Origin of the sequence: Halohasta litorea, from assembly GCF_024494645.1 — an archaeon.
GTDB lineage: Archaea > Halobacteriota > Halobacteria > Halobacteriales > Haloferacaceae > Halohasta > Halohasta litorea.
Genome location: NZ_JANHDJ010000003.1, coordinates 1 through 53,857 on the forward strand (window position 1 = coordinate 1; position 53,857 = coordinate 53,857).

Annotated in this window: 64 protein-coding genes, 1 tRNA gene and 1 pseudogene (1 of these 66 cut by a window edge); 22 read left to right on the forward strand and 44 right to left on the reverse strand. The window is 63.8% G+C overall.

Features of this window, described 5'->3' with window-relative positions:
• A pseudogene (locus NO877_RS08270) lies at positions 1-330 on the reverse strand (IS5/IS1182 family transposase); the annotation flags it as partial.
• Positions 331-374: 44 nt separating this feature from the next.
• On the opposite strand from NO877_RS08270, the gene NO877_RS08275 reads away from it, so the two are divergent.
• From NO877_RS08275 to NO877_RS08285, 3 genes are read left to right on the forward strand one after another with little or no spacing between them, the layout of a single operon-like run.
• Positions 375-608: a hypothetical protein gene (locus NO877_RS08275; RefSeq protein WP_256395861.1), complete on the forward strand. Its 234-nt coding sequence runs from the start codon at positions 375-377 to the stop codon at positions 606-608.
• Between the two features lie 45 nt (positions 609-653).
• On the forward strand, positions 654-1,574 hold the full coding sequence (locus tag NO877_RS08280) for an alpha/beta fold hydrolase (RefSeq protein WP_256395862.1): 921 nt from the start codon (positions 654-656) through the stop codon (positions 1,572-1,574).
• Positions 1,575-1,634: 60 nt separating this feature from the next.
• Complete coding sequence (locus NO877_RS08285) at positions 1,635-1,970, forward strand: DUF7113 family protein (protein ID WP_256395863.1); 336 nt, start codon at positions 1,635-1,637, stop codon at positions 1,968-1,970.
• A gap of 17 nt (positions 1,971-1,987) precedes the next feature.
• Here the strand turns inward: NO877_RS08285 and NO877_RS08290 are convergent, their stop codons facing one another.
• A complete protein-coding gene (locus NO877_RS08290) occupies positions 1,988-3,721 on the reverse strand; it encodes a methyl-accepting chemotaxis protein (RefSeq protein ID WP_256395864.1) in 1,734 nt (577 codons plus the stop codon).
• 129 nt (positions 3,722-3,850) lie between these two features.
• On the opposite strand from NO877_RS08290, the gene NO877_RS08295 reads away from it, so the two are divergent.
• The gene (locus tag NO877_RS08295; RefSeq protein WP_256395865.1) at positions 3,851-4,585 is read left to right on the forward strand and encodes a DICT sensory domain-containing protein; all 735 of its coding nucleotides are present in this window, start codon (positions 3,851-3,853) and stop codon (positions 4,583-4,585) included.
• A 1-nt stretch (position 4,586) separates the two neighbouring features.
• Here NO877_RS08295 and NO877_RS08300 read toward each other — a convergent pair whose 3' ends face one another.
• Positions 4,587-5,867, reverse strand: coding sequence for a DNA double-strand break repair nuclease NurA (locus NO877_RS08300; RefSeq protein WP_256395866.1), 1,281 nt, complete (start codon positions 5,865-5,867; stop codon positions 4,587-4,589).
• 117 nt (positions 5,868-5,984) lie between these two features.
• Here NO877_RS08300 and NO877_RS08305 point away from each other — a divergent pair, with 117 nt between their 5' ends.
• A complete protein-coding gene (locus NO877_RS08305) occupies positions 5,985-6,455 on the forward strand; it encodes a hypothetical protein (RefSeq protein WP_256395867.1) in 471 nt (156 codons plus the stop codon).
• A 63-nt stretch (positions 6,456-6,518) separates the two neighbouring features.
• Complete coding sequence (locus tag NO877_RS08310; protein ID WP_256395868.1) at positions 6,519-7,181, forward strand: HAD family hydrolase; 663 nt, start codon at positions 6,519-6,521, stop codon at positions 7,179-7,181.
• 4 nt (positions 7,182-7,185) lie between these two features.
• Here NO877_RS08310 and NO877_RS08315 read toward each other — a convergent pair whose 3' ends face one another.
• From NO877_RS08315 to nasA, 4 genes are all read right to left on the reverse strand, one after another.
• A complete protein-coding gene (locus tag NO877_RS08315; protein WP_256395869.1) occupies positions 7,186-7,671 on the reverse strand; it encodes a DUF7993 family protein in 486 nt (161 codons plus the stop codon).
• Between the two features lie 24 nt (positions 7,672-7,695).
• Positions 7,696-8,145: a DUF2240 family protein gene (locus NO877_RS08320; protein WP_256395870.1), complete on the reverse strand. Its 450-nt coding sequence runs from the start codon at positions 8,143-8,145 to the stop codon at positions 7,696-7,698.
• Between the two features lie 43 nt (positions 8,146-8,188).
• Complete coding sequence (locus NO877_RS08325) at positions 8,189-8,833, reverse strand: molybdenum cofactor guanylyltransferase (protein ID WP_256395871.1); 645 nt, start codon at positions 8,831-8,833, stop codon at positions 8,189-8,191.
• A 79-nt stretch (positions 8,834-8,912) separates the two neighbouring features.
• On the reverse strand, positions 8,913-11,057 hold the full coding sequence (gene nasA / locus NO877_RS08330) for an assimilatory nitrate reductase NasA (protein ID WP_379827266.1): 2,145 nt from the start codon (positions 11,055-11,057) through the stop codon (positions 8,913-8,915).
• Between the two features lie 373 nt (positions 11,058-11,430).
• Here nasA and NO877_RS08335 point away from each other — a divergent pair, with 373 nt between their 5' ends.
• Both NO877_RS08335 and NO877_RS08340 read left to right on the forward strand, forming a co-directional pair.
• On the forward strand, positions 11,431-12,915 hold the full coding sequence (locus NO877_RS08335; RefSeq protein ID WP_256395873.1) for an ATP-binding protein: 1,485 nt from the start codon (positions 11,431-11,433) through the stop codon (positions 12,913-12,915).
• Positions 12,916-12,927: 12 nt separating this feature from the next.
• Entirely contained in the window at positions 12,928-13,806 is an 879-nt protein-coding gene (locus NO877_RS08340) for an MBL fold metallo-hydrolase (RefSeq protein ID WP_256396246.1), read from the forward strand.
• Between the two features lie 7 nt (positions 13,807-13,813).
• Here NO877_RS08340 and NO877_RS08345 read toward each other — a convergent pair whose 3' ends face one another.
• On the reverse strand, positions 13,814-14,242 hold the full coding sequence (locus tag NO877_RS08345; RefSeq protein ID WP_256395874.1) for a VOC family protein: 429 nt from the start codon (positions 14,240-14,242) through the stop codon (positions 13,814-13,816).
• A gap of 311 nt (positions 14,243-14,553) precedes the next feature.
• Here NO877_RS08345 and glmU point away from each other — a divergent pair, with 311 nt between their 5' ends.
• The gene (gene glmU / locus NO877_RS08350; protein WP_256395875.1) at positions 14,554-15,753 is read left to right on the forward strand and encodes a bifunctional sugar-1-phosphate nucleotidylyltransferase/acetyltransferase; all 1,200 of its coding nucleotides are present in this window, start codon (positions 14,554-14,556) and stop codon (positions 15,751-15,753) included.
• Positions 15,754-15,778: 25 nt separating this feature from the next.
• On the opposite strand, the gene glmM is transcribed toward glmU, so the two are convergent.
• A complete protein-coding gene (gene glmM / locus NO877_RS08355) occupies positions 15,779-17,107 on the reverse strand; it encodes a phosphoglucosamine mutase (RefSeq protein WP_256395876.1) in 1,329 nt (442 codons plus the stop codon).
• Between the two features lie 232 nt (positions 17,108-17,339).
• Here glmM and NO877_RS08360 point away from each other — a divergent pair, with 232 nt between their 5' ends.
• Positions 17,340-18,305 carry a nucleotidyltransferase family protein gene (locus tag NO877_RS08360; protein ID WP_256395877.1) on the forward strand — a complete coding sequence of 322 codons (966 nt, stop codon included), beginning with the start codon at positions 17,340-17,342 and terminating at the stop codon, positions 18,303-18,305.
• 66 nt (positions 18,306-18,371) lie between these two features.
• Here NO877_RS08360 and NO877_RS08365 read toward each other — a convergent pair whose 3' ends face one another.
• Complete coding sequence (locus NO877_RS08365; RefSeq protein WP_256395878.1) at positions 18,372-19,625, reverse strand: TIGR00341 family protein; 1,254 nt, start codon at positions 19,623-19,625, stop codon at positions 18,372-18,374.
• Positions 19,626-19,630: 5 nt separating this feature from the next.
• The gene (locus NO877_RS08370) at positions 19,631-20,836 is read right to left on the reverse strand and encodes a cation:proton antiporter (protein ID WP_256395879.1); all 1,206 of its coding nucleotides are present in this window, start codon (positions 20,834-20,836) and stop codon (positions 19,631-19,633) included.
• Positions 20,837-20,981: 145 nt separating this feature from the next.
• Between NO877_RS08370 and NO877_RS08375 the strand changes: the two genes are divergently transcribed.
• The 5 genes from NO877_RS08375 (at position 20,982) to NO877_RS08395 (ending at position 24,783) form a co-directional block, all read left to right on the forward strand.
• The gene (locus NO877_RS08375; protein ID WP_256395880.1) at positions 20,982-21,470 is read left to right on the forward strand and encodes a cation:proton antiporter regulatory subunit; all 489 of its coding nucleotides are present in this window, start codon (positions 20,982-20,984) and stop codon (positions 21,468-21,470) included.
• 48 nt (positions 21,471-21,518) lie between these two features.
• Complete coding sequence (locus NO877_RS08380) at positions 21,519-21,740, forward strand: DUF7996 family protein (RefSeq protein ID WP_256395881.1); 222 nt, start codon at positions 21,519-21,521, stop codon at positions 21,738-21,740.
• 84 nt (positions 21,741-21,824) lie between these two features.
• Complete coding sequence (locus tag NO877_RS08385) at positions 21,825-22,073, forward strand: DUF8006 family protein (protein ID WP_256395882.1); 249 nt, start codon at positions 21,825-21,827, stop codon at positions 22,071-22,073.
• A gap of 103 nt (positions 22,074-22,176) precedes the next feature.
• Positions 22,177-23,052: a homoserine kinase gene (locus NO877_RS08390; protein WP_256395883.1), complete on the forward strand. Its 876-nt coding sequence runs from the start codon at positions 22,177-22,179 to the stop codon at positions 23,050-23,052.
• 66 nt (positions 23,053-23,118) lie between these two features.
• Complete coding sequence (locus tag NO877_RS08395; RefSeq protein ID WP_256395884.1) at positions 23,119-24,783, forward strand: hypothetical protein; 1,665 nt, start codon at positions 23,119-23,121, stop codon at positions 24,781-24,783.
• Between the two features lie 6 nt (positions 24,784-24,789).
• Here the strand turns inward: NO877_RS08395 and pdxS are convergent, their stop codons facing one another.
• The 29 genes from pdxS to NO877_RS19805 form a co-directional block, all read right to left on the reverse strand.
• On the reverse strand, positions 24,790-25,698 hold the full coding sequence (pdxS, locus tag NO877_RS08400; protein WP_256395885.1) for a pyridoxal 5'-phosphate synthase lyase subunit PdxS: 909 nt from the start codon (positions 25,696-25,698) through the stop codon (positions 24,790-24,792).
• Positions 25,699-25,852: 154 nt separating this feature from the next.
• Positions 25,853-27,328 carry a preprotein translocase subunit SecY gene (secY, locus tag NO877_RS08405; protein WP_256395886.1) on the reverse strand — a complete coding sequence of 492 codons (1,476 nt, stop codon included), beginning with the start codon at positions 27,326-27,328 and terminating at the stop codon, positions 25,853-25,855.
• Between the two features lies 1 nt (position 27,329).
• Positions 27,330-27,830, reverse strand: a complete 501-nt coding sequence (locus NO877_RS08410; protein ID WP_256395887.1) for an uL15m family ribosomal protein — start codon at positions 27,828-27,830, stop codon at positions 27,330-27,332.
• Complete coding sequence (gene rpmD / locus NO877_RS08415) at positions 27,830-28,294, reverse strand: 50S ribosomal protein L30 (RefSeq protein WP_256395888.1); 465 nt, start codon at positions 28,292-28,294, stop codon at positions 27,830-27,832. Before rpmD ends, NO877_RS08410 begins: the two co-directional genes overlap by 1 nt.
• Entirely contained in the window at positions 28,294-28,941 is a 648-nt protein-coding gene (locus NO877_RS08420; protein ID WP_256395889.1) for a 30S ribosomal protein S5, read from the reverse strand. Before NO877_RS08420 ends, rpmD begins: the two co-directional genes overlap by 1 nt.
• A complete protein-coding gene (locus NO877_RS08425) occupies positions 28,938-29,492 on the reverse strand; it encodes a 50S ribosomal protein L18 (protein WP_256395890.1) in 555 nt (184 codons plus the stop codon). The genes NO877_RS08420 and NO877_RS08425 overlap by 4 nt, the downstream gene beginning before the upstream one ends.
• Positions 29,492-29,950: a 50S ribosomal protein L19e gene (locus NO877_RS08430; protein WP_256395891.1), complete on the reverse strand. Its 459-nt coding sequence runs from the start codon at positions 29,948-29,950 to the stop codon at positions 29,492-29,494. The genes NO877_RS08425 and NO877_RS08430 overlap by 1 nt, the downstream gene beginning before the upstream one ends.
• Positions 29,943-30,659 (reverse strand): 50S ribosomal protein L32e, encoded by a 717-nt coding sequence (locus NO877_RS08435; RefSeq protein ID WP_256395892.1) that lies wholly within the window; start codon positions 30,657-30,659, stop codon positions 29,943-29,945. The genes NO877_RS08430 and NO877_RS08435 overlap by 8 nt, the downstream gene beginning before the upstream one ends.
• Before the next feature lies 1 nt (position 30,660).
• The gene (locus tag NO877_RS08440; RefSeq protein WP_256395893.1) at positions 30,661-31,197 is read right to left on the reverse strand and encodes a 50S ribosomal protein L6; all 537 of its coding nucleotides are present in this window, start codon (positions 31,195-31,197) and stop codon (positions 30,661-30,663) included.
• Positions 31,198-31,199: 2 nt separating this feature from the next.
• Entirely contained in the window at positions 31,200-31,592 is a 393-nt protein-coding gene (locus NO877_RS08445) for a 30S ribosomal protein S8 (protein ID WP_256395894.1), read from the reverse strand.
• A gap of 2 nt (positions 31,593-31,594) precedes the next feature.
• The gene (locus NO877_RS08450; protein ID WP_256395895.1) at positions 31,595-31,768 is read right to left on the reverse strand and encodes a 30S ribosomal protein S14; all 174 of its coding nucleotides are present in this window, start codon (positions 31,766-31,768) and stop codon (positions 31,595-31,597) included.
• Entirely contained in the window at positions 31,765-32,289 is a 525-nt protein-coding gene (locus NO877_RS08455) for a 50S ribosomal protein L5 (protein ID WP_256395896.1), read from the reverse strand. The genes NO877_RS08450 and NO877_RS08455 overlap by 4 nt, the downstream gene beginning before the upstream one ends.
• Complete coding sequence (locus NO877_RS08460) at positions 32,286-32,987, reverse strand: 30S ribosomal protein S4e (RefSeq protein WP_256395897.1); 702 nt, start codon at positions 32,985-32,987, stop codon at positions 32,286-32,288. The genes NO877_RS08455 and NO877_RS08460 overlap by 4 nt, the downstream gene beginning before the upstream one ends.
• On the reverse strand, positions 32,984-33,346 hold the full coding sequence (rplX, locus tag NO877_RS08465; protein ID WP_256395898.1) for a 50S ribosomal protein L24: 363 nt from the start codon (positions 33,344-33,346) through the stop codon (positions 32,984-32,986). The genes NO877_RS08460 and rplX overlap by 4 nt, the downstream gene beginning before the upstream one ends.
• A 1-nt stretch (position 33,347) precedes the next feature.
• Positions 33,348-33,746 carry a 50S ribosomal protein L14 gene (locus tag NO877_RS08470; RefSeq protein WP_256395899.1) on the reverse strand — a complete coding sequence of 133 codons (399 nt, stop codon included), beginning with the start codon at positions 33,744-33,746 and terminating at the stop codon, positions 33,348-33,350.
• Positions 33,746-34,090, reverse strand: coding sequence for a 30S ribosomal protein S17 (locus NO877_RS08475; RefSeq protein WP_256395900.1), 345 nt, complete (start codon positions 34,088-34,090; stop codon positions 33,746-33,748). Before NO877_RS08475 ends, NO877_RS08470 begins: the two co-directional genes overlap by 1 nt.
• Complete coding sequence (locus NO877_RS08480) at positions 34,081-34,575, reverse strand: ribonuclease P protein component 1 (protein WP_256395901.1); 495 nt, start codon at positions 34,573-34,575, stop codon at positions 34,081-34,083. Before NO877_RS08480 ends, NO877_RS08475 begins: the two co-directional genes overlap by 10 nt.
• 2 nt (positions 34,576-34,577) lie before the next feature.
• Positions 34,578-34,796, reverse strand: a complete 219-nt coding sequence (gene rpmC / locus NO877_RS08485; RefSeq protein ID WP_256395902.1) for a 50S ribosomal protein L29 — start codon at positions 34,794-34,796, stop codon at positions 34,578-34,580.
• Positions 34,797-35,729 (reverse strand): 30S ribosomal protein S3, encoded by a 933-nt coding sequence (locus NO877_RS08490; RefSeq protein ID WP_256395903.1) that lies wholly within the window; start codon positions 35,727-35,729, stop codon positions 34,797-34,799.
• A complete protein-coding gene (locus NO877_RS08495; RefSeq protein WP_256395904.1) occupies positions 35,729-36,196 on the reverse strand; it encodes a 50S ribosomal protein L22 in 468 nt (155 codons plus the stop codon). Before NO877_RS08495 ends, NO877_RS08490 begins: the two co-directional genes overlap by 1 nt.
• A gap of 4 nt (positions 36,197-36,200) precedes the next feature.
• Positions 36,201-36,626, reverse strand: a complete 426-nt coding sequence (locus NO877_RS08500; RefSeq protein WP_256395905.1) for a 30S ribosomal protein S19 — start codon at positions 36,624-36,626, stop codon at positions 36,201-36,203.
• Positions 36,626-37,357, reverse strand: coding sequence for a 50S ribosomal protein L2 (locus NO877_RS08505; RefSeq protein ID WP_256395906.1), 732 nt, complete (start codon positions 37,355-37,357; stop codon positions 36,626-36,628). The genes NO877_RS08500 and NO877_RS08505 overlap by 1 nt, the downstream gene beginning before the upstream one ends.
• 1 nt (position 37,358) lies before the next feature.
• Positions 37,359-37,613 carry a 50S ribosomal protein L23 gene (locus tag NO877_RS08510; protein WP_256395907.1) on the reverse strand — a complete coding sequence of 85 codons (255 nt, stop codon included), beginning with the start codon at positions 37,611-37,613 and terminating at the stop codon, positions 37,359-37,361.
• Positions 37,610-38,356, reverse strand: coding sequence for a 50S ribosomal protein L4 (gene rpl4p / locus NO877_RS08515; protein ID WP_256395908.1), 747 nt, complete (start codon positions 38,354-38,356; stop codon positions 37,610-37,612). The genes NO877_RS08510 and rpl4p overlap by 4 nt, the downstream gene beginning before the upstream one ends.
• A gap of 2 nt (positions 38,357-38,358) precedes the next feature.
• Complete coding sequence (locus tag NO877_RS08520) at positions 38,359-39,375, reverse strand: 50S ribosomal protein L3 (protein ID WP_256395909.1); 1,017 nt, start codon at positions 39,373-39,375, stop codon at positions 38,359-38,361.
• 4 nt (positions 39,376-39,379) lie between these two features.
• Positions 39,380-40,231, reverse strand: coding sequence for a putative RNA uridine N3 methyltransferase (locus tag NO877_RS08525; RefSeq protein WP_256395910.1), 852 nt, complete (start codon positions 40,229-40,231; stop codon positions 39,380-39,382).
• Positions 40,232-40,478: 247 nt separating this feature from the next.
• Positions 40,479-41,414, reverse strand: coding sequence for a hypothetical protein (locus NO877_RS08530; protein ID WP_256395911.1), 936 nt, complete (start codon positions 41,412-41,414; stop codon positions 40,479-40,481).
• A gap of 56 nt (positions 41,415-41,470) precedes the next feature.
• Positions 41,471-42,145, reverse strand: coding sequence for a phosphate signaling complex protein PhoU (gene phoU / locus NO877_RS08535; protein WP_256395912.1), 675 nt, complete (start codon positions 42,143-42,145; stop codon positions 41,471-41,473).
• Between the two features lie 158 nt (positions 42,146-42,303).
• On the reverse strand, positions 42,304-43,458 hold the full coding sequence (locus NO877_RS19805) for a PKD domain-containing protein (RefSeq protein ID WP_256395913.1): 1,155 nt from the start codon (positions 43,456-43,458) through the stop codon (positions 42,304-42,306).
• A gap of 680 nt (positions 43,459-44,138) precedes the next feature.
• On the opposite strand from NO877_RS19805, the gene NO877_RS08545 reads away from it, so the two are divergent.
• Positions 44,139-44,209 (forward strand) — tRNA-Gly (locus tag NO877_RS08545).
• Between the two features lie 164 nt (positions 44,210-44,373).
• Here the strand turns inward: NO877_RS08545 and NO877_RS08550 are convergent.
• Complete coding sequence (locus NO877_RS08550; RefSeq protein ID WP_256395914.1) at positions 44,374-44,778, reverse strand: disulfide bond formation protein B; 405 nt, start codon at positions 44,776-44,778, stop codon at positions 44,374-44,376.
• A 78-nt stretch (positions 44,779-44,856) separates the two neighbouring features.
• Between NO877_RS08550 and NO877_RS08555 the strand changes: the two genes are divergently transcribed.
• The 3 genes from NO877_RS08555 to NO877_RS08565 are packed head-to-tail and all read left to right on the forward strand — an operon-like array spanning position 44,857 to position 46,650.
• Entirely contained in the window at positions 44,857-45,168 is a 312-nt protein-coding gene (locus NO877_RS08555; protein ID WP_256395915.1) for an MTH1187 family thiamine-binding protein, read from the forward strand.
• Positions 45,169-45,225: 57 nt separating this feature from the next.
• On the forward strand, positions 45,226-46,161 hold the full coding sequence (gene mch, locus NO877_RS08560; protein ID WP_256395916.1) for a methenyltetrahydromethanopterin cyclohydrolase: 936 nt from the start codon (positions 45,226-45,228) through the stop codon (positions 46,159-46,161).
• 3 nt (positions 46,162-46,164) lie between these two features.
• The gene (locus NO877_RS08565) at positions 46,165-46,650 is read left to right on the forward strand and encodes a double winged helix-containing putative transcriptional regulator (protein WP_256395917.1); all 486 of its coding nucleotides are present in this window, start codon (positions 46,165-46,167) and stop codon (positions 46,648-46,650) included.
• Between the two features lie 49 nt (positions 46,651-46,699).
• Here NO877_RS08565 and NO877_RS08570 read toward each other — a convergent pair whose 3' ends face one another.
• Together NO877_RS08570 and NO877_RS08575 are read right to left on the reverse strand one after the other, a co-directional pair.
• A complete protein-coding gene (locus tag NO877_RS08570; RefSeq protein ID WP_256395918.1) occupies positions 46,700-48,304 on the reverse strand; it encodes a GTPBP1 family GTP-binding protein in 1,605 nt (534 codons plus the stop codon).
• Positions 48,305-48,402: 98 nt separating this feature from the next.
• Positions 48,403-48,936: a DnaJ domain-containing protein gene (locus NO877_RS08575; protein ID WP_256395919.1), complete on the reverse strand. Its 534-nt coding sequence runs from the start codon at positions 48,934-48,936 to the stop codon at positions 48,403-48,405.
• 147 nt (positions 48,937-49,083) lie between these two features.
• Here NO877_RS08575 and NO877_RS08580 point away from each other — a divergent pair, with 147 nt between their 5' ends.
• Positions 49,084-49,662, forward strand: a complete 579-nt coding sequence (locus NO877_RS08580; protein ID WP_256395920.1) for a MogA/MoaB family molybdenum cofactor biosynthesis protein — start codon at positions 49,084-49,086, stop codon at positions 49,660-49,662.
• Between the two features lie 176 nt (positions 49,663-49,838).
• Positions 49,839-50,906, forward strand: coding sequence for a Gfo/Idh/MocA family protein (locus NO877_RS08585; RefSeq protein ID WP_256395921.1), 1,068 nt, complete (start codon positions 49,839-49,841; stop codon positions 50,904-50,906).
• 12 nt (positions 50,907-50,918) lie between these two features.
• On the opposite strand, the gene NO877_RS08590 is transcribed toward NO877_RS08585, so the two are convergent.
• On the reverse strand, positions 50,919-52,979 hold the full coding sequence (locus NO877_RS08590) for a DEAD/DEAH box helicase (RefSeq protein ID WP_256395922.1): 2,061 nt from the start codon (positions 52,977-52,979) through the stop codon (positions 50,919-50,921).
• A 116-nt stretch (positions 52,980-53,095) separates the two neighbouring features.
• Here NO877_RS08590 and NO877_RS08595 point away from each other — a divergent pair, with 116 nt between their 5' ends.
• On the forward strand, positions 53,096-53,857 hold the 5' portion of the coding sequence (locus NO877_RS08595) for a M50 family metallopeptidase (RefSeq protein WP_256395923.1). It continues 426 nt past the right edge of the window; 762 of the gene's 1,188 nt are visible here — the first part of the coding sequence; its start codon is at positions 53,096-53,098; its stop codon lies beyond the right edge, outside the window.

Sequence of the window (53,857 nt, forward strand, 5' to 3'; positions counted from 1 at the left end):
ACCGACGTGTTCGAGGTCGGTGAGAAAGCGATCGACCGCGTCTCTCGACGGCGGTCGATCGAAGCCACAGCTCAGCCAGACGACCGTGTTTCGAAGCTCTCGTTCAACGGGACGAATGCCGTAGATGTCCTTGTAGTAGCAGTGGAGAAAGCCACGCATCATCTCTGGTGGCTCGTGTTCTCGTGTTCGCCCCGTCTTCGCCGGGGCGAACACATCGAACTCTTCGAGAAACTCGAAGGAAAGGTGCTCAAACAACGCTAGCGTCTCGGTCTCCACGACATTGAAGAACGACTCTACCGAAGGATCATCTTGCAGGGTCGCTGAACTCATTCCACCTCAGCGTTCACCCTGCTCTTTGGTGTGTTACTCGTTCTATGACACCCTCGAACCTCTTCGGCTATCTCGTCTGTGCAGTCGCCGACCCGAGCGAGGAACTCATCGAGGCCGCGATCGAGGAGTACACCGTCGCCGACCGCCGGACGAGCGTCTTCCCGCTGATCTACGATCTGGAGAGCGAAACGCTCCACCACCATCCCGTCCCGCGGCTGAAGGGACGCGGCTTCTACGAGAAACAGAAACTCGACGCCGAATCGCTGTTTTCGCTCTGAGCGACAGCCGTAGTGCTTAGGCCACCATCCCTCGTAGCGTGCAGTATGGGTTCGACGCTCGATGCCACTGTGCTGCCGGAGTCCGTCGGTGCGGAGTCGGTGTTCATCGACACGAATGGGGTCCGACTCCACACGGTCCAGGCGGGCCCCGAGGACGGCCCGCTCGTGGTCCTGCTGCATGGGTTTCCCGAGTGTTGGTACGGCTGGCACAGACAGCTCGGCCCGCTGGCGAAGGCGGGCTATCGCGTGGTCATCCCCGACCAGCGCGGCTACAACCTGAGCGACAAACCCGCAGGCGTTGCGAGCTACCGACTCGACGAGCTGGCCGCCGACATCGTCGGGCTGATCGACGCCTGCGGTCGGGAACAGGCCATCGTCGCGGGCCACGACTGGGGAGCCGCCGTCGCGTGGTGGCTCGGACTCGAATACCCCGACCGGCTTTCGCGGCTCTGTATCGTTAACGTCCCGCACCCGACCGTTTTCGAGGAGACGCTGCGGGAAGGGTGGAGCCAGCGACTGAAAAGCGCGTACTTCCTGTGGTTCCAACTCTCGATCCTCCCGGAGCTGACCACCCAACTCGGCGACTGGTGGATCGCGAGACGTGCCCTTGAGTCGACCAGCCGTCCCGGCACGTTCTCCAGGACCGATTTGGAGCGCTACCAACTGGCGTGGTCCCGACCGGGGGCGGCAACCGGGATGATCAACTGGTACCGGGCGGCGGTTCGCCACCGGCGACAGCCGGTCGACCCGCGGGTGTCGGTGCCGACGCTGGTGCTGTGGGGTGCCCGAGATCAGTTTTTACAACCCTCGATGGCCCGCGACAGCCGCAACTACTGCGAGGAGGGCGAGCTTCGGCTGGTCGAGGAAGCCAGCCACTGGATCCTCCACGAGGAGTCTGCCGTCGTCGTCGAAGCACTGTTGGAGTTCCTGCCGGAGCCGCCGGTGGCTCCCTCGACCCACGGCTGAGGCCACGGCGAACCACACCTGACCGCACTACCTTTTGTGTCTCGGCGACCTACGAGTGGTATGTTACTCGTTCGGGGCCACGGCGGTGGCACGGCGCTCACGGGAACGGTCTTCGAGCGTGGCGAAGAGCCGCCCTCTTATAAGGGCGCACCGGACGATGACGCCCCCTACGTGTGGGTGTGTGACTCGTTTTACGAGGTCGAAAGCGGCGGCTCGGCGATGGAGCTCGACGGCGAGGAGATCCGCGTGGCCTTCGAGTCGCCGATGCCTCGTGGCTTCGAGAGTCGCCAGCAGGCGCTGGATGCGGCCGACGAACACATCAAAACCCAGTTCGCCAGGATCGGCGTCGACCGCGAGACTGTCGAGATCGAAGTAGTGCCGACCGACCCGGCCTGACCGAGGAGAGTCAGCAGTCAGGCCTGGTCGATGCTGTCGACATCTGCCGACTCGTCTTCGGCCAGCCGGAACTGGCCGATCCGCTCGTAGAGCTCCTCGCTGGTCGAACTCAGATCGGTCGCGCGGTGGGCGACCTGGTCGGTCGCCATCGACTGCTGTTCGAGCCCTGCCGAAATCTGCTGGACCGACGTCGACAGCTCTTCGCTCATTGAGGCCGCCGAATCGATGGTCGCGCTGAACCCGTCCATGTTCTCGGCCTGGTTTTCGACGGCCTCGCTGACCTCCGCGGTGGCCGAGCTCACGCCCTCGACGGCCGCCTCGATCTCGTCGAGCTGGTCGACGACCGCCTCGACGGCGTCGGCCCCCTCGCTGACCTCCTCGTTGGTGTCGGCGATCTGATCGGCGACTTCGGCAGTCTGGTCTTGGGCGTCGGTGATGATCGTCTCGATGGCGGCCGCCGACTTCTTGGACTTCTCGGCGAGGCTCTTGACCTCGTCGGCGACCACGGCGAAGCCGTCGCCCTCCTCGCCCGCGCGGGCGGCCTCGATCGAGGCGTTGAGCGCCAGGAGATTGGTCTGCTCGGCGATATCGCTGATCACATCGAGGGCCTCACCGACTTCCTCCATCTGGGATTCGAGGGTTCGGATCTCCGCGGTGATCTCCGAGGTGGCGTCGGTCGCCGACCGAATCCGATCGACCGCGTCGGTTCCCTCCTCGACGCCGTCGACTGCGAGCTTGCTCGCCTCCGAAGTCTCGGCGTCGATCTCCTGGACCGAGGCGGTGATCTCCTCGATGGTCGCAGTGAGGTTTGAGACCGCCAGCTCGGCCTCGTCGGTCTGTGCGGCCAGCTCCTGGGAGCCGTCGGCCATCTCCTCGGTCGACTGGCTGATCTCCTCGATGGAGGCGGTGACTTCCTCGCTGTTGGCACTAAGCTCCTGGCTCGTGTCGTCGAGGTCGTCGGCCAGCAGCGTCAGCCGCGAGAGCACCGACTGGTAGTTGTCGATCGCGGTCGTCAGGTGGGCGTTGAGCTGGGTGAACTGCTCGTAGACGGTGATCATCGCCTCGAAGTCGGCATCCGGCTCCGGAACGGGGGAATCGAGGGTGAGATCGCCTTCGGCGAGTCGGACGAGCTTGTCCTGGAGGTCCGAAATCACCAGCTCCTGGTAGGCCTCCAGCTGGGCGGTCTTCCGTTCCTCGCGGGCTTTTTCCGTGATGTCGCTGGCCGTCTCCATCGCCCCGACGATCTCGCCGCTGTCGTCTCGGAACGGCGTGACCGTCCGGCTGAGGGTGCGTTCGGTCCCCTCGCTCTCGATCGTCTCCCGACGCTCGGTGATCGCCTCGCCCGCATCGAGGACGCCTTCGGCGAGCGGCTCGCCGCCGTGGACTGCGGCGGGCGGGGCTCCGAGCGCCTCGGATTCGCTCACCTCGAAGACCGAACAGGCGTTGCTGTTGATGTGTGACACTACCCCCGAACTGTCGATTACGAGTGTTGGCTCTGGCAAGCCATTGAGAACGTTCTCCAGGAGTCGGTCCGCAGCCATCGTGTCGATCGTATCGCTGTCGGGAGCCGACTGCTCGTCGCCGATCGGCGACCGCGATGGGTCGAGGCCCGCCTCCGACCCGTGGGGGCCGCTCGGTTGTGTCGAGAGGTCCGTCCACTCAACCGAATCCGACGTGCCCGAATCGTCCGTGGCTTCCGCATCGTCCTGCTCGGTACCTGCGACCACAAGTCGGTTGAGTAAGCGCTTCATATTTGGTAATCAATACCACCGAATAATAAATATTAGGTATAATCGACTCTTTGAATTCCGTTAATTTGTCAGACCGCCGTATTACTGCTGAGAAATTTTTATCTACTCAGACAAAAAACACGTATGTATATGGCCCTCTCGGAGATCATCGAGTTCGTCAAACGAAACGAGAAAACGCTTGTCGTGTTCAATCCCCCGGCCGACAGCACGCTCGTTTCCGATCTCCAGGAGTACTTCACGACCCAGAACGTCGTCGTGACAGGTCAGCGAACGGCCTCCGGGGAGCCAGAGGGCGTGGTCGTCCTCCAGCTCAACGACGAGGTGTTGGCGGCGGTCCCGGCCGAACAGCTCGACGAGCTGTTGGCGGGCGGCGCACTCCGGAACCGCGGGGTCGGCATCGACGACACCGACTACCACGAGATCCTCCAGCATCTCAAGGAGACGACGTTCACCTCCTACGACAAGGGCCAGATGATCTCGATCTCCCACGAGATCGAAGACAGAGCCCTGCGAGTCGACGGCGGCCAGCTGTATGCCGGGTTTCAGTACGCCTCGAAGCTCCTCGATCAGCGGCAACTCTACGAGCAGCTGGCGACGACGGCAGTCGACATTCACACCTTTGGAGTCCCGGACGAGCCGACAGTCGACATCGACGGCGTCACATATCACGCCGAGGACGCCGAGGAGATCGAACGCTCGTGGTTCGTCGTCTTCGACGGCGACGGCGACGATCGCTACAAGACCGCGCTGCTTGCGACCGAACGGGCCCCCAACCGGTTTTACGGCTTCTGGACGGACGACCCGGGTATCGTCGACCGGATCGGCGGCCATCTCGACGACGCCTACCTCAAGGCGCGACCGTAGCTCAGATCTCCTCGCCCGCCCACCGGATCGAATCGTAGGTCCGGAGCTGGTCGGTGCCGAACTGGCTCTCGAACTTCCGGCGGAGCGACGTTTTTTCGGCCGCACTGATCCGGGCGAGTTCGTCGGCTTTGGCGACCGCACGGGGCGGGCCGCGCTCGGCGGCGACCTCCGAGAGGACCTGGGTGGTGAGCCGCTGTCGGACCTCGGCGTCCCGCGTCACCGCATAGGGCGCTTCGAGCTTGTAACAGATGTCGTGACGCGGATCGTAGACGATACAGAAGGTGACCTCATACAGTTCGGGATCGAGCCTGCGGTCGACGCCCAGCGCGTCGCCCGCGGCGGCCATCGTCCCGTCGGGGCCACCGCGTGAGACGAACCACGAGGTGAAGGTGAGTTCGTCGGTCCGACGATTCTCGGCCGTCCGGGCGGCCGCAGCGTCGGCGGGCTGGTGGTGGCGTTCGAGCAATCGCGTAAAAAAGGCGGTGTCGTCGGGCCACGGCGCTTCGAATCCCAGTTCCTTGTTGGCGATCGTGCTCGTGATCACGCGGGCGGAGGGGTTTTTGACGAACCCGACGATGGGCACGTCCCGGTCGACGAAGCGCTCAACCAGTCGGACGTACTGTTCAAGGACGCGCTTGGGCCGGGCCTCGTAGGTCAGCTCTTCGAGTTCCGGCGTCCGGTCCCGCCACGTCAGGATTTCCTTCGGGTAGAGCGGGCCATCCAGGATCAGGAGATCGTCGACCTTGTCGGCGTGTTCCAGGGCGTGGTTGCCCTCGGCGAAATAGAGGGCGAGGGCGTGGACGACCGCCTCGGCGTATTTGTTGACCTGTGGGGCCCGGATGAGGCGGTAGCGACTGTGGCCCGCGTCGTAGTCGACCCACTGGCCGTCGGCGACCTGCGTCGAGTCGTTGGTGTGGGCGGTCGCCACGATGGTTCGCTTCCGGTGGGTCGAGACCTGCGAGGGCTCGACGCCCATCGCGGCGTGGGCGAGATCCAGCACCAGGCCGTTTTTAAATGCAGTCGGATTGATCGTTCCTGAGTCGATGCCGTGGACCGTCGGGAACGGCCGTTCGGCGAGTGCGATATCCTCGATGTCGACACACTGGAGCTGCTGGTCGCCGAGCGGTTCGATCACCCGCTTTCCGCGGGTGTCGACCAGCGGATCGAGCCACCCCTCCCAGACGGTAGTGGCGAACTGCTCGTGGTCGCTGTCGTCGGCCGTCTCGGCGACCGACCCCGCGAGTCGGGCGATGGCCTCGACGTGGATCGGATCGAGCGTCACACCTAAGGCGGCGTGGGCCACTGGCAAAAACTGATTGGTCGGGTGGGGTGGAGGTCGGCGGCAGTCGACTATTTGACTCTCCGACAGCTATAAAATGACAGTTGTTCATCAGGAACTATGCCCTCTCGTCGACGGGTACTCGCTGGACTCGCGGCCGGACCGGCGGCGCTGGCGGGCTGTCTCGGGGACGACGATCTCATCGCCCGCTGTTCGAGCCGTGGACGGGGAAGCGGCTCACAACACCTCAGAGGAGTGTCCCCCATACGGGGAGCCACGCAGGTCGCACTCGGTATCGTCGTCTCGTCGGAGGCGACCGAGAGCGATAGCTACCGGTTCATCGAAATACGCGACCGTGACGACGAACTCGTCGGCTCGATCCCGCTCGACGACAATCGGGACATGAGCAGACTCGACAGCGACCAGTTCTCGATATCCGGCGCACAGAACGGCGAAGTCTATGCGTTTCCGCTCGATCGACCGCCTGTTCACGGCGCGTACACGGTCTCACTTATAAACAGCTCCGAGGCGTCGGTTGCGACCGCGAGGCTGCGGTTCAACTGCTACTCCCAAGACGGCTCGCTTCCGTAGGTATGCTACCGGCCGAGGAGACGAGTCGCTACTCTCAAACCAGTGGAATCCAAACGGTCGGCTATGTCGATACGGGGGGTCGCCTTCGACCTCGATTACACCCTTGCGGTGACGACGAAAGACCGGGATTCGATCCTCGCAGACGCGGTTGCGACGGTCGACGGTCCGGAGATCAGCCGTGAGGAGTATCTGACGGCCCACCGGAACCACCTGACCACCGAGAGCCGCGCCCCAATCTTCGCCGAGCTACTGGCGGACAACGGCAGCGACGTCGACCCGGAATCGATGGCGACCGCCTACCGCGATGAGATCGCCGACTCGATCGAACCCCTGGAGGGCGTCGAGGAGTTCATCGCCGAGCTCCGATCCCGATACCGAGTGGGCCTGCTGACCAACGGCTCGGTGCTCGCCCAGCGCTCGAAGATCGAACACCTCGGCTGGGAGGAGCTGTTCGACACCACGCTCGTCACCGGCGAACTCCCGGCCGGGAAACCCAACGCCGCCGCCTTCGAGGCACTGCTCGATGGGCTCGGGACCGACGCGAGCGAGACCGTCTACATCGGCGATACACCCCTGGACGATATCGAGGGCGCGACCGAATCGGGACTGTACGCGATCCAGGTGCTGTTCGACGGCGGCCCGGACCGCGACCGGCGGGCCGACGCCTACATCGACCGGGACCGACTGATACGGGATCTGCCAGCCGTCCTGGACTCCCTCGGCTGATTCGTTAAGACGACCCGGTCGAATCGCCGATCGCCGCGACGACCTTTTTAAATACAGGGATAACGCGTTTGGCGTCCGCACCGTCCTCGACGAAGGCGAGCGTCCGCGGCGGGTCGACCGCCTTCGGCCGGACCCTGAGGCCCATCTCATCGTCGGTAACGGTGGCCTCCGCGGCCGCATCGGCGGCCACGTCGGGGGCGACAACGAACTCCACGCGGGCGCGTTCGGGCTGGACGAACACCTCGGCGAGAGTCGTCCGCTCGGTGTCGACGCTCTCGTCGATGGTTGTCTGTCCGCGGTCACCGACAGCGATTGCATCGGAGTCGGCAACGTAGGCGACGCGGTAGGCGAGCGCGCCGTCGGCGGTCGGCTCGACATCGGGGTCGGCGTCGGCGACGACCACCTGGGCGAGGGCCTCGCGGTCGCCGGTGAGTTCGGAGGCGACCAGTTGGGCGATGCGCGTCCCGTCGCGGAGTCGGTCCTGGACCATGTCGGAACCAATCGGTCGGCCGACTTAAGCCCCTTCGAGTTCCGCCCGGACGGTCTCGGCGATCTCCGCACAGTCGATGCCGTTGCGCCGGGCGACGAGCACTGCCGCCGCTTCGAGGGTGATGCCGAGCCGCCGCTGGGTGTCGTTGGTCTCGGCGACTGCCGTCTGTTTGCTCAGCCCACCGGCGACCATCCCATCGAGCAGCTGTTCGAACGTCGACTGCTCGCGGAGGATGTCGGTATCGGGAGTGAATCCCTCTGGAATTTCGACTGCGTCGACATCGAACGTCGGCTGGAGGTCGCCGTCGTCGTTGTTGAGCAGCCCCCGGCCGACCGCGACGTCGACCAGCCGTTTGGCCTGATCGGGCGAGAACCACTCCCGGTCTAAGGAGAGCGCGACGACGAACTCGCCTTCCCCCAGCGTGCGGGTTCCCTGCTGGCGGAAGGGCACGGCAACGGCGACCTGGAGACTCATACAGGGAGGCCGGTCGACAGGAAACTAAAACTTCCGACGTTGGCTAGCTATCGCGGGCTGCCGCCAGATCGTCGTGGGTGTTGATATTCCGAAACGCCGTGGGATCGATGTGGGCACGGACAATGCGCTCGGGGAGGGTGTGGGGGTCGACTGCCGAAATAAACGCGTCGAGTCGGTCGGCGCCGGTGGCTTCGGCCTCCCGACAGGCCGCCGCAGCCGCCCGGACGTGGACGACTGCGGGAAACGGCTGGAGCCGCCCCTCGAACCGGGCGACTGCGCCCGTCCGGTTTTTGGCTCGCGTAAAGAGGAAATCGAGAAAGGCCGCCGGGATCGACGGCATATCACAGGGGAGGACCGCCGCGTAGGTCGCCGTCGACTCCGCCAGCGCGGTGCGAAGGCCGACCAGCGGCCCGCGGTCGGGGACCCGGTCGATCGCGAAGCGGATCGGAAACTCCGAGAGCACCTCGGCGAAGGCCTCCCGCTGATCCCGTCGGCAGTTGACGATCAGCTCGTCGGCGGTCGGCGCGACCGAGTCGACCGCGTGCCACAACAGCGGCTTGCCATCCAGTGGAGCCAACGCCTTGTCGACGGTCGGGAACCGATTCGACCGGCCGCCCGCGAGCACGATACCCGCCCGGCCGGTGTCGGCGTCCGTCTGGTGGCGTCCGGCGGCTGTGTCCTCACTCATTCGTGGGGGAGTCGGCGGCGGTTGTTGGCGATCGATACTGACTGGCAGCAGCATCCGGCTGTCGGGCGACACATCGTAATCAGTCGGCCCCCGCTGTCGGCGGTTCGGTCGGCGGCGTCTCGCCGCTGCGGTCCTTGACGGTACGGCCGGAATCAGCGTCGGTCTCGACCAGCCGCGCCGCACACTGCTTGAAGTTCGGCTCCTTGGACTGCGGGTCGACCGCCGGATGGGTGAGCCGGTTGGCCGCCGGATGGTGGATCGGGAGCCAGACCATCCCCTCAGGCACCGCTTCGTCGGGGTCGACGACCGCGAGCGCCGACCCCCGTGGCGTCTCGATCCGCAACGAGTCCCTGCCGCCGGTTTCGGCCGGGATCGTCTCGGGGTTGATCCGGGCGACGATGTGGTCGGCATCGTCGCCGACTGCCTTCCGGGACCGAATCCCCGTGTTGTAGCCGTCGGCCTCGCGGCCGGTGGTCAGCGTCAGCGGATACGACGCGCTCGGCGGTTCGGGCAGCTCTGGGTCCGGCGCGGTCGAAAACCGCGCCCGACCGGACTCGGTCTCGAAGGACCACGTATCACCGACGATCTCGGCGTCGGGATCGTAGTAGCGGTAGTCGCCTGACTCGCCGAGCGCCGGGGCAGGCCAGCGCACGGCGTGTTCGGCCTCCAGGCGCTCGTAGCTGATGCCCGAACAGTCGGCTTTCGTTCCCTCAGTGAGGGCGGCGAACTCGTCGAAGACGTCGCTCGGCTCGGGCGTCGGCTCCGAAATCGCATCGGGAGCCAGCCGATTGCCGATTGTACAGATGATATCGAGGTCCGTCCGCACGCCGGGCGGGAGCTCCGTGGCTCGCCGGACGCGGGAGACGGTGCGTTCCATGTTCATCGTCGTCCCCTCGGATTCGCCCCACGTCGCCGCCGGGAGGACGACATCGGCGTACGCCATCGTCTCCGTTTTAAACGAGTCCTGGACGATGACGAACGCCTCTTCCAGCCGCTCGCGGACGGGATTCGTATCGGGCATCCCGACGATCGGGTTCGTTGCGACGGTCCACAGGACGTCGGGACCGTCGTTGACCATCTCGACCGGGCCGGGGCCAGTGTCGTCGGGGAGCCGCGAGACGGGGACGGTCCACGCGTCGGCGACGAACTGGCGCTCGGCGGGGTCGGTGTACTCGCGGTGGCCGGGCCACGACCCCTTCGAAGAGCAGACCCGCGTTCCCATCGAGTTGGCCTGTCCAGTGAGCGAGAACGGTCCGCATCCGGGCCCCATGTTACCGGTCGCCAGACAGAGATCGATCAACGCCCCCGCGCTTGCCGTGCCGCGAACGCTCTGATTGATCCCCATTCCCCAGTAGATCAGGGTGTTCTGCTCGAAGGCAGCAGCCAGTTCGTCGACCTGATCCATCGACACCCCGGCCCGCTCGACCGACTTCTCGACCGGCGGGAGGGAGTCCCGAACGCTCTCGAACCCCTCGGTGTGGGCCTCGATGAATTCCTCGTCGACGCGGTCGGTCTCGATCAGACGCGCGAGGACGGCATTGGCCAGCGCGAGGTCGCCGCCCGGCACAGTGGCGACGTGACCGTCGGCGTTTTCGGCGGTCTCGCTCTCGACAGGGTCGACCACGAGGAGTTCCGACTCCTCGGCGTCGGCCGATTCCCTGATCCACCGGAACATCACAGGGTGGGCGACCGCGGGGTTGGCTCCCCAGACGAGGTGGGTCTCGGCGGCGGGGATGTCGTCGTAGGTCGGTGGCGGGGCGTCGCTGCCGAAGGCGTCGTAGTAGGCGGTCACCGCCGAGGCCATACAGAGGGTCGTGTTGGCGTCGTAGTTCCGGGTGCCGAGGCCGCCGCGGGCCAGCTTCCCGAGAGCGTAGGCGGCCTCGATGGTCTGTTGGCCGCTGCCCATGATCGCCACGTTGTTCGGGTCGACTGCCCGGGCGTCTTCGATGGCCTCGGTCGCGCGGTCGAGGGCGTCCTCCCACGTCGCTCGAACGAGCTCGCCGTCCTTGCGGACGAGCGGGCGAGTCAGCCACTCACCCTCTGGGTTGGCCGTCTCGTTGATCCCGCGCCCGCAGGCGAGCCCGCGGTTGACCGGATGGGCCGCATCGCCCCGAACCGTATCGAGGCCGTAGCCCTGGTCGACGCCGTGGGTGACGTGCCCACAGCCGACCGCACACCGCATACAGGTAGTCGGGACCGGATCGCTCACCGAACCACCACCCATGAAGGACCGTGACGTAGTTGTGACCGTGTGTGTGACATCCGAGCTAAAAACATACTGGATTTCACTCTTAATCGATTAGATCTGTGTGTTTGCACCGGTAAAACCTTGATCGTTGAACTAACGAAGATCTCGACTTCGTTAGTGGACAGGCGTCCTATATACTATGGGATATAATGGCCTTATATTTGTCAACCGGGATTTATCGCCCCGTAAAACGTGACGTCCGTCGATGTTTTTTGTCCGGCTACACAGTTTTGTATGTCAGTCGGGTGTGGGGCGGCGCGCGTGAGACCGGTCGACTGTGGCAGCGACGGGAGCGACCGATGCGAGCGGTTCGACGGTCTTAAGCGACCGTAGTTCCAATCTGTGTGGGATGAGTGACCCGGCTTTGGACGTGGTCGAGTTCGTCCTGACGACCCAGCTGTATAACGACGATCGGTCGTTGGACGAAAACGATCTTCCGCCCCGGTTCAGACAGGTGTTTTGGACCGAGCGCAGTTCGTCCGATGAGACCGACCAATCGACAGCACCGGAGCCACAGCCACCGGGCGGTATCGAGCGCCCACTGCGGGCCACGGAGTCGGTAATCCGCACCGCAACCGGCGTCGAACGGCCATGGGAGGCCGTTTCCGATCTCTTGTTTACCCAACGCGAGGAGTTCTCCAACGAAACCTCCTTGACACAGCCCGAGATGGCCATCGAGTGGTACCTAGAGCGGGCCGACGACGAGCGGCTCCGCACGAACCCGACGATTGCCGCCGCGATCGAAAACAAGCCCTCGGTCGAGGTTAGCTACGAGCAGGCCCGACAGAACAACCGGCCGATCCAGGCCGACCGCGTCTGGATCGACGCGCTGCTCTCCCAATATTTCGACGAGGACGACGACGCCGAGATGCTGGATCTCGTGCAGGTCAGAGCACCAGAAGAGATCGAGATGCAGCTCGACGACCTGGTGTTGACCGCCGACCAGGAAGGCGAGATCCAGAAGATCGTCAAGGCGATCGAACACAGGGATTATCTGGCCTCGATCGGCCTCCGTGAGATCGGTAAACTGCTGTTCGTCGGTCCGCCAGGAACCGGCAAGACAACCATCTCTCGGGCGCTGGCCCACGAGCTCGGCCTGCCCTTTGTCGAGGTCAAGCTCTCGATGATCACCAGCCAGTATCTCGGCGAGACGGCCAAAAACGTCGAGAAAACCTTCGAAGTCGCCAAACGACTCTCGCCGTGTATCCTGTTTATCGACGAGTTCGACTCGGTCGCCAAAACCCGGCGGTCGGACGAACACGCCGCGCTCAAGCGGGCGGTCAACACCCTGCTGAAGTCGATCGACGATATCTCGCTGATCCGCGACGAGGTGCTGTTGATCGGTGCGACCAACCACCCCGACCAGCTCGATGCGGCGGCCTGGCGGCGGTTCGACGAGATCGTCAACTTCCCCAAGCCCGACCGGGGGATGCGGGCCGATATCCTCGAAGTCGTCACCAAGCAGATGGAGATCGCCGACTTCGATCCCGACGAAGTCGCGAGCCAGACCGAGGGGCTGACCGGCAGCGACCTCCGAATGGTGCTCCGCGAGGCCGTCCTGGAAGCCCTCACAGAAGAACGAATGGAGCTCACCCAGCAGGATCTGATGGACGCGGTCGCCGACTTCGAGGAGCGGGACAACCTCAAAAACATGGACATGATCGACGGCGACGGGGCGGCACTCACCGGGAGCGGCAGCGGCCACGATCACGACGAGCATGATCACGACCACGATCACGACGGCCACGAAGACGGCGACGAATCGACGGCCGACACCGCCTCGAAGGGCGACCAACAGGCCGTCGACGCCAAGCCGCAGGATCAGGCCCACTGAGCACAGATGGCGATCCGGGTCACGCTGTTGGGAACGGGCGATACGACGGGGACGCCGACAGTCGGCTGTGACTGCGAGACCTGTGGGGCGGCCAGGGAGCGCGGCGTCGAGCGGAGCCGGTTTTCGGTCCACGTCGAAAACGAACGCACCGACGAATCGATCCTGATCGACTTCAGCCCGGATTTCCGCCACCAGTTTCTCACCCACGACGTCGACCTGCCCGACGCGGCGGTCATCACCCACATCCATTTCGACCATATCGACGGGTTAGGCAATGCCTACCGGGTGTTCGACTCGCTACCAGTCTACGCGGCCGACGAGGTCGACCCCCAGACTGGCGAGTCGGTCGCCGACACGGTTCGAGACAAGTACGACTATCTCGACACTGTCACGGTCCACGATGTCACGCCCTTCGAGCCGATAGAGGTCTGTGGATTGGAGTTGACGTTCGTCCCGGTCGACCACCCGCCGCTGGTCTGTTACGGACTGGTGATCGAAGATCCACAGACGGGGGCGAAACTCTCGCTGTCGGGCGACACCAGCTACGACGTGCCCGAGGAGTCCCGTCAGCAGCTCCGCGATCCGGACCTATTTCTCGTAGACGGGATCGTTCCCGCCTCGCTGTGTGAGTACCATCCGATCGGCGGCGCGGACCACGACGCCGACGGCGTGCCGCGAACGTTCGGCACCAAACACATGACCCGCGAGGGCGCGCTCTCGCTGGCGGCCGATCTCGATGCCGAGACCACACGGCTCGTTCACACGGCCCACTACTACCCGGCCGACGAGGCCTTCGAAGAGCCGCTGGCGGTCGACGGCGAGCAGTACCGGCTTGATGAGTCGGGGGTCACGCGGCTCGATACGGACGCTGACCCCCGATTCGACCAGTAGGAAGAGGCTACTCCGCTCCGAGTTCGAGGATTTCGATGAGGTTCTCCTCCGGGTCGCGGAGGAACAGGATTCGGGTGCCGGTTTCGGTGGTCTGCGGCGGGCTCAGTGTGTCGACGCTTGACGGCAACTCGTTATAAAAGGCGTCGAGATCCGCGACTTCGAGGCCGAGATGTGTCGCGCCTGCGTCATTGAGCTGTGGCGTCGGCAGTCCCTCGGCAGGCGGTTCGTACTCGACGAGTTCGATCCGGGCCGAGCCGCCGTCGAGATGGGCGAAGTGGGCGCTCGCGCCCTCGATGCCGACGCCGGTTTCGAAGGCCTCTCCGGCAACCTCGAACCTGGCGACAACCGAGAGTCCGAGAATGTCGCGGTAAAAGTCGATTGCACGGTCGAGATCGCTGACAGTAACGCCGACGTGATGCGTCTGTAAATCGGGCATATATGATTTCTCCGGGCGAGCATCCAAAACGCTTCGACCGACGCGGGCCGGTAAGCAGTGACTACTGCCGTCGGGTGTCGGCGATCCAATAGCAGCGGGGGCCATGTACTGCGACCGAGCATCAACTCGTGTGGCTATCGGCTGGCTAACAAAGCAGTCGATCACCCGACGACGAGGTATGGCTTCGCAACGGGCGTTGCGGCAGTTCGAACCGATCTATCGATCTTCCATCCCCCAAGAGTCACCGACGAGAGTGCGGTGAGCCGCTCGCAACCAGAATCACTTTGGGCCCACTCCAAACACCTCATACTATGCAAACAGTCGTCCTTGCGGCGGGCGAAGGGACGCGAATGCGTCCGTTGACCGCCGCCCAACCGAAACCGATGTTGCCGGTGGCGGGGAAACCGCTGCTCGAACACACCCTCGATCGCGCGGTCGAGGCCGGAGCCGACCGGCTGATCGTCGTCGTCGGCTACGAGTCCGACCGCGTCCAGGACCATTTCGGCAGTCACCACGGCGGGGTCGATCTCGAATACGCCGTCCAGGAACAACAGCGCGGCACCGCCGACGCCGTCAGCGCGGCCGCCCCGCTGCTCGACGACGAGGCCTTCGTCGTGCTCAACGGTGATGCGCTGTACGATCCGGCCTCCCTTGAGACGCTGTACAGCAACGGGCCAGCAGTCGGCTCCTACCGGGTCGACAACCCCAGCGCCTACGGTGTCCTCCAACTCGCCGACGATGACGACACCCGAATCACCGGCGTCGTCGAGAAACCGGCCACTCCCGAGTCGAACCTGATCAACACCGGTGCGTACGTCTTCCCGGCCGCCGCCCAGGAGCTGCTCGGCGTCGAGACCTCCGAACGCGGCGAACTGGAGCTGACCGACGTCCTGGAGGCGGTCTGCAACCAGTTTTCGGTCACTGCCGTCCCCTTCGACCGCTGGCTCGATGTCGGCCGCCCATGGGAGCTACTGGCGGCCAACGAGTGGCTCCTGGAGTCGTTGTCGACCCGACTCGACGGCGAGGTCCACGACGGGGCGGACCTCAGCGGCCCGGTTGTCGTCGAGGAGGGCGCGACAGTCAAATCCGGCGTCTGTATCGAGGGACCGGTCTACGTCGACAGCGGGGCGACCGTGGGGCCGAACGCCTACGTTCGGGGGTCGACGTATCTCGGTCCCGGTGCCAAAGTCGGCAACGCGGTCGAGGTGAAAAACAGCATCCTCATGGCCGAGGCGACGGTTGGCCATCTCTCTTATGTGGGCGACAGCGTGCTGGGCCAACGGGTCAACTTCGGTGCGGGAACCAAGGTGGCGAACCTCAGACACGACGGCGAGGCCGTCCGGCTCACGGTGAAAGGCGAGCGGGTGTCGACCGGTCGGCGTAAGCTCGGTGTAATCGTCGGCGACGACGCCAAAACGGGGATCAACACCAGTCTGAATGCGGGTGTCGTCCTCGGAACCGGGATGACGACCCAGCCTGGCGAAGTCCTCACCCACGACCGCTGGGAGTAGTCGCTGTCTCCCAGCCGAGCGAGCGCTACCCGGTCGCGGCCGTGATCCGGTCGACCGCCGCTTTGCGGAGCCGGTCGGCCGCGGCCTCGGTGGTGGCTTCCGCGGTCACCCGAACGAGCGGCTGGGTGCCGCTCGCACGAACGAGGAACCAGCCGTCGTCGGTTTCGACCCGGAGGCCGTCGCTGGTGTCGACGTGCTCGAAATCCGCTTGGATTCTCTCGGCCACCCGCCCCATGACCGCGGCCTTGTCGTCGACCGCGATACTGTCGCGGGACAGCGGGTAGGTGTCGACGCTGTCGACCAACTCGGAGAGCGGCCCGCGGCTGCCGACGAGTGCGGCGAGCTTACAGGCCGCCAGCGGGCCGTCCGGGCAGAGGGTTTCGTCGGGCCAGATCCACGCCCCCGATGGTTCGCCGCCGAAGACCGCCCCTGGCTCGGCGGCCGCCTCGGCGACGAACACGTCGCCGACCTTCGTGCGGACCAGCTCGCCTCCAGCAGCGGTAACCGCATCGTCGGCACACAGGCTGGTATCGACCGGTGCGGCGACCTGTCCCCCTCCAGCTGCCCGGACTGCTCGTCTGGCGAACAGCGCCAACAGCACGTCCTTCGGGACGAACGCGCCGGTCTCGTCGACGGCCATCATCCGGTCGGCGTCGCCGTCGTGGGCGATACCGAGGTCGGCATCGCTGTTGCCGACCTGCGTGCAGAGCGCGGTCAGCGTCTCGGCGGTCGGCTCACTGGGACGACCGGGGAACGAGCCGTCGGGCTGGGCGTTGAGCGTCGTTACATTCGCGCCGAGCTCACCGAATGCTGCGGCGGTCACTCCGCCCACACCGTTGCCCACATCGACGACGACCGAGAGGTCCGCGATGGCCTCGCGGTCGACCGCCTCGACGAGGGCGTCCCTGTGGGCGGCGGTCGCGGTCGGATCGCGTTGGCGGTCGCCCGAGTCGTCCCAGTCGGCCAAATCGTAGCTGCCGCGCTCGACGATCTCGACGATCCGCTCGCGTCGATCGGTGTCGAAGGCTTGCCCCGATGGAGTCCAGAGTTTGAGCCCGTTGTCGGGAGCCGGGTTGTGGGAGGCGGTGATGACGACGCCCGCGTCGGCGTCGTGGTGGGCGATCCGCCGGGCGAGCGTCGGCGTCGCCACCTGGCCGAGATCGACCACGTCCGCGCCGCACTCGGCGAGTCCTGCGGCGACTGCATCGGCGAGGAACCGCCCCGTTTCGCGTGCGTCACGGCCGACAAGTACCGTCGACGCGCCGTCGGTCGCGACCGCCCGCCCGATCGACAGCGCAAGCTCGGCTGTCACCGTCTCGCCAACAGGTCCACGGACGCCACTCGTTCCAAACATACGCTTTCTGTCGGTGCCTCCCCCATTAGTTACCCGATACCTATGGCGACCGATCCACTGTGGGGCCGTATCAGCATTGTTCGAACCTGACACGAACGGTACTCTTCAACAGAGTATAGTGATTTGTATTCAGTCATTGGTGAACAGTAACATGGAGGTATACCGCCTGTAGCGACCGTTTGTGATCTCCGCAAGGAAAGAGTATAAGGTAACAGAGACTGCTTAGCCTGATATGGACGCAATTGTTCTTGCCGGTGGCTATGCCACCCGAATGTGGCCGATTACACGGAACCGACCGAAGATGCTGCTGCCCGTCGGCGAGACGACGGTGATCGACAAAACACTCGAACAGCTCGAAGACGACGAGGAGATCCAGGACGTCTATATCAGTACCAACGAGCGGTTCGCCGCCGACTTCGAGAACTACGTCGACGAGCAGGGCTACCAGAAGCCCGAACTGTCGGTCGAAGACACCAGCGACGAGGACGAGAAGTTCGGCGTCGTCGGCGCACTCGCCCAGCTGATCGACCGCGAAGGTCTCGACGACGACCTACTCATCATCGCCGGTGACAACATGGTCGGCTTCGATATCGCGGACTTCGTCGACTTCTTCGAGGACAAGGAGTCTCCCGTGCTTGCGGCCTACGACGTCGGCGACCGCGAACGCGCCAAATCCTACGGGCTGGTCGAACTCGACGACGACGAGGTCGTCAACTTCCAGGAGAAACCCGACGAGCCGAAGACGACGCTCGCGTCGATCGCCTGCTATGCGTTCCCGGCGGACGTGCTGCCGAAGTTCGACACCTATCTCGCCGACGACCAGAACCCCGACGAGCCCGGCTGGTTCCTCCAGTGGCTCCAGGACCGACAGTCAGTCTACGCCTTCACCTTCGAGGACGTCTGGTTCGACATCGGCGAGGCCGCGGCCTACCTCGACGCCGTCGACTGGAAGCTCGGCGGCGAGCCGCTGGTCGCCGACGATGCGACCGTCGAAAACAGCGAGCTGAACGGCTCGACCCACGTGATGTCCGGCGCAACCGTCAAAGACTCGACGGTCACCGACTCGCTGGTCTTCCCCGATGCCCATGTCGAGGACGCCGAACTGACCGACACGGTCTTCGACGAGAAGGCGAGTATCGAGGGGATCGACCTCACCGACAGCCTCGTCGGCTCCTACAGCCAGCTCGGCGACGAGTAGCGCACTCCGCCTTCGGACCGCATTTTAGTACCGCTGCAATGCCCGATAGTCGACTCCTACCAGCCGTTAGGCGGTATCTACTCGTTCGGTAACCACGGTGACCGGGACGTCGACGTCGGTCTCCTGTCGAATCCGCTCACGTATCGTCGCGGCAGTCGGTGGAGAATCGCCGTAGACGTGGACTGTTACTTCGGTCGGCTGCTGGGAGAGGAGGTCCGCGCGGTACTCGAAGTCGACGCCGAGCAGCTGGTCTGTGGTGTCGGCGGCGATTGCCTCGACTTGCTGTTCGAAAGCCGCGTTCTCGCGGGCGTCGAGCGAACTCACCGCCAGAAACGAGGTGAGAACGAGCACCGCCAGCCCGAAGACGACCAACCGACCGACCGTCGCCCGCCGGGCCTGCTGGGCGTCGTACCAGTGGGTCGGGTTGTAGCGTTTGATCCAGATGGTGACGATCCCCGCAATGTTGATCGACAGCAGATTGACCAGCACCAACACACCGGCCCCGAAGGCGAGTCGGGGGTCTGCGTAGGCGATGCCGAGGCCCACCGAGGCGGCGGGCGGCATCAAGGCAACCGCGATCATCACGCCGACCAGCGCCTCGTCGGCCCCCGAGGTCAGCGACAGCGCCCCGGCGGTTCCGGCCCCGAGAGCGATCGCCAGCGCCAGGAGTCCAGGATGGGCGCGTTCGGCGACCTGCTGGATCAACAGCAGTTCGAGCTCCGGTGCGAGCACCGCCCGGTAGCTGAGCGCGAACAGCGTCGCGCTCAGGACGGCGACCGCCAGCCCGATCACCTGCGAGCGGACGCCCTCCCAGAACAGCGCGTTGTCGTCGTCGTTGATGACGGTTCCGACACAGGAGGCCATCGCGGGGCCGATCAGCGGCGCGATGACCATCGAGCCGACGACGACCGCCGCGCTGTCCTGGAGCAGTCCGGCGGTGGCGACGATGGCGCTGATGATCGTCAACACGAGGTAGTTGGTCGTGGATCGGGAGAGGTTCCGGGCCTTGGTTCGGAGTTCGTCACGGGAGATCCGTTCGTCTTCGGCGTCGTCGTTTGCTTCTTGTTGCTCCTCGAACTGCTCGGAGATGATCGTCTCGACATCGGTGACGACCATATAGCCGTCGCGTTCGACACCGACATCCCGGAGTTGGTCGATGATGCCCTCGACAGCGTCCGATTCGGCGGGGATGTAGACGATGTCGCTGAACCCCGAGGTCGATGTCTCGGAGGTCATCGCAAACTCGATTTCTTCGGCATCGAGGATCTCGATGACGGTCTCGCGTTTCCCCTCCGGAATGAGTGTCTGAATCAGTCGCATAGGTGTTAGCTGGCTGGCTCAGGCTGGCTGGTTCGGTCGGGAATGAGTCCTTCGAACGTATCAGAGTACTGCATACAGACGGTCCCGAGAATACTCATCGAGAGGACATACCCCACGGCGAAGGCCGGAATCGTCTCGGTGAGCACCGGCCCGGTTCCGGCGGCCGCAACCGTCGCGATGATCAGCGAGAACTCCCCGCGGGTGACCATCCCAGCGCCGACCCGCACCGACCGGGTGTGGCTCAGCTCGTAGACCCGGCCGCTCCAGTACCCGCTGAGGAGTTTGGTCGGCGTCGAGGCGAGGATGGCGACCGCCAGATAGCCAGCGACGCCGACGATCAAAAGCGGGTCGGTGATGAGGCCGATCCAGAAGAAAAAGATCGCCGCAAACAGGTCGCGGATCGGCTCCAGGAGCCGCTCCAGTTCGTGGACGTGGGTCGTCGAACTGAACGCCATCCCGATAAAGAAGGCCGCGACGGCCTCGCTGACACCGAGTGCGAGCGCCGCCCCCGCCACGAGGATCGTGACGCCGACCGCTCGGAGCAGGAAGTACTCGTGAGAGTCGGTGGCGAGCAACCGCTCGAAGAGCCCGTTGCCGTACTGGACGAGCAACAGAAGGAGGAAAATAAAGCCGAGAGCGATCCCGACCGACTGGGCGGCCGCACCGATATCGCCGCCGCCGATGACGATCGCCGAGACGACCGCGAGATAGACGGCGATAAACAGGTCCTCGAAGACGAGCGTGCCGAGCATCGGGTTGGCCTCGTCGTTGGCGATCCAGCCGAGATCGATCAGCGATTTGGTGATGATCGCACTCGACGAGATATAAATGATGCCAGCCAGCAGGGTTGCGGCGATGAGATCGCCGAAGAACAGATAGCCGAGGGCGAAGCCGACCGGGAAGTTGATCCCCAGATCGATCAGTCCGGCTTTCCCGATCAACTGGCGGCTTTCGAGCAGCCGGTCGAGGTTGAATTCGAGCCCGAGGAAAAAGAGGAGGAACACGATCCCGAGCTCCGCGCCGATCCCGATAAACTCGGTGTTTTGGATGTAGGGGAGATCGAGGCGACCGACGACAAAGGGGCTGCAGATGATCCCGGCAATAATATAAAACGGGATCACCGACAGGCCGATCCGTTTGGCCAGCAGGCCACAGAGCGCGACGGCGGTGAACAACGCGCCGACTTCCAACAGGAGGGTGTCACCAGCCATTGTAGAGGTAGTCGATACTGTGAGTTCGGACCTGATAAGGGTGTGCGAATCGAGTCGGCGAGCCGATCACCTCTCGGCAGGATCGACGACTCGGTCGGCGGTCAACCGGGTGAATACTTATTCGATGGTCCGCACAGTATCGGATATGGAGATCTCCGAGACGGACCTGCCGGGCGTCGGCAAGCGGTTCGAGCTGCCGGTCCACGACGGCTCGTCGCTCGTCGTCGTGATCCACAACACCGGCAAACACGAGGTATTTAAAAAAGAGCACGCGGATGCGGACGCCGACCGCGTGATCGAACTCAGCGAGGCCGAAGCCGAGGCCTTCGGATCGATCCTCGAAGACGTCCATTTCCAGCCCAGCGAGACAGATATGAGTTCGACGACGATCGGCGGCGACACCGTTATCGAGTGGTATACCCTCGACGAGGAGTCGCCACTGGCTGGGACGACACTCGAAGAAAGCGACATTCGGGACGAAACGGGCGTGACCGTGATCGCCGTCGAACGGGGACCGGATGCCTTCCCCAGCCCGAATCCGAGCTTCGAGTTCGAAGTCGGGGACACCCTAGTGACGATCGGCCGGAGCGACGAGCAGGCCGCACTCGAATCGCGGCTCGGCAAGGCCGACTGAGCCGGACCGAACCGAGCGATTGACACGGCTGGCACACCAACGGGCGGTATGGCCGAGACGAACCTCCAGGAATTCCTCAGCTCCGATACCATCCTGTTGGCACTAATCCTGTTCGTCGGCATCGCAGGCTCCGGCGTCGCCCGCTGGGGGCTTGGACAGCTCGGACTCGACACCCTCGGGATGATCGTCTTCGTGATGGGGTACGGTGGGATGGTATTCGTCCTTTGGTATGGCTGGATTCGACCGCTGGATATTACCGGTCCCCAGTAGTCGCCCACCCGGCTTGCAGGACCCCAGTTAGTCGCCCGAAGAACGGAAGTTTAATGCGGGTTTCACCGCGACCTACGAACAAGAATGCTGCCGCTATTCGTCGACTCGATCCTCCTGGACTACAACATCGGGCAGATCATGCTAGTGGGGTTCGTCCTGACGACCCTCGGGGCGCTCCCACTGAAATCCCAGCAGGTAATCGGGCTCAACACGATCCTCTTCGGCGTGATTTTCGTCCTGACGCCCTCGACGTTGATGCCCAGTTACTACCTGTTTTTGGGCCTCACGCTCATCGTGATCGGGCCGCTGGTGTATGTCACTGCCGACGGCTAATCGCTGTGGGGATGCCGAAGGGGTGGCCGACCAGCCGCCAACACCGGGGAGATCGTCGGCCCGGTTCGCTATCTTTTTGGGGTAACTACGATAACCCAGCCGCATGATCACGGTTCGAGCGCCGGCGACGAGCGCCAACCTCGGCAGCGGCTTCGACGTCTTCGGGGTTGCCCTCGATCGCCCGGCCGACGTGATCCGTGTCGAACGCGCCGACCGGACCACGATCGAAATCACGGGCGTCGGGAGCCAGTACATCCCGACAGACCCCGACAAAAACACCGTTGGCGCGGTCGTCGACGCCCTCGAAGCCCCCGCCCGCATCGAGATCGACAAGGGCGTCCGGCCCGCTTCGGGACTCGGCTCGTCGGCCGCCAGCGCCGCCGGTGCGGCGGTCGCACTCAACGAGCTGTACGATCGGGGGCTCTCGCGGGAGGAACTCGTCCCGATCGCTGCGGAGGGCGAGGCCGTCGTCTCCGGGACCGCCCACGCCGACAACGTCGCCCCCTCGATCCTCGGCGGCTTTACGATCGCCACCGGCGACGGCGTCCACTCGGTGGAAGCCGACATCCCACTCGTTGCCTGTCTCCCCGAGATCGCCGTGTCGACGCGGGACGCCCGCGAGGTCGTCCCCGAGACCGCGAGCATGGAGCAGTTGGTCGAGACCGTCGGCAACGCCGCGACGCTCACGATGGGGATGTGTCAGTCCGACCCCGAGCTCGTCGGCCGTGGGATGGCTGACCCACTGGTGACGCCTGCGCGGGCGAAACTGATTACGGGGTACGAGGCAGTCTCGCAGGCCGCCCGCGAGGCGGGAGCAGTTGGCGTCACTGTCAGCGGAGCAGGACCCTCGCTGCTCGCGGTCTGTCGGGACGACCAGCGGCGTGCGGTAGCGACCGCGATGCTCGATGCGTTCGCGGATGAAGGCGTCGAGGCTCGCGCCTACCAGACGCGCGTGAGCCGCGGCGCGACGCTGTTCTGAGACAAACGGAACGCTACCTATCAGTAGTTTCAAAACTCCTATAGTCTGATTCGGCCAAGAGCCGCTGTGATACCCGATCTCTCCGGCCGGTTCGAGACGGTGTCGACCGGCCCACATCTCGCAAAACGGATCGCCCTCCTGGTCGCCGCCTGTGGCCTCCTCTATGTCCTGCGGCCCCTTGTTCACGGGCTCGTCTACCCGATCGTCTACTCGCCGACCGGGCTGCTCGTCGGCGGGGTGACGATCCTCGTGGCGGTTGGCCTCTGGCTCGCGCCGCCGCTGCGAACCGAGGGCCGAGACGTCGACGGCGGCTCGCTGGGACTGTTTTTAAGCGATTCGGCGGTGTTGAAACTCTACCTGGTAGGAACGATCTTCGGCATCACCGTCCTGATCGGCTTCCTCTACTCGGTTCCGGCCGGGATGGTCGCCGAGGCGACGCTGGCCGACCGGACGATGAGTGACAGCGAGCCGATCGACGGCTTCCCCGAGATCAACGCCGACAACCCCCGGATCGTCCCCCGGGCGGTCGCCGACGTCCAGACACGGGGGTCGACCTCGTACCGGACCCACCGGCTGGGGCCGAGCGACATCGCCCGGGCCGAAGACGGCACGCTGGCGTGGTCCTACGCCATCGAACCCGACGGCCCGCGGAACAAGCTGCTGAGCAATCAGCGCGGCGTCCTGCTGTCGGATATGACCCGGATGGAAAACCGATCGATCACGGCCTACGACGACCAACAGTTCGCGGTCGGCGAGGGGATGTACCTCCAGCGCGGGGCCGACTGGAACCTGAAGTCGACCGACTTCCTGACGCGGTACTACGACGACGCCGTCGAGTTCACCCACAACGGGACCGCCTACATGTACTACCCCAAAACGGGCCACGAGTGGCAGCTGACGCCGATCCCCCACACCGTTCCGGTCTGGGACGGCGGCGCACTCATCAGCCCGGACGGGACAATCACCCACCTGACGCCCCAGCAAGCACAGGAAAACGAGATCCTGGAGGGCCAGCGGCTCTACCCGCTTTATAATACGGAGCGAGAAATGGGCTCACTTGGCTTCCGCAACGGGATCATCAACCAACTGCCGGTCGTCGGCGCACACGAAAACGAGGTCGAAGTCGCCGAGCTGCCCGCCGGGGCTGGCAACAACCAGCCGTTCGTGATCGACCTCGACGGCGAGCGGATGAGCTACGTCACCGCCATGGAGCCCTACGGCGAGGATTCTAGAGGTCTCGACGAGATATTCTTTGTCGACGCCACGACCGGCGAGAGCCGGTATTTCGCCTCCGAGGGCGAGACGCTCACCGGCCCCGAGCGGGCGATGGGGATCGTCCGGTCGGCGGACTCACAGACCGGCTGGGGTGACAACTTCGTCGTCGTCGAGCCGGTTCCGGTGTTCATCAACGACGAGCTGTGGTGGCACAGCAAAGTCGTCCCAACCGACAACACGGATATCAGCCGCAACGTGTTCGTCAACGCCGACAGCGGCGAGGCGGTCTCACTCATGACCACCGAGGCAGTGCAGTCGTTCCTTGCCGGTGAGGACGTCGACGACGAGCAGGTCGAGACCGAGCCAGCACCCGACAGCGAGGGTGTCGACTACTACATCGTCATCACCGACAGCAACGGCCAGGAGATCGAGCGGATTCCGGTTGGTCCCGACGAGAACCCGACGATCGAATACGTTCCGGCCAGCCAAACAGCTGAAAACAGTAGCGCGCCGTAACCGTCGTTAGACGCCGCGGCCCTGCAGTCGCTCGTCGTCCGGAATCGAATCGTTCGACTGGCCCTTCATCCCGCCGCCAGCCTGGGTGGCAATCTCGGCGAGTCGGTCGGGGTCGTCCCAGTTGTTGACCGCCTCGACGATGGCGTTGCCCATCTGTTCTGGCTCCTCGGCTCCGAAGATTCCGGAGCCAACGAAGATGCCGTCACAGTCGTGGTGCATCATCAACGCGGCGTCGGCTGGTGTTGCGATCCCACCGGCGGCGAAGTTGACTACGGGGAGTCGACCCATCTCGGCGGTTTCGTGGACGAGTTCGCGGGGTGCGCCGTGTTCGCGGGCCCACTTCTCACGCTCCTCGTGGTCGAGGCCTTCGATGGTCCGGATCTGGTTCATCATCGTCCGCTGGTGTTGGACGGCCTGATTCACGTCGCCCGTGCCAGCCTCACCCTTGGTGCGGATCATCGCCGCGCCCTCGTGGATGCGTCGCAACGCCTCGGGGAGGTTCCGGGCCCCACAGACGAACGGCGAGGTAAAGTCGCGTTTATCGATGTGGTACTCGTCGTCGGCGGGCGTGAGGACCTCCGACTCGTCGATCATATCGACGCCGAGGGCTTCGAGGATCTGGGCCTCGGTGTGGTGGCCGATCCTGGATTTCCCCATAACGGGGATCGACACTTCGTCGATGATCTCGGTGACGTTCGAGGGGTCGGGCATCCGGGCGACACCGCCGCGTTTGCGGATGTCCGCCGGGACGGCTTCGAGTGCCATCACGGCGACAGCACCGGCATCCTCGGCGATCCGCGCCTGTTCGGCGTTGACGACATCCATGATGACGCCGCCCTTCTGCATCTGTGCAAAGCCGCGTTTCACCAACTCGGTGCCGCGCCGCAGCGTCCCGAGATCGGTTGGTTCCGACATGGACTCTTGTTGGGTACGAACACACTTAACCCGTGTTCTTTTGGCGTTTGGTTGCTGTTGTCGGAAGGATCACCGAACGGATCGACAGCTTTGCTGTCGACGATCCGTGGCCGCTGCTGTGAGGCGATGAAATAAATAAAAACCGCAGAAGCAGCTACTCGTCGCCGAACATCTGCCGCATCATCGGATGCATCTCCATCATCTGCTCTTCGGCGATCTCCTCGTACAGCTTGTACGTAATGGAGACCGTCAGCAGCAGGCCGGTTCCGGAGACGTTGCCGATGGTGCCGAGCATGTTTGCCATCACGGCGAGCAGGCCAACGAGCGCGCCACCAATCACAGTCACCTGTGGGATGTAGCGCTCCATGACCTTTTCAACTACTTGTGGGTTCCGCCGGAAGCCGGGGATCTGCATCCCCGAGTTCTGGATCTGCTTGGCGGTCGCCTCCGGCCCCATGCCGGTGGTTTCGACCCAGAAGATGGCGAAGATCGCGCCGCCGACCAGCATGAAGATCAGGTCGATGGCGACACGCAGGCCGATCTGCCACGGGGCGATCTCCGGCGGCGTCAGCCCGAGGAACCACATCCAATCTGAGCGTGCCTGGATCGGTGCCAGATAGTAGAACAGCCCGTCGACGGGCTGGCTGTCGGCGTAGACGCCGAGCAGCGAGGGCATGTTATTGCCCATCTGGCTGTAGATGATCTGGCCGAGGAACTGGATGTTCGCCTGCAGCGCACGGACGAGGATCATCGGCAGGACGCTCGCGTAGATGAGCTTCACCGGGAATCGCCCACGGGCACCCCGAACGCGGGAGTGACTGAGCGGGATCTCGACCCGGACCGACTCGGCGTAGACGACGACCACGAAGATCAGCACCGTGGTCACCAGCGCAAGCAGGTTCCCGGGGTCGAACAGCAGCCGCTGGAACCATTCGGCAGTGAACGTCGCGCCGAGTTCGGTACCGCCGAAGACGATCCCATACCAGCTCGCGAAGAAACCGGTGGTGCCCAGTGCCGACCAGCTGATCATCCCGCCGATGAGCTGTTGGCTCACACCGGCGATAATGAACAGCCCGACACCGGAGCCGACACCCCATTTGCTCACGATCTCGTCCATGAACAGGATCAGGATGCCGCCGACGAACACCTGGGCGAAGATCAGCAGCTGCACGCCACCGGTACCGATACCGAGGGCCTCACCGACTGCACCGCTGGCGGGCAGGAAGTTGCCCGTAAACACCATTGGCGCGGCGGTTGCCGCGGTCACGATGACCACAAGCAGCTTCTGGAGCCCCTGATACAGCACCTGATCGCGGGGATCGTTGTCCGTATCCAGCCCCAGCAGGTTTGCACCGCCGAGCAGCTGCAGGACGATCGATGCGGTGACGATCGGTCCGATCCCGACCTGCAGGACCGATCCCTGTCCACCCGCGAGGATGGACCGGAACTGACCGAAGATGTCGCTGCCTTCGGCACCGAGGCCGAACAGCGCGATGTTCGTCAGGAAAAAGTAGATACCCAGCACACCGGCGGTCCACATCAGTTTCCGTTTGAACGGAACGTGGCCCTCCGGCCGCGCGACTACGGGCATCCGCGTCAGCACCGGTTCGGCGGCCTCCTTCCAACTCATATTATGATTCGTCTGAACGCTCGTCGTTTACGTCTTCCGCTTCGTCGTCTTCGGCTTCCTCGGCTCGCTCCGAGAGGACGGCGTCGCCGCCTGCCTCCTCGATGCCAGCGACCGCACCCGCCGTAAAGGCGTCTGCGGTGACGACCAGTTCATTGCGAACCTGGCCGCCGCCGAGTACCTTCACGACGTCGACATCGTGTCCGGCGTCGACAACGTCGCGGGCGTCGATGACGTAGGCGTCACCGTCGCTTTCGGCGGTGCCGTCGTCAGCGTAGAGTGCGATGTCCTCGTCGATCTTCTGGATGCGGATCTCTTCGACCGAATCCGTGATCGAGTCGGGACGCGTAAAGCCGTGTTTGCCGAGCGGTTCGTAGTTGTGGAACTCGTGTTTGTCGCGGCCCGCAGCGCCACGGCCACCACGGTGTCCGGCTCCGCGCCGGTTCTTGTGGGTGCCGCCGCTGTGGGTTCGGGAGCCGCGCTGTCGGCGTTTCTTGGATCCCATTATCGCATCGCCTCCAGGAGGCTATCGATATCCTCGGTGTCGTGGCGGCCGAGCTGGCCACCCTCGATGACCGGGTGTTTGATGCCGTCGTGGCCACCGCGCGGCGGGTGGAGCCGAACGACCGGAGCGAGACCCTGCTCGCGCAGCGTCGTCTCCTCTGCGACGAGGGCCTCGGCGAGCGAGGCGATGTCGTCGTAGTCGGTGTTGTCGGCAACCCACGCGTCGTCGACGTCGGCGTCGCCTTCCTCGGCTTCGCCGCGTCGCTCGATGAGCGTGGTCACGGTCTCGGCGCTCGGTTCGCCGAAGGCAACGTAGTCGTTGACCTTCGTTATCATGCCGCGGTAGGTGTCGGTCTCCGGGACGAACGTGACGTGGTTGACGCTGTGCAGATTCAGCATCTGCAGCGTGTCACGGACGTCCTGGGACATGTTGACCTCGCCGCGGAGTTGAACGAGAGCCTGCATTATTCGTTGGCCTCCTTCCGGACGGCCTTGGCGCGCTGGGGAGTCCGCGACTGGGCGGCGTTCTCCAGGGCGTTGTAGGTCGCCTTCGCGAGGTTGACCGTCGTCCGGGTGTTGCCGTCGGACTTCGTCCAAGCGTCCTGGATGCCTGCGAGCTCCAGGATGTTCCGGACGGTCTCGGCTGCCGCGAGCCCGAGCCCCTGTGGGGCGGGCATGATGCGGACGGTGACCGAGCCAGCCTTCCCTTCGGCGGTTCGGAGCAGGGAGTTGACTCCACCGGCGGAGTCCTCCCAGGATCCCGAGCCGCGGTCGACCTTGATGATGTTGAGTTTTGCAACGTCGATGGCCTTCTGGATAGCGCCGCCGACCTGCTCGTCGCGGGCCTGGGCGTAGCCGAGGTAGCCGTCGCGGTTGCCGACCACACAGACACAGCGGAACTTGACTCGGCGACCCGAGTCTGTCATCCGCTGGACCATGTTGATGTCGAGCACCTCGTCTTCCAGCCCCGGAAGGAGTTGGTCGACGATCTCCGGCTCCTTCAGCGGGAGTCCGGAGGCGAGTGCCTGCTCCATCGACGCGATGTCGCCGCTCTGTACCTGTCGGCCGAGCCGCGTACGCGGCTCCCAGCCGTTGTTATCTCGTTGGCTCATTCGTCCTCCTGAATCGCTGCGAGCACGTCGTCGAAGTGCTCAGGTAGTTCGGAGGCGTCGAAATCTCCACTGTACAGCGGCTCGTCGAGCTGGTCGGCGTAGTCGGCGATGTGTTCGCCGCGATTGCGCGACCAGTCGGCCAGCACGCTGTCGTTGTGGGGGATTTCGAGCCCCGCGTCGATCGCTCCTTCCTGCACCGAAAACACCTTGTTACCGGGTGTTGCCGTGTTCAGCCCGATGTCGAGGACGGCCTCGGAGAGACCGGCTTCGACCGCGCGGCTGCCAAGGAGGTAGCCCGTCAGGTACGCGCTGGGGATGTTGCCCGTGGGGGCGTCCCAGCCGTACTCCGAGAGATCCTCGCTGGAGGCGGCAACGTGGGTAATATCGCCGTCGGGTCCGGGGGTGATCAGCTGCGCCCTGACGTGTTTGTTGCTCGTCCGGGCGACCAGACGGGGCTTGCCGGATTTCAGCAGGCGCAACCTCTGGTGGTAATCAGTACGGACCTCACGGCGGCGGCGCATCGGCACGTTGTATCGTGGTCCAGTTGCCATTATGCGTTCACCTCAATGCCGTAGTTGGTTCGGACGAAGGCTTCGAGCCGGTCGACGCTGTCGAACTCGCCACCGCTGGCTTTGTTGTACAGCTCGCGGTACTGCGTCCGGTCGATCGTTCCCTTCTCGCGGAGTTCCTTGAGTCGCTTCCGCTGGGCTCGAATCCGCGAGACCCAGCTGTCTTTGCGCGACTCGCGGGCCCCGGATTTCCCTTTGCGGGTACCTTGGCCCTTCTTGTGGCCGTAGGAGCGCTTCTCGTTGCGCTCGCGGGCACGGCCACGGGAGTTGTTCTGCGTGCCTTTCGCACGGATGATCCCCTGGTCGACCAGTTCGCGAATGTCTTCGCGGGTGATCGCCTCGGCGATCTCTTCCTGTTCCTCGGGGTCGAGCCAGACGCGGCCCTCGCCGACATCGAGGATGTCGGCGGCGAGTCGTTTCTGTGAACCGAGATCACTCATCGTCCTCGACCTCCACTTCGATGTAGGTTGGGTTCAGCACGCGAATCTCCTCGTCCTCGCAGATCTCCTCGATCCGCTCGCGTTTACGGCCGCCGACCTTGCTGGCGATCCGCACCGCTTGGGTGTCGCCATCGATGTCGTCGAGGTCGTCGGCGTTGTGGACGCGAACTTCCTCGAAGCCGCTGGGGTGAAGCCCACGGGCGGCTTTCGGCGATCGGAAGCCGGGGGCGACCTTCGGCCCACGGCTCTTGAAGCCGCGGCGCTGTTTCGACAGTCCACCACGCGGGGCACGCCACGACTCGGGCGTCCGTTTCTTCATGTGGTAGTCCTGACGCTTGAAGGCGGGTTTGCCCTCGCGCTGCTTCTGGGTGAGCGCCGCGTCGGTCTCCTCGTCGAGCTCCGGGGTCTTGTCCGCGTGCCCACGGGCGACGAGTTTCGTCTCGACGTCTTCTTCGGCTTCCTCGTCGAGTTCCTCTTCGGGCGTCTCGTCTTCGACTTCGGCCTCGGTTTCGTCGGCGACTTCGAGGTCACCGACACCGGCCTTGACACGCGCTGCGAGCGCGTTTCCGATGCCGTCGACCTCGCTCAGTTCGCCCTGACTGGCGGCTTTGACGTCTTCGATCGACTCGTAGCCTGCCTCACGGAGCGCGTCGGCCTTCGAGGGGCCGACACCGCTGATGTCCTCTAGTTCTTGGGGTTCGTCTGCCATTTCAGGCACCTCCTGCCTGTGGCTTCTCGACAATGTAGACGCCGTCCTGGAAGACGCGCGTGTCCTTGTCGTTGACCTTGGTGAGCTGTTCGATGTCGGCGGCGGTCTGGCCGACGGCCTCCTTGTCGGTGCCCGTCAGCGTGACCTCTTCGCCGTCGACCTGTACCTCTGTGTCGCCACGGATCGGGGTCCGACGGTCGGCCTTCTCCCCGAGGAAGTTCTCGATGACGACTTCGTCGCCCTCGACTGCCACTTGCATCGGGAAGTGAGCGTAGTGGACCTCCATCTTGTACTCCCAGCCCTCGGTGACGCCGTGGATCATGTTGCGAACGTGGCTTTCGAAGGTGCCAACGGTCGCGGTGGTCTTGGCGTCCTCGACGTCAGTTTCGATGACGACTTCGTCGTCTTCGACGCTGACATCGACATCGGGGAACCAGAGGCGGCGCGAGACGCTGCCGTCGGGTCCCTCGACGGTGAGATCGAGGTGGTCTACCGTAGCGGACACGTCGTCCGGAAGTTGGATTGCTGTTCGTGTCATTGTTAGTAGACGTATGCGATCACTTGGCCACCGATGCCCGCCTCGCGGGCCTCGTAGTGGCTCATCACGCCGTGGCTCGTTGTGACGATGAGCGACCCGTAGTCACGGGCCGGGAGGAACCGTTTCTCCCATTTCTCGTAGCCGTCTGCCCCAACCGAGTAGCGGGGTTTGACGATGCCACATTCGTTGATCGCGCCTTTGAGTTCGACCTCGAACTGACCGGCCTTGCCGTCGTCGACGAATTCGAAGCCGTCGATGTATCCTCGGTCGTAGAAGACCTCGAGGATCGAGCCGATGATGTTCGAGGCGGGCTGTACCGTAATATCGAGATGGCCAACGCTTTCGGCGTTGTCGATGCCGGAGAGTGCGCTGGACAGTGGGTCGTTGCCTGCCATGGTTAGCTGTACTTCTTGAATCCCATGTCTCGGGCGACCTCGCGGAAGCACTGCCGACAGAGGTTGATGTCGTACTTGCCGACAAGCCCCTGTTCGCGCTCACAGCGCCGACAGACCAGCTGCTGGCCCGTCCGCTCCGCGTTGTCTCCGGACGTCTGTTCTTCTGATTCGCTCATTCAGTGACCTCCACGTCGAACGTCGACGCGACGTAGTTGGCTGCATCGTCGGGCGTCATCTGGTGGCCGCTCGGAATCGATCGGGTCTCCTTGTCGCGTTTGGCGACGCGGTAGCCCGGTCGGACGAGCGTCACGGTGACATCGAGCCCGTAGATACCGATCTGCGGGTCGTACTCCTGGCTCGGGAACTCGGTGTGTTCGGCGACACCGAAGCTGAAGTTGCCGGTGTCGTCGAACTGCGACGTCGAGAGTTCGGTCAACGGCAGGGCCGTCTCCAGGAACTCGTGGGCGTCGTCGCCACGAAGCGTCGTTTTCGCACCGATCGGATCGCCCTCACGGATGTCGAACTCCGCGACCGTCCGTTTGGCGAGCGTCTGGACGCTCTCCTGACCCGCGATCTCTTCGAGGATCTCCTGGGCGTTCTGGAGCTCGCGACCGCCTTCGCCGACGGCCATGTGGACGACGACTTTCTCGATGCTTGGTGTGCGCATCTCGTGGAACTCGGCGTCAGCCTCGCTCATTCGTCATCACCCGTGAAGTTCTCGTCGATCACAACGACGTAGCTCTCGACCGTCTCGAAGCCATCGTCGTCGCCTTCGACGGCGACCGTGTTCGAGCCACTACCGAGCGTGACGTCGATCTCGTCGACCGTCCCGATCTGGCCAGCGTGCTGGCCGTCGACGGCGGTGACGAGTGCGCCCTCTTCGTAGACGAAGTGGGCGACGATCTCTTTCGACTCGTTGTCGATGACAAGCGAGTCGCTGGTCGAGTACTCGCTTGCGTCCGCGACGCGAACGTTCGTTCCGTCGTGGAGCGTCAGCTGGAAGTCGCCGCCGGAGACCTGCTCCTTGTTGACGATCTTGCCGAGCCGACTGCCCGCCGACTCCGCGTCGATGGGCGTCAGTGCGAGTCGTCCACCCTCGTCGGGGAAGACGCGGTAGTACTCCTCGCGTTCGGTGAACGCGATGATGTCGAACATCCCGATGGGTCGGCTCTCGTCGGTGATCGCGTCACCGTTGACGAGAATCGAGCCCTGGTTCAGTGCGTAGCGTGCTTCCTTCTTCGAGTCGACGTAGCCCAGCACGTCCCGCAGTAGGACGAGCAGGGGCACACCGGCCTCACCGTGGGGGCCCGCGCCCGCTTTCACGGTGTAGGTTTCGGTCTTCCGTTCGACCGGCCACGAGTTCGGTACCGAGAGTCGTTTCTGGTGGTTGCTCATTCGTTGTCCTCCTCGCTGCTGAGTCGGGCCTCACGCCGTGGGTCGTCGAGATCCAGCTCGGTCACCTGGACGTTGCTGGCTTGAAGCGGTCGAGGCACTTCCTCACCGTCGGACTTCTCGACGGTGACTTCCTCGACGTGGATCTCGGCCTTCTTGAGGTCGACCTTCATGACTTCGCCCTCGCTTCCGGCGTGATCGCCACGCTGGACGACGACGGTGTCGCCCGCGTTGACGCGGACGCTCCGCTGGTCGTACTCCTCGCGGAGTTCGGGCGACAGCGGCGCTTTGACCTGCTCGTGTCGCTCGTGGAGCGACGCGTTCGCAGCGGAATTTCGCTGTTTGTGTGGTTGTCGTGTCATTCTATACGATCATCGTCGCTGTGGACGCGATACTCCCGAAGCGTTCGGCGACTTCGCGTGCGATCGGGCCCTTGATGTCGGTCCCGCGAGGCTCCTCGTTCTCGTCGATGAGAACGGCGGCGTTATCCTCGAATTTCACGCGAATCCCGTCCGGTCGGCGGATCGGCTTGCGCTGGCGGACAATAACTGCCTCCAGGACCTGCCGTCGCATTTCCGGCGTCCCTTTGGTGACCGAGACGGTCACCTTGTCGCCGATACCGGCTTTGGGGTGTCGGTTCTTCGTACCGGAGTAGCCCGCCACGCTGATGACTCGGAGTTCACGCGCGCCGGTGTTGTCGGCACACGTGATCAGCGAGCCCTTCTCGAGTCCCTGTGTCACGTCGGCTTTGAGGGCCTCCATCAGGCATCGCCTCCAAGCTTCTCGACGACAACGTGGGATTTCGTCTTCGAGAGCGGTCGGGTCTCCGCGATCTTCACTTCGTCACCTTCATCGAGCTCATCGAGGACGCCGGGTACGTGCGCTGGAATACGGGACCGGCGTTTCATATACCGGTCGTATTTGGGCACGAACACGTCGTACTCCTGCTCGACGATGACGGTCTTTGCCATATCCGTCGAGACGACAGTCCCACTGCGGGTCTGTCCTCGAACGGGTAGCTGTCCGTAAAACGGACACTTCTCGTAGTCGTAGGCCTCCGGGTTCTGTGGTTCCGGAGGCATAGGTACGTCAAGTCCTATCGCCATTTCGAATCTCCTGTGCGTTCAGTTCGTTCTGCAGGCCGCGAGAGTAGACGGCTGCCATCCACCGTAACGTAGACTCCGCCCTGGCATCCACCCAGAGGGTTTACGGAACATTCCGACGGCGAAGACTTACAGGGGCGTACCCCCGCAGTTTCCTCCCCGAGTTTGGACGAAGACCCCGAGTCCTTCCGGCCTCCCGCTTGGGAGTCCCCGGCAGGATGATCTCCTGCCGGGACCTCGGCGGCTTCATTTGTGTGCACGCCTGCACCTTGGTTGTCAATCGATTCCTCGCTAACTGCGATCTCGAAGGTCGACTCCGCTTTCGGCACGCGCTTTTCGCCCGAGTCTGTTGACACGACAAGTGTGTTCATCGTCTCGCCGACGATGCGACCGGCAATACCGACGAAGTCGGCACTGGCGGCTTCGACCACCCGTACGGGTAAGCCGATGAGTTCGTGTCGTGTGAGTGTCTCGGGCGTGCGTGGCATACTTACTCTTCGTCGGCTTCGAGGTCGCCCTCTTCGGTCTGAACCGTTTTCAGACGAGCGATGGTCCGGCGCAGCTCTTTGAGCTCGCTGGGGTTCTCCGGGACGCCACCGGCGGCCTGGAGTGCTTTGAGGTTGAGCAGCTCGGTTTCGAGCTCTTCGAGCTCGACCTCGCGCTCTGCGGGCGTCATATCGCGCATCTCTTCGACGTGAAGGATCGCCATCTATTCGCCCTCCTCTTTGTCCGCATCGTCTTCGTCGTCTTCCATCTCGGCGACGAGATCGGCGGCCTCTTCGGCGACATCCTCGTCGAGGTCCTCTTCGTCGTCGGTTGGCTCCTCGACAGCGTCGCCGGTCGCGACCGGCTCCTCGCCGGACTCGTCGATGACTTCCTCGACGATCTCCTCGTCGATGACCTCCGCTGGGTCCTCGTCGGGGACTTCGACGTCCTCGTCGACCGCCTCGCTGTCCTCGGAGACGTCCGGCACTTCCTCGGGCTCGCCTTCGAGCAGCGATTCGACGCTCTCGCCGTCGTCGGCCTGCTCGACGTCCTCGACATCCACATCGTCGTGGATTTCGAAGTCGTCGGGGAGGGTGGCTCCCGGCGGGATGATCTTGACGGTGACGCCGATGGTTCCGAGCTTCATCACGGCGACACCCTGACCCTCGTCGACAACGCTCTGGGCGGGTTCACCGTTGTGCTTGATGTAGCCGCGGTTGAATTTTTCAACTCGCGAGCGGGCACCCGTCACCTTGCCGCTGAGGACGATTTCGGCGCCGAGTGCGCCTGCGTCCATGATGCGGTCGATGGTGGTGTGTCCCGCTTTGCGGAAGTACCAGCCACGTTCGAGTGCGTTGGCCAGTCGGTCGGCGACGATCCGGGCGTTGAGGTCCGGCTCCTCGACCTCCTGGACGTCGATCTGTGGATCTTCCATCCCGAACCGTTCGGTGAGTTCGGTGGTGATCTTCCGAATGTTCTTTCCGCCTTTCCCGATGACCATCCCGGGCTTTTCGGCCTTGAGGACGATCTGGGTTCCCATCGGGGTCTTGGCGATATCCATGCCGCCGTAGCCTGCGCGACCGAGCTCGTCGCCGAAGAACTCGTCGATCTGGGCGCGCTGCAGGCCGTTTTCGATGAACTGGTGTTCGTCTGCCATTATTGGGTCGCCTCCGGATCTTCGAGGATGATCTCGACGTCACAGAGCGTGGTGTTCCACGAGCTGGCACGACCGAACGCACGGGGCTTTCGGCCGGGCCGTTCGCCCACCTTGTGGGGGGCGACGTGTTTGATCACCATCGCTTCGCCGTCGAAGCCCTGGTTGTCCCCGTTGTTCCGGGCGTTTTCGAGGAGCTTCTTGAAGTCCTTCGAGGCCTTGTTCGGGTAGCGTCCGGCATCCCAGCCGTCGATATCCGAGCGGTGGCCGACGCCGGTGTTGTGCTGTTTGAAGGGCACCGACTGCTCGCCGTCGATGACGTCGTCGAGGTAGGCTTCGGCCTCCGCGACGGTCTTGCCCTTGATGGCCTTCGAGATGGCCTTGCTGTGCTTCAGGCTGATGGGCCGCTCCCGAAGCATCGCTTTCGCGGTGGTGTCGGGATCGGCCTCGACGCTGTAGTTGATTCCCATGATTTCACTTGAGGGGCACGAACTTCGATGAACGGGTCGCGCCAATCCCGGCCTGTCCGTGTTCGACCGAGTTACGGGTGAGCTGGAACTCGCCGAGGTAGTGCCCGATCATCTCGGGTTCGATCTCGACGCGCTCGAAGCTCTGGCCCGTGTAGACGGCGAACGTCAGTCCGACGAACTCCGGCAGGATCGGCATATCCCGCAGGTGGGTTCGGATCGGATTGTTGGCCGTCTCCTCTTCGCCTTTACCGTCGGCTTTGTCGAGGAGTTTCTGGTGTTCCTCGGAGAGACCACGGAGAATGGTTCGCCGCTGTCGAGCGGGGAGCAGTTCTGCCACCTCGTCGAGCTCCATGTCCTGGAGCTCGTCGAGATCGTAACCGCGGTATGTGAACTCGCCCTCACGGCCAGTTCGGTACTCTGTACTACTCATTAGTCACGTCCTCCTTTGCCGCCGCGTCCGGTTCGCTTCGAGGCGATGTCGCCGACCTTGCGGCCCGGCGGTGCGTCCCGCGAGACGGACTTCGGCTTGCCGGGGTGCTGTCGGCCACCGCCACCGAACGGGTGGTCGATCGCGTTCATAGCAACCCCACGGACACGCGGGTACTTGGTTCCGCGTGCTTTCATCTTGTGGTACTTGTTGCCTGCTTTGACGAACGGCTTTTCGGTCCGGCCACCGCCAGCGACGACGCCGATCGTGGCGCGACACTCGGGGTTGAGCCGTTTGACCTCGCCGCTCGGCAGCTGGACGACCGCGATGTTGCGGTCGTGAGTCATCAGCTGCGCCGAAACGCCCGTCGAGCGGGCGAACTTCCCGCCGTCGCCCGGCGAGCTTTCGACGTTACAGACCGGCACACCCTCGGGGATCTCGCCCAGCGGTAGCGTGTTGCCAGGTTTGATCTCCGCGGAGACACCGACCTGAATCGTCTCGCCGACCGTGATACCCTCGGGGGCGAGGATGAGTCGACGGTCGTCGTCTTCGAACTCCACGTCCGCGAGTGGCGCACTCCGTGCAGGGTCGTGCTCGATGCCGACGACCTCGCCGGTGATGGTGTCGTGGTCTTCGCTTTTCTTGTGCGAGAGCTCTGCTTTGTAGCGGTGGGAGGGGGCCCGGAACGTCGGGCCACCACGACCGCGTCGTTGTCCCTGAATTCGTCGTCCCATCTTAGAACACCCCGATCCGTGAGGCGACCTCAGTCGCGTCGTCGTCGTCGCTGAGGCTGAGTGTCGCCTTCTTTTTTGCTTTCGGCGTGATCTGCGTCGTGATGTTCGTCACGGTCACGTCGTAGCGCTCTTCGACTTCGTCGGCGATCTCCGGCTTGGTGGCGTCGATGTCGGTGATGAAGAGCAACTTGTTGTCGAAGTCCATCTCGTTCATCGCCTTCTCGGTCACAAGCGGGTGGTGAAGAATCGAGCTCATCGGTCGGCCACCTCCTCGATTGCGCTCTCGGTGAAGAGCGTGAGTCGACCGGCGTGGGTGCCGGGTGCGAGATCCTCGACGTTGACTTCGCTGGCGGTTGCCACGTCGGCTCCCGCGAGGTTGCGGGCGGCCTTCGATGGCTCGCCGCTCGTCACGAAGAGGATCGATTTGGGCTCCTGGTACTTCCGGCCACGGGTCGTCCCGCGTCCGGCGCGTACTTTCTTGCCCTCGTCGGCGCGCTCGATGTCCTCGGCGACGCCGAGTTCCTCGAGCAGCGAGACGACTTCCTGGGTTTTGACGAGGTCTTCGAACTCGTCGCTCACGACGAGCGGGAGTTCGAGGTCCTCATCGAACTGGTGGCCGCGGTCGGCGACGCGCTCGGTGTCGACGGTTGCGGCGAGCGCCGAGCGGGTCGCGAGCTGGCGCTCTTTGCGGTTGATCGTCTTGCCCTGGTCCTTGTCGGCCTTCGGTGGGTGTGCCTTCCGACCACTGACTGCGTGAGGAACGCGTCGAACGACGCCGTCCTGTCGTGGGTCGTGGGACATCCCGCGGCCGCTCCCGAGCGACTCGGCGGGGGTTCGCAGTCCGGCGAACTCGTCTGCACCGTAGGCCTGTTTCCGGTTTGCCTGGGCGGCGACGACGGCCCGCTGGATCAGATCCGGGCGGAAATGGGTCTCGAAGACCTCGGGGAGGTCGATCGAGCCCGCGTCGTCACCGTTCAGGTCGCGTACTGTTGCCTGCATAGTTAGCCCTGATTGGATGCGGTTGAGACGTGCCGAACCTCGGGATCGAGGCGCGGCTGGTCGTTCGGCCGGATGGCCGGGCGGAACCGCAGCAGCCGTTTGTTCGGCCCCGGCAGCGAACCCTTGATAAGGACGTAGTCACCGTCGACCTCGCCGTAATCGACGAAGCCGCCGTCGACGGAAGCGTCGTCGCCCTCGCCGATCGAGATGATACGTTTGTTGAGTTCGGTTCGCTGGTGGTAGCCGGTCTGTCCTTGCTGGGGAACGGTCGAACGGACCCGGGATGGGTTCCACGGACCGAGGTTGCCGATCCGTCGGCGCCATCCCTGCCGGGCGTGTTTGCCCTTCCGTTTCTGGACGCCCCATCGCTTGACGGGACCCTGTGTTCCTTTCCCCTTCGTGATGCCCGATGCGTCGGCGTACTCGCCAGCGCGGAAGACGTCGCCGAAACTGTGTTCGCCGCCGTCTTCGAGGAGTTCGAGCGCGAAATCGGCGCGGTCGTCAAGCGAGCCGCCGCCGACGCGTGTCTCCATGATGTCGGGCTTCTTCTTCGGGATGTTCGAGTTCTCGCCGGGGACGGTGTGGGTGATCAGACGCAGGTCGTCTACCTCACCGTCGTCGATGAGCGCTCGAAGGGCCTCCGAGTCCTCCTCGAAGGTGTCTTCGGCCGGGAGGTCGAGGGCGCGGTCGAGATCCTCGTGGAACTCGGTGGCCCAAACCTCGGTGACCGGCTTCTGTCCGTACGGCGTGTCTTGGTAGGCTCGGAGGGAAACCGCCCGCATTGGCGGAACCTCGACGACCGTGACAGGAACGGACTCTTCCATTCCTTCACGCGGCGAGTCTGCCTCGTCGTTGACCATGACAACGTGGGTCATGCCTGCTTTGTAGCCGGCAAAGCCCTGTGGAGCCGCTGCTCCGTCGTCGTCTGGCCACGAGCGAATGCGTGGAACCTCGTCGGTTGCACGCTTCCGCGGGCCGTAGCCCAGCGAGCCTTTGCGTGGTCTGCTTGGTTGTGGCATTGTGTTACTCCGTGAGCGTGAGACAGCCGAGCGACGCGAACATCGCTTCTTCCGTTCGCACCGTCTCGCTGCCCTGTCGCGGAATCGTATTGAGCCAGCGGTCGAATCCCGGATCGGATTCAACGTGTTCGTCTGCCGCGACTGCGGCCGAGACTGCCTCGGGTTCAACCCCGAGTATTTCCGGCAGCCCTCTACCGGGCGAACCGAAGGCGACGGTCATCCCCGCCCGGAGATCCGGGAGGAGTTCGCCGAGCCGAGCGTGGGAGAGTTGCTCCCCGTACTCGGAGGCGGCGATCCGTAGCCTCGATTCGTCGCTGAGGGCGGCCGAGAGGTCCGTGCATTCGACGTCGAACCCCGCTGTGGGTTCGTCGACGAGGCGTGCACGGACCGGTTCTCTCGAAGAGATCCTGACGGTGACGCGCTCCCCCTCAGTGGGTGTCGCCATCTCCGGCGGCACCATGAGCGAGATCGGGTGTTGCAGTCCGCAAGTGACCCGAACGCGGCCTTCAGATCCGACCTTGGTCACGATTCCTTGGTGTGTAACCGATCCGTCTGGATCGGCTACCGTCTGTGACGAAACCCGGAGCGGAGGGAGTATGCCCGCGAACTGCAGTTCGTCGCGTCTGCCCCACACCTCGTCTTTGAGGTAGGGGGGCGTCGCGGCGTACTGCAGCACAACGCGGACGAACTCTTCGCCCCACCGACGTTCGCCCTCCCGGTCGGGGAAGACGATGAGTCGGTCGGCCCGGAACACCGCCGCCGCACGGGCGACGTAACCGAGTTTGCGAGTTGCCTCGCGTTTGTCCTCGGCTTCGCGGACGACCGACGACGGAACCAGTAGTGTTAGTCCGTCCATCGGGTGTGCCTCGTCACTAGACTGTATCCTCGATTCCCAATCAGGGCCTAAAAGGGTAGCGGAACGATCTCCCCCTGTGTCGCCTTCACACGGCTAGTAGCGGCTGTGTATCCGGCAATTACGTTGTTGGTTGGTGTAGCATACCATACGAGAAAACGGGGATGAAATATGGAAAACTGGGCTGTCGACAGCGTCGGCTCCAATCTGTCGTCCAACGCGCGTACACGTGAAGAAAAAAATTTGTACACTACCAACTCTGCATCCCGGCCTCGAAGAAGTAGATGATACCGGTGTTAGCCAGTTCCAGCGTCGTGTAAGCGACTGCCGGTGGGAGAACCGAGCCGGTTCGGTCGGAGCTGTAGGCGGCGACGCCGAGCACTGCGAGATGGGTGGCGGTGAACAGGCTACCGGAGAGAGAATCGACTGCGGCGAGTCCCGAGACGACGACAAATGCAACAAACAGGAGCGCAGGACCGTAGGCGACTGCTGGTCGACGGTCCGAGCCGAAGTGATCGACGAAATACGGACCAACGCCGAGGAGGAGCGTAAACACCAGCAAGCCGAGGATTTTCCCACGATCAGGAACAGTGGTCAGTCCGCCAGTGTTGCTCAGCAGGACAAAGCCCGCCGCGAGTGTCGTCAGCACGATGGCCCTGTCGGCGTCGACGATCCGCCCGAGACCACCCTGAATAAGGATCTGACAAACGGCCACGTACAGCGGAACCCCGAGGACGAGAGAAATACCAGTCAGCTGTAGCACCGGGAGCAATGACGCGTCGGCAGCGACTGAATACTGTAGCAACGCGTTGTACTGAACGCCAGTGAGGGTTCCAACGAGTTTGGTGAGGGCGACGCCAGCGAGTGGGATCAGCCCTGCGACTCCCACCAGCCATCGGTCACGTCGCGATGGGAGTCCCAGACCGAGGCTGATGTTCCGGGAGTCGGCATAGGCAACGGTAAACAGCAGAACGCCTCCAACGGTCACACCACCGAGAAGGAAACTGAACAGCAGGGACCCGCCGAACGGTGTCGACGAACCGAGAGGGGCCACCGTCGACGTCACTGCTCTACCGAGACGATGCCAGAGGTACAGCCCGCCCAGAATGGCTGTCAAACGGACGAACTCGCCTGCAACCGCGTGGGTCGAGCGGTGAAAGAGGGCACTCGCGTTCCGAAGCGACATACATAATTGTTAGAATACGAGTACTTATAAACTCCTTCCACAGCAGAACGTCCGAACTAGTACAAGAGGTCGGCGTCGTTCTGAATCATATACAGGCTCCTGGAGGCGACGTTGACCGCGTGGTCGCCGATGCGTTCGAGATCCCGAACCGTAAGCAGGAGCCGCGAAATATCGGCCAGCAAGCCTTCGGCGTCGACCGCGCCGGTCGACTGCTCGCGGCCCAACAGATCGCGGACGACCGTCTCGGAGGCGGCCGCACACTGCTGGTCGACCAGCTCGTCGCGCTCGGCGAGGGAATAACACAGCTCGGGATCTTCGTCGGCATAGGCGACCATGGCGTCTTCGACCATCTCGGTGACCGTTGTGCCGATCTCCTGGATGTCGACCTCCGGCAGGCGCGTCCGGTCGGTCGAAATCGAGTACTCCGCGAGGTTGACCGCGAGATCGGCGATCCGTTCGAGATCGGTGATGATCTTGAACGACGCGGCGATAAAGCGGAGATCCGAGGCAACCGGCTGCTGGAGGGCGATCAGGTCGACACAGTCGGCTTCGAGATCGAGATACTGCTCGTTGATCTCGCTGTCCCCGTCGATCACCTGCCGGGCCAACGACTTGTCGGTTCCTTCGAGTGCGGTGAGTGCGAGCCGAAGCCGGTCGAGGACGAGTTCGGACATATACAGCACGTCCTCCCGCAGGGTGTCGAGACGATTTTGGTATGCTGCCCGTGACATAGTGACTCATACAAAACAATCCCGCATGAGGCTTCCGTATAAGTCAATATTAGGTATATTACTGTACTTTTGTACATATTCATCGCGCTCGTACCTAAATTTGTAAACCGCCCAGCGATCTGGCTGGGCGGCTCGCTCACTAGTGTGAAACGAACCGTTCAGCCGGATCGCCGTCGCACGCCGAGCAACGTTGCACCAATCAGCGCAATCACTGCGGCAACGATTCCGAACCCGGGAGTTTGGACACCGCTCGCCGACCCCTCACCGTCGACGACCTCAACCGGTTGTGATTCGGTATCGGTCTGGTTGCTGGCGGTCGTAACTGTCACCTCGACCTCGGCTGTGCCTGGTTCTTCGAACGTATGATTCAGTGTCGACCCGTCGGCCGATTCGACCGGGTCGCCGTCGACGGTCCACTCGTAGCGCTCGATCTCGCCGGTCGTCCCACTGGTATTGAACGCGACCTCCTCGCCGACAGTCGCCTGCTCTGGGCCGGAGAGCGCAGCGACGGGGGCCGCCGACTCGATCTCGGATTCGGGGACGCGTTCGATTTCGACCTCCTCTTCGAGGCTGTCGAACCAGACCCGTTTGAAATCCTCACCGCCGTCGGTGGCGGAGATCACCTGCCAGTCGTCGATCGTCCCGTTGTATTCCTCGCCCTCTTCGGGGTCGTCGGGGTCCTCGTCAGGGCGGCGGTCGTCGCCGTATCGGTGATAGGAGTTCTCGTTGAACGCCGGGTCGATCGTGATCGATACGTCCTCGCCGCCGAGGCCACGGTAGGCCATCCCGTCGGTTCGAGCGGTCGTCCAGACCCAACTCAATCGCGCGTCGACGTCCTCCGGCGGCTCGCCGTCGTTTCCGGCGGCTCCGGCTCGGTGGTCGGCATCGAGCTGGTGGATATCGTCCTTTTCGACCGTCTCGTTCCGCCAGTCGTAATCATCGTCGATCACGGCCCACTCTCCGTCCTCCGGCAGGCCAGTAAGCTCCCAGCTCACCGAGCTTCCGACAGTTCCGTTTTCACGCTCTTCGTGGTACTTGTCGTGGACCGCAACGAGACTCACGCCGTTGGGGCCCTCGTACAGCATGAGGATACTCGTGCTGTCTTGTTGATACGGAATCGTTCCCTCCGAACTGAACGACCGTCCCCACGAGGGGTTCTCTCGGTCCTGATACGGATACCGATAGTCGTAGAACTCCTCGACCGGGACATCGCCCTGGATTGGCTGGACCTCGAACTCCTGGTCACCCTGTTCGATGCGGTAGGTGTACTCGTCGTCCGCCGGTTGGGCAGGCTGGTCACTCTGTGCGGACACCACTGGCGCAAACAGGGATGTTATCAAGAGGAGTGCAACGAGGCCACCGAGTACTGCTGTCTGTCGTGTTGAATTCATTGTGTGTTCGGTTGCGTTGGCACCGAGCCGTCTCGATCCGATTGTCAGTTGTCGTTTTCGACCCGATTGTCAGTTGTGTACGTCGGCTTCGTACCGCCAGTCCGACTGCTATCGGTTTGTTATGGGCGGGTAAATCGATCTAACACGAAACTACCCGTTTCAACCGGATGACAAGCTGGCCGTCTCCATGTCAATAGCCGCAGTAATGTCAAAACGCGGTGGTCGGCTCGAATACCACGAGATCCGCTGGCTCCGTGGCTGTCGACGGTCCAGTATACCACGCAACGAGAGCATACCACCGTCTGCAATCGACCCCTCCAGGATCGGAACCGCGGGCCAACAGTTCGAGATATCTCGCTTCCAGACCGTTCGAAAAGCCAATAGCTGACCGCTAGCAGATCGTTTGAGACGAACCGTGTGGGAGCTATCGATGATGCCGCGAGTCGGACGTCGACCGTTTATCCGAGGCCAAACCGAAGACCGTGTGGTCACAACATCGTGCTGAGAATTCCACTTCCGTCGTGTGGTTTTCTCACTCACAGAAGACGGCTTTCGCAACCCTTATACATCCACCTCCGGTTAGAAGTAAATGCGAAGAACGCGCGTCGGTAGTGTAGTGGTATCACGTAACCTTGCCATGGTTACAACCGGGGTTCAAATCCCCGCCGACGCATGATTTTCTCCGGCGACCAACTCACAAGCGGCGCGTCTCGTCGCGCCGCGACTTCTGTCGCCGGATGTCTGCGTTTCGCGGAATTTGAACTAGGGAGCGACGCGAACGTAGTGAGCAGAGTGACTGGAGTTCAAATCCCCGCCGCCTCAGTTCGCGTCACCGACTTATCCGCCGCGTCGATCCAGCACTGCGAGGCCGACGAGCCCCGCCGTAAGAAGCACGAACGCCACCAGCGCGAGGCGTGGAATGGTGAAGATCCCGAGGCCCTGCCACTGGATCGAGCCGCAACCGAGACCGACCGAACACTGGACACCCGGCGAAAGCTGGAGGGCCGTATGATACGCCGAGACGACGATCCCGAGACTCGACAACGGCAGCGCCGTCTTCCAGACCGCACTCCTGCGCTCGACGGTAGCGACACCGAGAATCACCACGAGCGGATACATCAGGATTCGCTGGTACCAACAGAGACCACACGGCGATAAGCCAGCGATCTCGCTGAAATAGAGGCTGCCGGTGGTCGCCACGATCGCCACCAGTGTACAGCCAGCGAGCAGTCGACGGCGCATACAGGGTTCAATACAGCAGGTTCGTTTCAATCTTCCGTACCCAGTGGAGTTAGGAGCCGAGAGGTCGACAGTCGACCCATGACTGTCATTGCACTCCTCAGTGTCGCGCCCGTCATCGAAGACAGCATGGCCGAAGAGGTCGCTGCGGCGGTTGACGCGCTCGACGACCACGAGATCAGCTACGAGACCAATCCCATGGGCACCGTCATCGAGGCCGAGGATATCGACACCCTGCTGGCAGCCGTTGGGGATGCTCACAAAGCCGTCGACGCCGACCGGGTGAGCACCGTCCTCAAGATCGACGACAAGCGGACCAGCGACCAGTCGCCAGCCGAAAAGGTCGAGGCCGTCGAGTCGGTGCTCGGTCGGGAAGCACGAAAGAGCGACTGATCGACTGGCGCGGGCCAACTACGAATCCCTTTATGAGACGACGGCCAACCGGAGGGTATGGAGAGTATCAACCGCTCGGCGGTCGAGCTCGTCGACGAGACGCTCGACTTCGCCGAGGAACTCGGCGTCGTCCCCGCCGAACTCGACTGCGGCGCAACGGTGATCGACTTCGGTGTGGCCGCCGACGGCGGCATCGAGGCCGGGCTCATGTTGGCGGACATCCAGACGGCCGGGCTCGCAACGACCTACACGCAGATGGATCAGATCGGCGGCGCGCCGATCCCCTACGTCGAACTAACGACTGACCACCCCGCAGTCGCGCTGCTCTGCTCGCAGAAGGCGGGCTGGGAACTCGACGTCGAGGGGTTCAACGGACTGGGCTCCGGCCCGGCCCGCGCACTCGTCGGCGAGGAGACCGATTTCGAGCGCGTCGGCTACTACGACGAGTTCGATTTCGCCGTCCTCACCGTCGAATCCATCGATCCCCCGGACGACCGGATCGCCAAACACGTCGCCGAGCGCAGCAACGTCGAACCGACGAGCCTGTTTTTGCCGACCTACGCCGCCGGATCGACCGCGGGCAGCGTCTCGATGGCCGCCCGCGCCGCCGAACTCGCCGTCTTCCGGCTCTCGGAACTCGGCTACCCACCGACCGAGATCCTCTCGGCGACCGGTCGGGCCCCGGTCGCGCCGGTCAGCTACAACGAATCGGTCGCCATGGGTCGGACGAACGATGCCCTCGCGTATGGCGGGGAGGTCTACTTGCAGGTCCGCGAGGAGTCGAACGTCTTCGATCAGGTTCCCTCCAATGCACGAGAAGAGTACGGCGTCCCCTTCGAGCGCATCTTCGAGGAGGCCGACTGGGACTTCTACGACGTCGACGAAAGCATCTTCGCGCCCGCAAAGGTCACCATCGACGTGGTCGACGGCGCGACCTACGTGTTTGGCGAAACCGACGAACAGCTCGTCGCCGAATCGTTCGGCATCCAGTAGGCGATGCGGTTCAAGTGGATCGTCGAACCGCCAGCCACGCTCGATGCGGTGGACGATACACGGCAGGCGATCCCGCTCGTCCCGACTAGCGAGGCCGACTGCCTCCGGCGACTCCTCGACCGCACCACAGAAACCGGCATCGCCGACCGAGAGGATGCGAGCGAGTGGCTGACGTTTCTGCGGGCTCTCGGGCTCGTCGACCGAACGACGAGCGGCTACCGTCGAGAGCGGGTCGAACTCACGGCCGACGAACTGGCCGACAGACTCCGCGACGGGATCTATGGAGCGCGTGAATTATATGATCGTCTGGCGGCTGCCGACGAACCGCTGGCAGTCGACGACCTCGACGGGACGGTCGACCTCCCGACGTGGGAACGACACCACCACGCCGACCCCGAGGTGGTTCGGCGGCAGCGGTTGCGGCGGCTCGCCGACTGGTTCGTGCTGTGTGGCATCGCCGACCGAACCGCTGCTGACTATTATAAGTAGATAAAGCCTACCGTCGCAAGATTCGGTTGTAGTCGGATGCTACGACGCGTTAGTCGTCGACTGACGTGACGGTCCCCACACCCTTACTCGATCCCTCGCGGAAGACGAACCGCTGGCCCTCCTGGATAAAGTAGGGCCGAAACTTGAACTCGATCGTCGTGGTCCCGGTATCGCCCGGCAGGAGCTTGCCGCCCTCCGGCGAGAAGACCGCCGTTTCGCTGAGCGTCTCCAGATGAATGACGGGCTCGTAGCCGTCGGTGATCCGCGTCGGATGGTTCAGGACCATCACCTCCGCCTCGAAGGAACGCACCGGCTCGGGGTCGGCCGCTCGCGGGAGCAGCACCATCCCGCGTTCGACCTCGCTCTCGGCGACGCCCTTCAGCGCGATGCCGACGATCCGCCCGGCTTTGGCCTCGTCGACCCGGTGGTAGTGCATCTCGATCGACCGGACCTCGACCTCGCGGAACCGCCCGTCGGCCATTGGCCCCAGCAGGAGCTCGTCGCCCGCCGAGACGCTCCCGGCATTGATCGTGCCGGAGGCGACCGCCCCGACGCCGGTGACGTTGTAGGTGCGGTCGATGTACATCTGGAAGGCGCTGTGTTCGTCGGTCGCCCGCTTGGGCAACGTCTCGAACAGTCGGTCGAGGTCTTCCATCCCGTCGCCGCGGACCGCACTCGTCCGGATGATGGGAACGACCGTCTCGCTCAGCTCGCTGGCGGCGGTTTCGACGCCGTAACGCTCGACGCGCAGCGGCGTCTTGTCGACGTCCCGCAGCAGCGTCTCGATCTCCTTTTCGACCTCGACGACGCGCTCCGGCGAGACGGCGTCGACTTTCGTCACGGCGACGATCGTCGGCAGGTCAGTCGCCAGCAGAATGCCGAGGTGCTCGCGGGTCGTTTTCGTGGGGCCGTCGTCGGCCGCAACAGCGAGGAGTCCGTAATCGATCTTCTGGCCGACAAGCCCGCGGATCGTCGTCCGCAGCCACGGTTCGTGGCCGACGGTGTCGACGAACGAAACGAGTCGGTTGGCCTCCTGGACCACCCGCGCGCGATCGGTTTTTCGGTGGGGGTTGTCCATCCGGACGGGATCGCCAGTCTCGTCGAAGCCGTAGACCGCATACGAGAGGTCAGCCGACAGCCCGCGTTCGACCTCGTGGGGTTGGACGTCGAGAAAACTCCGCGTGAAGCCATCGCCGTCGTCCGGTTCGCCGGTGACGAGCGAGCCGACGAGCGTGGATTTGCCGTGGTCGACGTGGCCCGCCGTCCCGATGACGATATGGCCATTGTCGGCGGTCAGCATCGACCCCTCGCGGATCGTCGCCATCCCGACGAGTCCGTCGTCGCCTGCGCTCCAGGTGTCGACGTTCTCGATGTGGGCGCCTGCCTCCTCGGCGAGCAGGGAGAGCACGTCCATCGTCTCGGAGAAATCGTCGGGGGCGATCCCGGCGATGCCGCCGTCGTCGGTCACCCCGACGACATAGGTGGCCTCGCCATCGCCCGACAGCACCCGGTGGCGGAGTTGGGCCGCCAGACTCTCCATCCGGCCATCGGCCAGATGGAGTTCCCGGGTAAGCCGTTCTTTGAACTCGATGTGGCCGCCGTCCTGTTCACCGCGCTTGAGGGCCTGCTGCAACGTGGCCCGATCCGCGCTCATACCCGCCGTTTGTCAGGCGACAGTAAAACGCTTTTCATGCCGTGTGTCTCCATACCACAACGGAGTCGACGGTAGCTGACAACGAAATCGTCCCGAAGTCACTCGCTTAGTCGCTCGTAGGCACGACTTACCTTTTTAAATGTCTCCTCGTCGCCGGAGTCGGTATCCGGGTGGTGTTCCTTCGCCTTCCGGCGGTAGGCGGCTTTTATATCGTCGTCGGTGGCGGCGGCATCGACATCGAGAATCCGGCGGGCCTCCGACGGCGAGGGCGTCGAGCGGTTGGGTTCGCGTGAGGCTCCGGACGTCCCTGCTCGGCGGCGACCCCGTCGGCGGTTCTGTCGGGCCCGGCGGGCACGCTCGCGGGCGGTGTCACCGTCGGCGGTCCGTCCGCCGAACGGTCCAGGATCGAATCCGACGCCACGATCATCGCCGAGGTTCCCAGCGGCGGCCTCGCGGCTGACTCGGTCGCCGAGTTTGCCGCTGGCCTGATACCACAGCAGGTACGCCGACGCGCCGAACGGGACCGCGACGGCGAGGAAAAAGGGACTGACGACGACCCCGACGATCAGCATGAGGGCTGTGATACCGAACAACACCGCCGACACGCCGAGGATGAGCCCGTTTCGGTCCACTGGTTGGGTCGACGTGTTGCACCATTGTAATTCTCTCGGCGGTGCTGGGAGGATGTCCCGAGCATCGACCGGCTGGGCATCGATCGTCTCCGACCGGGAGCCGCGGAGAGGGCCAATTTCTTGTCGTGTCGGCCTGTTGAGAGCGATATGACAGAGATGCCAGCACGGACCCCAACGATCGATCCCGAACGGCGGAACGCCGACGCCCACGGCCACGACACCGTCTCGCCGCTGCAGGCGGCGATCATCACCGTCTCGACCTCGCGGGCCGCCGCCGACGATCCCGAGGACCCTGGCGGCGATCGGATCGAGTCGCTGTTCGAGGCGGCCGACCACAGTGTCGTCGAGCGCCGACTCGTCGCCGACGGGATCGGCCCCATACAGCGCACCCTCGACGAGCTCCTGGATGATCCGACCGTCGACCTCGTGATCTGTACCGGGGGAACGGGGCCGACGATCGACGACGTGACGCCGGATGCGGTATCGGCTCGGTTCGACCGTGAGCTACCGGGGTTCGGCGAACTGTTCCGTCGGCTCTCCTACGAGGAGATCGGCTCGCGGACGATCGCCTCGCGGGCGACCGCCGGGATCGCCCGCGATACGCCCGTGTTCGTGCTGCCGGGAAGCCGGAACGCCGTCGAGCTGGCGACCGAGGCGATCATCTTAGAGGAGGCCCCCCATCTCATCGGGCTGTCGACCCGTCACCTTATCGTCGAAGACGAGTAACCGCCAGTCGGTGTCCAACCGCCAACACCACGCGTTTCTGATTCGTCACAGCCTTTATTGGCTCCGTCGCTGAGTGTCAGTACGGACGACGAAGCCACGCGGGAGCCACGGGTCGGCCAGCCGACCCCGACAGCCCCAGCGTGGTGTTTATCAACAGGAGTCGTAGAACTACAGTAATGCAGTCTGATTCACCAGCACAGATCGGAATCGTCGGCCTTGGCGGCATCGGCCACTATCACGCTGACCTCCTCGCCGACCAGCCCGCCGCCGACCTCGTCGGGGGCGTCGACATCTCGGGCGACGCCAGACGCGCCTTTAGCGAGAAGTACAACGTCTCGACCTACGAGCAGGTCGGCGACCTCCTCGATGTGGCTGACGCGCTGTTCGTCACGACACCCAACCGGTTCCACGAGGAGTACACGATCGACGCCCTCGAAGCGGGCCTCGATGTCCTGCTTGAAAAGCCGCTGGCCCACACTCTCGAAAGTGCCGAGCGGATCGTCGAGGCGGCCCACGCTGCCGAGGGGTTCTGTATGGTCGGCTTCAACAACCGGTTTTCCGCGCCGGTCGAGGTAGTCAAACAGTATCAGGCCGACGGCCGGTTCGGGGAGTTCTCGCATATCGAGGCCAACTACGTCCGGCGGCGCGGCATCCCAGGCCGGGGGTCGTGGTTCACCTCCAAGGAGGTCGCCGGTGGCGGCTCGCTGATCGATATCGGCGTCCACGCCATCGACCTGGCACTCTACTTTCTTGACTTCCCGACGATCACCGAGGTCTCGGGGACCGCCCGCTCGCAGTTCGGCACCCGCGAGGACTACGCCTTCGTCGAGATGTGGGGCGACGATATCGGCCCCCAAGGGTTCGACGTCGACGATTCGGTCAGCGCCTTCATTCGAACTGCCAAGGGTCAGACCATCTCGCTGGATGTCGCCTGGGCGGCCAACCGGCCGACAAACGACGAGTTCGTCCTCCGGGGTACCGAGGCCGGAGCGAAATTCGACCGGTCGAGCCACGAGCTAACGGTCTACGAGGACAGCAAGGCCGGTCGGGACCACCTCACCGACGCCGAAATCGAAACCCGCGCCAGCGACACTCACAAGGCCGAACAGCGGTACTTCATCGACCACATCGGCTCGGGGACGACCCCCGAGCGAAACACTGTCGAGGAGGGGCTGGCCGTCCAACGGGTGATCGACGCGATCTATCGGTCCTCCGAGGCGGGGCGGGCGATCTCGCTGGACTGAGGTTCCAGTCGATTACAGCTCTTCGTCGGCGAGTTCCTGCTCGGCGACGATCTCGTAGGGTGCCAGTCCGTTTCTGATGCCATCCAGGAGCCGGAAGGCGTCGTCCGGCGAGAGGAAATGCCGGGTGACGACGCGGCCGAGCGGAGTCGGTTCCAGTCCGTCGATGAACTCCCATTCGAGCAGTCGACCGACCGACTGCGTGGTGTCGATTTCGCCCAACATCCGGTCGTTGAGTCGCTTTGCCTGTTTGCCCGCGACGGTGACGTTCGCCAGCGTCTCCTCAACGGCGGCGGCCTCGTCGTAGACGTTTCGGACGTCCTCCATCTCGCCTTTTAAGAGTTTGAACGCGACCTCGTCTTCGGTCATCTCCATCGAGTTGTGGTAGGTGACATCCGGCTCGATCAACATATACACCGTGCCGCGGTCGTGGTAGTCAGGTCGGCCCGCTCGCCCGAGCATCTGGCTGAACTCCTGGACCGAGAGCCACTCGATGCCCATCGCGAGGGTATCGAAGATCACCTGCGAGGCCGGGAAGTCGACCCCTGCGGCGAGGGCAGCGGTGGTGACGACCGCCGACAGATCCTGATCCAGGAACTGTTTTTCGACCTTCTTCCGCTTTTTGTAGTCGAGACCCGCGTGGTAGGGAGCAGAATCGTACTGGAGCTTTCGGCTGATCGTATGGCAGCGCCGCCGGGAGTTGGTGAAGATGATCGTCTGGCCCCGGTAGCCCTTCGAGGATTTCTGGTCGAAGGCCCGCTTGACGAGTTTGTTTTCCAGCCGGAGCTTTTCCTGTTCGTCGGCGAAGGTGACGTGTCGCTCGATGGGGATGGGGCGCTCCTCGAACTCGATGAGCCGCGCGCCGAGTCGACCGGCCAGCCACTCTGGGTTACCGACGGTCGCCGAGAGGTAGATCCACTGGGCACCGTCGTATCCACTTTCGGTGCGGTCGGCTCGCTGCTCACAGTAATATTTAAGTCGCGAAATCAGGCCATCGAGGCGGTGGCCCCGTTCCTCCTCTTTGAGGGTGTGAACCTCGTCAATGACGACCGTTCCGACGTCGCCGAGGTTCTTGCCCGTCCGGAGGGCGTGGTCGATCCCCTCGTAGGTGCCGACGATCACGTCGGCGTTGGGGTCGAACTGGCTGCCCGAGTCGGCGATCCGGCTCGCACCGACACGGATCGTTACGTCGAGGCCGAGTTCGCCGTACTGCTCCTTGAAATCCTCGTGTTTCTGGTTCGCAAGGGCGACAAGCGGCACCAAAAACAGCATCTTGCCCTTGCCCTTCAGCGCGCGGTCGATCCCGGCCATCTCGCCGACGAGCGTCTTCCCGGTCGCGGTCGCGCTCACGACGAGTTGGTCCTCGCCCTCCAGGAGACCGTTGCGGACCGAGAGGCTCTGGACCGGGAGCAAGGAGTCAAACCGGGATTCGGTCATCGACTTGAGCCGGGGGTGGAGGTCGAGGTCGGCCGTTTTGACGGGGTCGACGTCGTCGACGGTCGCGCTGATTACGTCGAACTGCGTGAGGTCGGGGTCCAGTTCCCCGGACAGCAGGTCGACGATGCGGTCGAGGTCCTGGACCTCCAGGAGGAGATCCTCAAGGCGGTCTTGCGCCGAGCCGGTGAACTGCCCCTTATATGAGAGCTCACGTTCGAGCTCTTCGACCGCACAGTCGGGGCAGATATGCTCGCGGTCGGTCTTGATCGCCGTCTCGTCGGTGATCGGCGCATACCGGCCGTCGTTGGCGCAGTACCGACAGGTCCGGACGACCGCGGCATCGAGTTGGTAGCCGTCCAGGAGCTCCTGGAGCTCCCGGCGGCCCCGTTTCGAGGTCTGCTGGGAAATGCGAATACGGGAAGCGTTGCGCGCGAGATCGACGAACTCGGTCGGGTCCCGAAGCTCCTCGCTGGAGCCGGTGTTCCGGCGGAACCGCCCCGGCCGTGGGCCAGCGCTCGTCTCCTTGACATCGAGGGAGCCGTGAAAGACGCGAGAGCCGTTCTTCCGGGCGACGACGCGGTAGCTGTCGCCGCGTTCATGGAGGAACAACGTCTCGACCTGCGCGACCTGCTGAGACACGCCCGAGGGTAGGCAATCGGGGTATATCAGCCGTTCGGCTCGGCGTCGCTGGGGGAGAACGAACACAAACGCAATCGACGACCACATTAATACCGACTCGGCGACTAGTTTCGCGTATGCGTGGCATTCGTCTCGGGAGCGCCTTCGGCATCCCCATCCAGCTCAACTGGACGTTCTTGCTCGTCCTCCCGGTTTTCGCGTGGATCATCGGTTCGGATATCATCACACTGGTCGAACTCGTCAACGGAGTTCTCGGGAGTTCCATCGCAACCGAGCCACTCACCGTCGGCTCGCTGCCGTGGCTGCTCGGCTTTGCGGCCGCAGGCGGGCTGTTTTTCGGCGTCCTCCTCCACGAGTTCGGCCACTCGCTTGTGGCGATGCGCTACGGACTCGAAATCGAGTCGATTACCCTGTGGCTGCTGGGTGGGGTGGCGAGCTTCCGGGAGATGCCCGAAGACTGGCACAAGGAGTTCACGATTGCCATCGCTGGCCCCGTCGTCAGCGTGCTCGTGGGTATCGTCTCCTACATCGCTTTTATACTGACGCCCGCGAGCCTCGGTCCGCTACAGTTCGTCCTCGGCTATCTCGCGGTCATGAACGTCACGCTGGCGGTGTTCAATATGCTGCCGGGGTTCCCGATGGACGGCGGCCGAGTGTTGCGGGCGCTGCTGGCGCGCAAACGCCCCCACGCGCAGGCGACCCAGCTTGCCGCCGAGGTGGGCAAGATCTTCGCCTTCCTGCTCGGCATGGTCGGGCTGTTCGCCTTTAGCCCGCTGTTTATCCTGCTTGCGTTCTTCATCTACATCGCCGCATCGGGCGAGGCCCAGCAGTCGACGGTCAAAGCCGCCTTTCAGGGCGTCACGGTCCGGGACATCATG

Bases quoted from the DNA above. Each gene is read 5' to 3' on its own strand.
- NO877_RS08275 (WP_256395861.1), top strand. From the start codon at position 375: ATGACACCCTCGAACCTCTTCGGCTATCTCGTCTGTGCAGTCGCCGAC.
- NO877_RS08280 (WP_256395862.1), top strand. From the start codon at position 654: ATGGGTTCGACGCTCGATGCCACTGTGCTGCCGGAGTCCGTCGGTGCG.
- NO877_RS08285 (WP_256395863.1), top strand. From the start codon at position 1,635: ATGTTACTCGTTCGGGGCCACGGCGGTGGCACGGCGCTCACGGGAACG.
- NO877_RS08290 (WP_256395864.1), bottom strand. From the start codon at position 3,721: ATGAAGCGCTTACTCAACCGACTTGTGGTCGCAGGTACCGAGCAGGAC.
- NO877_RS08295 (WP_256395865.1), top strand. From the start codon at position 3,851: ATGGCCCTCTCGGAGATCATCGAGTTCGTCAAACGAAACGAGAAAACG.
- NO877_RS08305 (WP_256395867.1), top strand. From the start codon at position 5,985: ATGCCCTCTCGTCGACGGGTACTCGCTGGACTCGCGGCCGGACCGGCG.
- NO877_RS08310 (WP_256395868.1), top strand. From the start codon at position 6,519: ATGTCGATACGGGGGGTCGCCTTCGACCTCGATTACACCCTTGCGGTG.
- NO877_RS08315 (WP_256395869.1), bottom strand. From the start codon at position 7,671: ATGGTCCAGGACCGACTCCGCGACGGGACGCGCATCGCCCAACTGGTC.
- NO877_RS08320 (WP_256395870.1), bottom strand. From the start codon at position 8,145: ATGAGTCTCCAGGTCGCCGTTGCCGTGCCCTTCCGCCAGCAGGGAACC.
- NO877_RS08325 (WP_256395871.1), bottom strand. From the start codon at position 8,833: ATGAGTGAGGACACAGCCGCCGGACGCCACCAGACGGACGCCGACACC.
- nasA (WP_379827266.1), bottom strand. From the start codon at position 11,057: ATGGGTGGTGGTTCGGTGAGCGATCCGGTCCCGACTACCTGTATGCGG.
- NO877_RS08335 (WP_256395873.1), top strand. From the start codon at position 11,431: ATGAGTGACCCGGCTTTGGACGTGGTCGAGTTCGTCCTGACGACCCAG.
- NO877_RS08345 (WP_256395874.1), bottom strand. From the start codon at position 14,242: ATGCCCGATTTACAGACGCATCACGTCGGCGTTACTGTCAGCGATCTC.
- glmU (WP_256395875.1), top strand. From the start codon at position 14,554: ATGCAAACAGTCGTCCTTGCGGCGGGCGAAGGGACGCGAATGCGTCCG.
- glmM (WP_256395876.1), bottom strand. From the start codon at position 17,107: ATGTTTGGAACGAGTGGCGTCCGTGGACCTGTTGGCGAGACGGTGACA.
- NO877_RS08360 (WP_256395877.1), top strand. From the start codon at position 17,340: ATGGACGCAATTGTTCTTGCCGGTGGCTATGCCACCCGAATGTGGCCG.
- NO877_RS08365 (WP_256395878.1), bottom strand. From the start codon at position 19,625: ATGCGACTGATTCAGACACTCATTCCGGAGGGGAAACGCGAGACCGTC.
- NO877_RS08370 (WP_256395879.1), bottom strand. From the start codon at position 20,836: ATGGCTGGTGACACCCTCCTGTTGGAAGTCGGCGCGTTGTTCACCGCC.
- NO877_RS08375 (WP_256395880.1), top strand. From the start codon at position 20,982: ATGGAGATCTCCGAGACGGACCTGCCGGGCGTCGGCAAGCGGTTCGAG.
- NO877_RS08380 (WP_256395881.1), top strand. From the start codon at position 21,519: ATGGCCGAGACGAACCTCCAGGAATTCCTCAGCTCCGATACCATCCTG.
- NO877_RS08385 (WP_256395882.1), top strand. From the start codon at position 21,825: ATGCTGCCGCTATTCGTCGACTCGATCCTCCTGGACTACAACATCGGG.
- NO877_RS08390 (WP_256395883.1), top strand. From the start codon at position 22,177: ATGATCACGGTTCGAGCGCCGGCGACGAGCGCCAACCTCGGCAGCGGC.
- pdxS (WP_256395885.1), bottom strand. From the start codon at position 25,698: ATGTCGGAACCAACCGATCTCGGGACGCTGCGGCGCGGCACCGAGTTG.
- secY (WP_256395886.1), bottom strand. From the start codon at position 27,328: ATGAGTTGGAAGGAGGCCGCCGAACCGGTGCTGACGCGGATGCCCGTA.
- NO877_RS08410 (WP_256395887.1), bottom strand. From the start codon at position 27,830: ATGGGATCCAAGAAACGCCGACAGCGCGGCTCCCGAACCCACAGCGGC.
- rpmD (WP_256395888.1), bottom strand. From the start codon at position 28,294: ATGCAGGCTCTCGTTCAACTCCGCGGCGAGGTCAACATGTCCCAGGAC.
- NO877_RS08420 (WP_256395889.1), bottom strand. From the start codon at position 28,941: ATGAGCCAACGAGATAACAACGGCTGGGAGCCGCGTACGCGGCTCGGC.
- NO877_RS08425 (WP_256395890.1), bottom strand. From the start codon at position 29,492: ATGGCAACTGGACCACGATACAACGTGCCGATGCGCCGCCGCCGTGAG.
- NO877_RS08430 (WP_256395891.1), bottom strand. From the start codon at position 29,950: ATGAGTGATCTCGGTTCACAGAAACGACTCGCCGCCGACATCCTCGAT.
- NO877_RS08435 (WP_256395892.1), bottom strand. From the start codon at position 30,659: ATGGCAGACGAACCCCAAGAACTAGAGGACATCAGCGGTGTCGGCCCC.
- NO877_RS08440 (WP_256395893.1), bottom strand. From the start codon at position 31,197: ATGACACGAACAGCAATCCAACTTCCGGACGACGTGTCCGCTACGGTA.
- NO877_RS08445 (WP_256395894.1), bottom strand. From the start codon at position 31,592: ATGGCAGGCAACGACCCACTGTCCAGCGCACTCTCCGGCATCGACAAC.
- NO877_RS08450 (WP_256395895.1), bottom strand. From the start codon at position 31,768: ATGAGCGAATCAGAAGAACAGACGTCCGGAGACAACGCGGAGCGGACG.
- NO877_RS08455 (WP_256395896.1), bottom strand. From the start codon at position 32,289: ATGAGCGAGGCTGACGCCGAGTTCCACGAGATGCGCACACCAAGCATC.
- NO877_RS08460 (WP_256395897.1), bottom strand. From the start codon at position 32,987: ATGAGCAACCACCAGAAACGACTCTCGGTACCGAACTCGTGGCCGGTC.
- rplX (WP_256395898.1), bottom strand. From the start codon at position 33,346: ATGACACGACAACCACACAAACAGCGAAATTCCGCTGCGAACGCGTCG.
- NO877_RS08470 (WP_256395899.1), bottom strand. From the start codon at position 33,746: ATGGAGGCCCTCAAAGCCGACGTGACACAGGGACTCGAGAAGGGCTCG.
- NO877_RS08475 (WP_256395900.1), bottom strand. From the start codon at position 34,090: ATGGCGATAGGACTTGACGTACCTATGCCTCCGGAACCACAGAACCCG.
- NO877_RS08480 (WP_256395901.1), bottom strand. From the start codon at position 34,575: ATGCCACGCACGCCCGAGACACTCACACGACACGAACTCATCGGCTTA.
- rpmC (WP_256395902.1), bottom strand. From the start codon at position 34,796: ATGGCGATCCTTCACGTCGAAGAGATGCGCGATATGACGCCCGCAGAG.
- NO877_RS08490 (WP_256395903.1), bottom strand. From the start codon at position 35,729: ATGGCAGACGAACACCAGTTCATCGAAAACGGCCTGCAGCGCGCCCAG.
- NO877_RS08495 (WP_256395904.1), bottom strand. From the start codon at position 36,196: ATGGGAATCAACTACAGCGTCGAGGCCGATCCCGACACCACCGCGAAA.
- NO877_RS08500 (WP_256395905.1), bottom strand. From the start codon at position 36,626: ATGAGTAGTACAGAGTACCGAACTGGCCGTGAGGGCGAGTTCACATAC.
- NO877_RS08505 (WP_256395906.1), bottom strand. From the start codon at position 37,357: ATGGGACGACGAATTCAGGGACAACGACGCGGTCGTGGTGGCCCGACG.
- NO877_RS08510 (WP_256395907.1), bottom strand. From the start codon at position 37,613: ATGAGCTCGATTCTTCACCACCCGCTTGTGACCGAGAAGGCGATGAAC.
- rpl4p (WP_256395908.1), bottom strand. From the start codon at position 38,356: ATGCAGGCAACAGTACGCGACCTGAACGGTGACGACGCGGGCTCGATC.
- NO877_RS08520 (WP_256395909.1), bottom strand. From the start codon at position 39,375: ATGCCACAACCAAGCAGACCACGCAAAGGCTCGCTGGGCTACGGCCCG.
- NO877_RS08525 (WP_256395910.1), bottom strand. From the start codon at position 40,231: ATGGACGGACTAACACTACTGGTTCCGTCGTCGGTCGTCCGCGAAGCC.
- NO877_RS08530 (WP_256395911.1), bottom strand. From the start codon at position 41,414: ATGTCGCTTCGGAACGCGAGTGCCCTCTTTCACCGCTCGACCCACGCG.
- phoU (WP_256395912.1), bottom strand. From the start codon at position 42,145: ATGTCACGGGCAGCATACCAAAATCGTCTCGACACCCTGCGGGAGGAC.
- NO877_RS08550 (WP_256395914.1), bottom strand. From the start codon at position 44,778: ATGCGCCGTCGACTGCTCGCTGGCTGTACACTGGTGGCGATCGTGGCG.
- NO877_RS08555 (WP_256395915.1), top strand. From the start codon at position 44,857: ATGACTGTCATTGCACTCCTCAGTGTCGCGCCCGTCATCGAAGACAGC.
- mch (WP_256395916.1), top strand. From the start codon at position 45,226: ATGGAGAGTATCAACCGCTCGGCGGTCGAGCTCGTCGACGAGACGCTC.
- NO877_RS08565 (WP_256395917.1), top strand. From the start codon at position 46,165: ATGCGGTTCAAGTGGATCGTCGAACCGCCAGCCACGCTCGATGCGGTG.
- NO877_RS08570 (WP_256395918.1), bottom strand. From the start codon at position 48,304: ATGAGCGCGGATCGGGCCACGTTGCAGCAGGCCCTCAAGCGCGGTGAA.
- NO877_RS08580 (WP_256395920.1), top strand. From the start codon at position 49,084: ATGACAGAGATGCCAGCACGGACCCCAACGATCGATCCCGAACGGCGG.
- NO877_RS08585 (WP_256395921.1), top strand. From the start codon at position 49,839: ATGCAGTCTGATTCACCAGCACAGATCGGAATCGTCGGCCTTGGCGGC.